The organism is Allobosea sp. Tri-44 (genome assembly GCF_004123845.1).
Classification (GTDB): Bacteria; Pseudomonadota; Alphaproteobacteria; order Rhizobiales; family Beijerinckiaceae; genus Allobosea.
The window spans coordinates 508,102-565,772 of sequence record NZ_NBDP01000007.1; the positions used below are offsets into that span (position 1 = coordinate 508,102).

Here is a 57,671-nt window from a genome sequence, read left to right on the forward strand (position 1 = left end):
GGCCCGCCCGTATCGGGCACGAGCCCATAGCGCAGCACCTCAACCGGCATGTCGGCCTCGATCATCTCGACCGGCTGGTTGGAGAGATTGGCGGCGGGATTGGAGATGCCCTCGATGCCGTCCTTGCCGGCGCGGGCACCCCAGGTGCCGACCACCATCTCGTTGAGCACGAAGGGACGTCCCTCATGCGTGCCGCCGCCGGCGAGCAGATAGGGGCCACCTTCCGAGCCGCCCATGGCCCGCTCGGGCACGATCTGCGCCAGCGCCTGCATGATCGCGTCGAAGACGCGGTAGCCGACGACGCCGCGCGCGCCGCAGGCCGCCGGATAGCACGGATTGACCAGGCAGCCCTCGGGCGCACGGACCGTGATCGGCCTGAGATAGCCCTCGCAATTCGGGATGTCCTGCTGCGACAGGCAGCGTATGGCGCAGAAGGAGGCCGATTCCGGCAGCGAGATCGGGCAGTTGATCGAGGCCGCGACCTGGTCGGCGGTGCCGGTGAAATCGATGTCAATCGTGTCGTCGGCGACAGTGACGGTCGCGACGATGGCCAGCGGCTCCGGGTTCTCGCCGACGCCGTCGATATAATCGGTGGCGCGGTAGACCCCGTTGGGCAGGGCGCGGATGACGTCACGCATCATCGCCTCGGCATGGTCGTGCAGCGCGTCGATATAGACGTCGAGCTTTTCCGCACCGTAGCGGCCGATCAGCGTCTTCAGCCCCTCCTCGGCAACATTGCAGGCTGCGATCTGGGCGCGGATGTCGCCGAGCACCTCGACCGGCGAGCGGGTGTTCGCCTCGATGATGCGAAAGACCGCTTCGACCGGCTCGCCGGCGTCGTAGAGCTTGAGCAGCGGAATGCGCAGGCCTTCCTGCTGAATCTCGGTGGCGTAGATCGCGACCGAGCCGGGCACGATGCCACCGAGATCGGTGTGGTGGGCCACTGTCGCAGCAAAGCCGGCGAGCCGGCCGGCGACGAAAATCGGCTTCAGGATGTAGATATCCGGCAAATGCTGGCCACCTGAGCCATAAGGGTCGTTGGCGATCAGGACATCGCCCTGCTTCAGCCCGTCGCCATAGCGCTCCCTGACAAAGCCCATGATGCGCGGGAAGGAGCAGAGCTGGATCGGCAGGGTCAGGCCCTGCGCGATCACCCTGCCCTGCGCATCGCAGAGCGCGGTCGAGTAATCCATGATGTCGCGCACCACCGGCGAATAGGCCGAGCGCATCACGATCAGCGCCATCTCGTCGGCGGTCGCGGCGAGCGCGTTGCGGATCACCTCCAGGGTGATCGGGTCGATCTCGCGCATGCTCATGCCGCCTCCAGGGCGATGTCGATATTGCCGGCCTCGTCGAGCCTTGCGCTCTGGCCAAGGCCCACGACGCAGGTGCAGTCGTATTCCTCGATGACAAAGGGTCCGCGCCGGGCCGTGCCGTCGAGATCGGCCCGGCCGATCACGGCGATCGAGGCTGTGGACCTGCTGGCGTTGAAGGAGACCGGCCGGTCGGCGCGGCGCATCGGCGCTTCCGCAGCGAACTGGTGACGCGGAGCGACAAGCGGCAGGCGTACAGTCAGGCGGGCGTTGACGAGGTGGACCGCGTCCTTCTGCGAGCGGTGGCCATAGGTGCGCTCGTGCTCGCGGTGGAACAGCTCGCCCAGCTCGGCGATGTCGAAGCGTTTCGCCGGCACGGTCAATTCATAGGCCTGACCGACATAGAGAAGATCGGCGGAATAGCGGAATTCGGCCTGCGCGAGGTCATAGCCCTCCAGTGCGAGGATGCTGCGTGCGTCCGCGCCGAGCTCGGCGAAAAGCTGCTCCAGCCCGGCATCGTCCAGTTCTCCCGCCCGCCGCCGCGACGGCCGCACGAACTCCTGCTCGACATCGGAGCGCAGCAGGCCGAGCGCACTGAAGACGCCGGCGGCGCGCGGGACGATGACGCGGCGGATGCCGAGCGCGCTAGCGACCTCGGCCGCGACCACCGGGCCATTTCCGCCGAAGGCAACCAGGGTCGCCTGGCGCGGATCGCGGCCGCGATAGGTCGAGACCGCCTTGACCGCCCGCGTCATCGTGGTGACCGCGAGCGTCAGCACGCCGCGCGCCGTCTGCTGGAGGTCGAGGCCGAGCGGACGCGCGACCTGGTCGTTCAGCGCAGCGCGGCCTGCATCGGCCTTGAGCGGAAAGCTGCCGCCGGCGAGCGCGACGTCGTTGATGTAGCCAAGCGTCAGGAAGGCATCGGTCAGCGTCGCCTGTCGGCCACCGAGCCCATAGCAGACGGGGCCGGGCCAGGCGCCGGCGCTTTGCGGGCCGACCGAAACCTGGTTCATCCTGTCGATGGCGACGATGCTGCCACCGCCTGCCCCGATCTCGGAGACGTCGATGAAGGGCATCTTGATCGGGTAGCCGCCGCCCTTGACCAGCTTGCTCGACAGATTGATGCCGGCCCCGACCTCGTATTCGGTGGTGCGGGCCGGCTCGCCATGCTCGATCAGCGCAGCCTTCGCGGTGGTGCCGCCCATGTCGAAGGAGATGATGCTGGGCTCGTCGCTCCCCGAGACCAGCCGCGCGCAGGCGATGACGCCGGCAGCGGGGCCGGATTCGACCAGCGAGGCGGCGCGTTTGACTGCCGAGCCCAGCCGCATGATGCCGCCGCCGGAATGCATCATCTCGACCTGGCAGGTGACGCCGATCGAGGCGAGCCGCGCCGTCAGGGCACTGGCATAGTTGCGAACGACCGGGCCGATATAGGCGTTCACCACCACGGTCGAGGTGCGCTCGTATTCGCGGATCTCGGGCAGGATTTCCGAGCCCCGGCAGATATAGACGCCGTCGCCGAGCTCGGCGCGCAGGATGTCTTCAGCCGCGATCTCGTGCCGGGGATTGGCATAGGCGTGCAGGAAGCTGATCGCCACCGCCTCGACGCCCTCCTCGCGAAAGCGCCGCGCCGCTGCGACGACGTCCTCTTCCGAGAGCGGGATCCGCACCGAGCCATCCGCAGCGAGCCGCTCGCGCGCCTCAAGCCGCAAATGCCTGGCCGCGAGCGGCTTCGGCTTGTCGTATTGCAGGTCGTAGAGCACCGGGATGCGCAAGCGGCGCATCTCGAGCACGTCGCGGAAGCCCTCGGTGGTCAAAAGCCCGGTACGAGCACCCTTGTATTCGAGGATGGCATTGGTCGCGACCGTGGTCGCATGGACGATGCCGGTGATCCGGTCGGGCGTGGTCTGGTAATCCTCGATCAGCGCCTTCAGCGCCTGCGCGATGCCGCGACTGTAATCGTCCGGCGTCGAAGGCACCTTGCGGGTCTCGATCAGCCCATCGTCGCGCGCGATGACGACATCGGTGAAGGTGCCGCCGATGTCGATGCCGATCCGGTAGCTATGCTGCGCCATGGATGTCTTCCCGGGTTTTTGGAATCGCTGCGCCATCGGCGGCCCGTACCGGCAGCGGTGTGCGCCGACCGGCGAGGCCCTTCGGCACGGCGGCGATGAGAGCTTGCGTGTAGGGGTGCTGCGGCCGGCCGAGCACATCGAGGCAGGGGCCCTGCTCGACGATCACGCCCTTGCGCATCACGACGATGCGGCTGCACAGCGTGCGTACCAAAGCGAGGTCGTGGCTGATGAAGAGGAGCGTCAGGCCAAGCTCCCGGGTCAGGCGCGACAGGAGATTGATCACCTGCGCCTGCAGGGAGACATCGAGCGCCGAGACCGGCTCGTCGGCGATCAGCACCTCCGGCTTCATCGCCAGGGCGCGCGCCAGGCCGATGCGCTGGCGCTGGCCACCGGAGAGCTCATGCGGCAGGCGCGGCCCGATCTCGGGGCCGAGCCCGACCAGCGTCAGCAGTTCGGCGATCTCGTTGTCGCGCTGCAGCTTGGGCACGCCGCGCAGCGCCAGCGTCTCGCCGAGGCAACGGGCGACGCTCTTGCGCGGGTTCAGCGCGCTGCTCGAATCCTGGAAAACCATCTGGACGCGCCGGCGCCAGGGCCCGGCATGGTCTCGCATCAGCTCCGCCATCGACTGGCCGTCGAGCAAGACGTCGCCGGAGGTCGGCTTCGCCAGCCCGACCGCGAGCCCCGCCAGTGTCGATTTGCCCGAACCGCTCTCGCCGACGATGCCGACGACGTCTCCGCGCATCACGTCGAGGCTGACAGCGTCGAGCGCGACGAGCCGGCTGTCGCGCCTGAGCAGACGATCGAGCAGCCCGCCTTGCGGGAAGGATTTTGTGACGCCGCGCAGCGAGAGGATCGGGCCGGTCATCGCGGCCTCCAGCAGGCGGTGCGGTGCCCGGCTTCGGTGACCAGCGGCGGCATCTCGACGGCGCAGGGCTCGGCGGCATCGGGACAGCGCGGCGAGAACGGGCAGCCCGCCGGCAGCCGCCCAAGCCGCGGCGGCGCGCCCTCGATCGCGGTGAGTGGACCGACCGGGCCGGTGAGGCTCGGCACGCAGGCCTTCAACAGGCTGGTATAGGGGTGGCGCGGTGCAAGCTCGATCGCTTCGACCGGGCCGTCCTCGACGACCTTGCCGCCATACATGACGACGACGCGGTCGACGATCTCGGCGACGAGCTGGAGATTATGCGAGATGAAGACGACGGCGAGGCCGAGCTCGCGGCGCAGCTCGGCGATCAGGTCGACGATCTGCGCCTGCACGGTGACGTCGAGCGCGGTCGTCGGCTCGTCGGCGATCAGCAGGCGCGGCCGGCAGGCGATCGCCATGGCGATCAGCACGCGCTGGCGCATGCCGCCGGAGAATTCGTGCGGGTAGGAGGCGAGGCGCTTGCCGGCATCGCGGATGCCGACGCGCTCGAGCGACTCGGCCGCAATGCGGCGCGCCTCCCCGGACGAGACGCTGCGGTGCGCCCGCACCACGTCGGTGATCTGCCGGCCGATGGTCAACGCCGGATTGAGCGAGCTCTGCGGGTCCTGGAAGACCATGGCGATATCGCGGCCGCGCAACGCCCGCATGCGCTTCTCATCGGCGGCGAGCAGATCCTCGCCGTCGAAGATCACACGCCCGCCGATGGTGCGGGCCGGCGCACCAAGCAGGCGCATCACCGCGAGCATGCTGAGGCTCTTGCCCGAGCCGGATTCGCCGACGATGCCGACCGCCTCGCCCGGGGCCACGCTGAAATCGACGCCGCGGACGGCCTCGACCATGCCACCATCGGCCGAACGGAAGCCGACGCGCAGACCTTCGACGCTGAGCAGGGCCGGGCTCATGCGACCAGCGTCCTGGCTTCGCTGCGCGGATCGAACAGCTCGCGCACCGCGTCGCCCAGCAGGTTGAAGCCGACCACGGTCAGCGAAATGGCGAGGCCGGGGAAGACCGGCAGCCACCATTCGCCGGAGTAGATCGCGCTGCGGGCATCGGAGAGCATCGTGCCCCAGCTCGGCTGCGGCGGCTGCACGCCGAGGCCGACGAAGCTGATCGAGGCCTCGATGACGATACCGATCGCAACCAGCAGTGTGCCCTGCACGATGATCGGCGACAGGCAATTGGGCAGCACATCGCTGGTCACGATGTCCCAATGCGAGGCGCCCTGCAGGAAGCGGGCGCGGACATAGTCGGCCCCGGCGATGCGCCTGGCGACCGCATAGGTGACGCGGGCGAAGACCGGCGAGAACAGGCAACCGACGAGGACGAAGATCTTGACCTCGTTCGGCAGCAGCAGCGGCCCCACCGGCAGCGGCCCGACGCCGAGGATGCCGACGATGGCGATCGCCCAGACCAGCAACGGGATCGAGGCGACGCCATCGACGATGCGCATCACGACCTGCTCGCCGAGCCCGCCCTTATAGGCAGCGAAGATCCCGGCCGAGACGCCGATCAAAGCGCCGATCAGCACCGCGCCGATCCCGACAGAGAGCGAGGCGCGCGCGCCGAACAGGATACGGCTCAGCACATCGCGGCCGCCCTGGTCGGTACCGAGCCAGTGCCTGGCATCGGGCGCCGCGAGCCTGTCCTCGATATTGAGCGCGAGCGGATCATAGGGCGCGATCAGCGGCGCGAAGATCGCGGCGAGGACGATCAGCCCGACGATGCCGGCCCCGAGCCAGCCGCTCCTGTCGAGGCCACGCAGTGCTTTGCGCAGATTGCTCATGCCGCCGCCCTCTGGCGCGGGTCGAGCACGCGGTTGATCAGGTCGGCGCCGAGATTGGCGAAGACGAAGATCGCGGTGAACAGGAAGACGATGCCCTGGAGCAGCAGGAAGTCGCGCTGCGAGATCGCGTTCAATAGCGCGCGCGACAGGCCGGGGATGTTGAAGACCTGCTCGATGATCAGCGCCCAGCCGAACATGTAGCCGAAGGAGAGCGCCGCGAGATTGACCACCGGCGGCAGCGCGTTGACCAGCGCGTAGAACACGACCTGGCGGGAGGAGAGCCCCATGGCGCGGGCGGTGCGGACATAGTCGCCGCGCAAGCTCTCTCGCAGGCTCGCCTGCGTCATCCGAGCGAGCACGGCGATGTAGTAGACCGCGAGCGAGAGCGAGGGCATCAGGATGCTCTGCAGGTGTAGCGACAGCCCGGCCGAGAGCGGAAAATAGCCGCCGGGTGGCAGCCAGCGCAGATCGACGGCGAGGAAGCGGATCAGCACGATGCCAAGCCAGAAGGCCGGGATCGACAGGCCGAGCACCGCGGCGAAGCGGCTGACCCGGTCGAAGGCCCCGCCCGGCCGAAGTGCGGCGAAAACACCGATGCCTATGCCGCAAACGAGCGCGATGGCGAAGGCGAAGAGCACGATCGACAGCGTCACCGGCAGGGCGCTCACAATGTCGGTCGCGACGTCGCGACCGGTGACGAAGGACTTGCCGAAATCCCCGCGCATGACGTCGCCGAGCCAGGCGGCGTATTGCGACAGGAACGGCCGGTCGAGGCCGTGGGCCTGCTCGAACTGCGCGATCTGCTCTGTGGTTGCGTCGGCCCCGAGCACGATCCGGGCCGGGGAGCCCGGACCGGAGCGCGTCAGCGCAAACAGCGCGAGGCCGACGAAGAGCAGCGTGCCGATCGAGGAGATGATGCGGCCTGCGACGAGGCGGAGCATGGCAAGCTCGCTCAGACCTTGATTTCGCCGGGTGCGATGGTCAGGCCCTGGTTGACCTTCACATCCTGCAGCGCCTGCCGCCAGAGATTGGAGGCATGGACATAGCCGAGCACGCCGATCGGTGCGTCGCGGGCAGCGAGCGCCTGCAGCTTGCCGTAGAGTTCCTTGAGCTTGCCCTCCTCGGTCTCGGCGAAGGCGGCCGCGAGCGTCTGGTTGAACTCGGGATTGTTGTAGCCTGTGCTCTTGGACAGCACCTGCTCCGGCGTCAGGCAGACCTGCATGATGTAGCTCGGCTCGCCCGGCGACATGAAGACCTGTAGCGCCGCCTGGTGCTCACCGCGGATCGCCTGCTGGATCAGCACCGAGAACTCATAGACCTTGAGATTGACCTTGATGCCGATCTTGGCGAGTTGCGCCTGCACGAAGATCGCCGCATCCTTGGTGTCGAGCAGATAGGGCTCGGCCTGGATGCTGAGGTCGAATTCGGCGCCGGCAGCGTATTTCGACCTGGCGAGCAGGGCCTTGGCCTTGTCGAGATCAAAGCCGAGCTCCTTGTCGGCCTCGGCGTTGAACCACCAGCCGCGCGAGGGCGCCGGCACGGCCGAGGACTCGAGCAGCCCGTAATAGACCTTCTCGCCGATCGTCTTGCGGTCGATCGCGGCGGAGACCGCCTTGCGGAAGTTCACGTCGTCGAAGGGGGCCTTCAGGTTGTTGGTGTACATCAGCAGCGCACCGCCCAGCGTCGGGCGCGAGGCGCCGGTGATGCCCGGCATGGTCTTCAGCCGGTTGAACTCGCGCGGTGGCGGGGCGCTGATCAGGTCGACCTGGCCGGTCAGCAGATAGGCGACGCGGGTCGCGTCCTCCGGGATCATCCTGACGACGAGCCGGTCCCAGTGCGGCAGGCCCTTGCGCCAGTAGCTCGGGTTCTTCCTGAAGCTGATATAGTCGTTCGGCTTCCACTCCTCGAAGACGCCGAAGCCGGTGCCGACCCCGGCAGGGCGCGACTTGAAATAGTCGTCGCCATGCTCCTTGCGCGAGCCGGCGGGATAGATGCCCATGTATTTTGTCAGGAAATACAGCCAGGGGCCGTAGGGCTCGGAGAGCTCGAACTGGACCTGAAGCGGGCCAAGCACCGTGACCTTGGTGATGCGGGTGAAGAGTGAGCGACGCGCCGCCTTGTTGGCGGGGTCGAGCAGGTAATCGAAGGAGTATTTCACGTCCTCTGCCGTCATCTTCTTGCCGTTGTGGAAAGTGACGTCGTCGCGCAAGTCGAAGGTGTAGGTTTTCTTGTCGGCCGAGATCGTTGGCAAGGCCTTGGCGAGCTGCGGCTTCAGCACGCCGTCGACATCGTATTCGACCAGATTCTCGAACACGGTCTGGCCGAGAACCATGGCATCGTGATTGAGCTGGTTTATCGGATCGATGGTGATCGGATTGCTCGGCAGGACGATGGTCAGGGTCTTGCCAATGGTCGGCTGGGCGTGGAGCAGGCTCGCGGGCGAGAGGCCGCCAAGGGCGCCGCCTGCTGCAGCTGCGAGAAACGCACGGCGATTTGTCGGCACGGTCAGCATCGGAGTCCCCCTGTTTTATGGCAATGCCTTGGCGGCGCCACAGACCGGCGCCGCGCCGAACGAAGGAAAGCTAGATCGCTGAGGCGGCGAATAAAAATAAGAAGTGCTTGCCGCTTGATTGTCTTTCACTATCGTCTTGGGCGATGCGCTATACCTTTGGTCAGGCCGAGGCGTTCTACTGGGTGGCCCGATTGGGCGGCTTCCGCGCCGCCGCCCAGCACCTCAACCTGTCGCAGCCTACGGTCAGCCTGCGCATCAAGGAGCTCGAGCGCATCCTCGGCGGTGAATTGTTCGACCGCTCGCATTATCGCCCGCTGCCGACGACGCTGGGCAATACGATCTATGCCGATATCGAGCGCATGCTGGCCCATGCCGAGCAGGTGCAGCGCCACAGCAAGGATGGGCTGCGCGGCCGCAGCCTGCTGCGCATCGGCGCGGCCGATTCCTTCGCCGCCGCCATCCTGCCCCCTTTGCTGGCGGCGCTGGCACGGCGCCATGCCGAGCTGCAGGTCGATGTAACCGTCGACTTCAGCACGAAGCTCGAACAATTGCTGCTCGACCGCTCGATCGACATCGCCTTCCTGTCGCAGCCGCGCGCCCATCAGGGGATCACGATCGTCCCGCTCTGGCTGATCGACCTCGTCTGGGTGATCGGCGAAGGTCTTCCCTTCCCCGGCAAGGTGGCGACGCCGGAGAACCTCGTCGATCTGCCGATCTTCACCAACGGCTCGCCATCGGGCCTGTTCACCACCATCCAGATGTGGTTCGGGGCGCGCGGGCTGAAACCGCGCCGGCTCAATACCTGCAACCCGCTGACCGTGATCGCGCGCCTCGCCAGCGCCGGCACCGGCGCCGCGATGATCCCGCGCGAGATGATCCACCTGTCGGGCGAGAAGCTGGCACTGCGCGTGCTCGAGGCCGACCCGCCGATACCCGCGCATAATCTCTGCGCGATGTGGTGGAACAACGAATCCGCCGACGAATGCGGCTATCTCGCCAACCTCGCCCGCGAGATCGCGGCCCGTAGCACGCGGCCTTCCGATCCTTGAAACCAGACCAATTCGAATATCCCGTATACGCGCCTGACGTGTGCTCATAATATCGGCACGAGAGCAGAGTCGGCTCGTCAGAGAGCGGGGTGTCCGACGTGAAGACAGGTCTATCCCGCAGAAGCTTCCTCCAGGCCGGAGCGGCCGGCGTCGCCATCAAGATCTCGCTGCTGCCCTCGACTACCCAGGCGGAGCTGATCCAGACACCGCCGCGTCCCGGCGCCGATTGGCTGGCTCCCGGCGGCAAGCCGAAATACCGGCTCGACGCCATCGCCAAGGTCACCGGCGGCAAAACATTCACCCGCGACTACCGTGCCCGCGACCTCGACGGCTGGCCGAAGGAGCAGGCGCACGCCTTCATGCTCAATGCGACGCGGGTCGACCGCGTCTTCGATAGCGTCGACCTTTCCCTGCTTGGCAACGAGCTGAAGCCCGACCGGCTGGTGCTGCACGAGGACCTCGTCGCCGACGGCGTCGCGATGCCGGCGCCGTGGCCCGGCTTTTATGGCGATGTCTTCTTCGTGCCGAAGGGCCAGACCGCGCGCCTGCTTGGCCAGCCCGTCGCGATGCTGATCTATCACGACTTCGCCCGCTATGACGCCGCCAAGCGCAAGCTGCGCTTCAACGACAAGGGCGTGCGCTACGGCGCCGAGGGCCCCTCGACCACGCCCGGCCCCTATGGCGCGGCGCGCTATGTCCGGATCGACGGCGGCAATCCCGATGCCGAGGACCGTTATTCCGCGCTGAAGGACACGACGATCCGCGCCGGCTTCAAGGGTATGCAGCCGCAATGGCCCGCTGCCGGCGAGGGTGACGCGATGGCGCGCGGCATGGCGGCGGCGGCCGAGATCGAGCGCGAGATCGCCAATGCCGGCGAAGACGTGCTGGTGCTGCGGCGCTCCTATTCGACCCAGTCTGCCGATGCCTCCGCCATGGAGGCCGACAACGGCAATGTCTGGTACGAGCGCGGGACCGGCGTGCTGCATGCGCTGATCGCGACGCAGTCGCCGCACGAGGTCGCCGAGATGGCGGCGCATATGGTGTCGAAGTCGAAATTCGCGCTTGGGAGCATCGACCTCAAGATCGGCTACACCGTCGGCTACGGCACCAAGGACCACGCGATCTTTCCGTTCTTCTGCGTGCTCGCCGGTCTCTATGCCGAAGGCCGACCGGTCCGACTCGCCAATGACCGCTATGAGCAGTTCCAGACCGCCCTGAAGCGCCATGCTTTCCAGATGGAGAAGGTGATGGTGATCGACCGCAAGACCGGCAAGTTCCGGGCGATGACCGGGCGCTATCGCAATGATGGCGGCGGGCGCGAGAACTTCTCGGTCTCGGTCGGCACGGTCGGGGCGACGGCCGCGCAGTCGATCTACTATCTGCCGAAGAGCGATTTCTCGGCGGCGATCATGTCCTCGCGCGCGGTCGATGCCGGCTCGATGCGCGGCTACGGCACGCTGCAGACCATGGCGGCGACCGAGATGATGGTCGACGAGGCCGCCGAGGCGCTCGGCCTCGATCCGATGGAGTTCCGGCGACGCAATGCGCTGAAGTCGGGCATGAAGAACTCGCAGGGCGCGATCCCCTCGGGAGCGCTGCGCCATGACGAGATCCTGGCGAAGGCGGAAAAGCACCCGCTCTGGGCCGGCAGGCAAAAGCGCAAGACCGTCTTCGAGGCTGCCAATCCCGGCAAGAAATACGGTGTCGGCTACGGCCATGTGCACAAGGATTACGGCACCGGCGCCGAGGCGGCGCTGTGTGCGCTCGAATTCGATGCGAGCGGGCGCCTCAAGCTCTCGCATGTCGCGCATGAGATCGGCACGGGCGCGACGACCTCGCAGGCGGTGATGGCCGCCGCCATCCTCGGCAAGCAGCCCGACGAGACCGTGTTCGGCAAGGTGCGCTGGCCGCAAATGCCGCTGGAGACGACCGACGAGCCCTATACGCTGTCGCAGGAAGAAGAAGACCGGCGGATGGCCAATCCGCGCTGGACGCCCAGCTTCACCTCGCCGATGAGCGCCTCCAACAGCGTCTACTATCTCGGCCATGCGACGCGCGAGGCGGCCCGTGCGCTGGTCGATCTGACGATATGGCCAGCGGCGCGCTCGCTCTGGTCGCGCGGCATCGGTGGCGGCCAGATCGCGCCGGAGGCGGTGCGCCGCGAAGACCTGCGCATCGTCCGCGGCACCATCAATGCGGCCGCGATGCAGCCTTTGTCCTTCGCCGAGGTCGCGGCCGAGTCGCACCGGCTCGGACTCGTGACCGGCGTCACCGTGCACAGCTTCAACCGCTGGCAGTGGGCGCAGGCCGAGTTCGAGATCCCCGAGGCCGGGCGCCGTCGCTTCGCCATCGACGCGCTGGCGGTGAAGTATGGAGAGGGCGCGCCAAGCGAGCGCAAGGCCCTGATGACGCAAGGCGGCTGGCATTTCGTCGAGCGCGCCTCGGTCTCCTACCCGCCGGCGCAGCGCAACAATGCCGGCGTCACCTATTACGCGCCGATGGCGACGCTCGCCGAGATCGTCGTCGACACCGGCAGCGGCGAGGTCAGTCTGCTCTCGCATCACTCCATTCTCGAATGCGGCAACCAGATCGTGCCGGAGTTGGTCTCCGGCCAGATCCAGGGCGGGCTTGCCATGGGCATCGGCCACGCCCTGAAGGAGTACCTGCCGCTCTATGAGGACGGGCCGGGCGACGGCACCTGGAACTGGAACCGCTATGAGCTGCCGACCTCCAGGGATGTCGCGGTCTGGAAGCAGACGGCGGAGGTGCTGCCGCCGCTCTCGGACACCGACCCACCCAAGGGCATGGCTGAGGTGGTGATGATCGCCGTCGTGCCGGCGATCGTGAACGCCGTCGCCCACGCCATCGGCAAGCGCTTCTACACCCTGCCGCTCACGCCCGAGAGGATCCGAGAGGCGCTGGCATGACGATTGTGACCCAGAAGCTCTCCCTGACCATCAACGACAAGGCCGTCGGCCCGATCGACGTGCCCGAGACGATGATGATGCAGGATTTCCTCTACGAGTATCTCAACCTGACCGGCTCGCGCATGGGCTGCGGCCAGGGCATCTGCCATGCCTGCACGGTGGTGCTGGAGAAGGCGGACGGCTCGCTCGAGGAGATGCGCACCTGCATCACCGGCGCGCACTGGTTCGCCGGGCGCAAGGTCAGGACCGTCGAAGGTCATGCCAAGCGCGACGCCAACGGCGCGATCACCGAGCTCTCACCGGTCCAGCAGGCCTTCATCGAGCATTTCTCCTTCCAGTGCGGCTATTGCACACCCGGCTTCGTCACCGGCGCGACGGTGCTGCTCGACCAGTTGAAGCGCAACCCGGTGAAGCGCGAGGCGCTGGAGCAGGTGATCGGCGAGGCGCTCGACCGCCATATCTGCCGCTGCACCGGCTATGTCCGCTATTTCGAGGCAGTGCGCGATCTCGTCCTCAGGACGCCCGGCTTGGTGAGGACGTAGCGCATATGGTGAGGAAGCTGCTTCTGGCCGCTCTGGCGGTCGCTGTCGTCGGCGCGCTTGCGGCGGGGGCCGTCTTCATCGGCCTGTTCGAGCGCAGCGTCGTCGCCAGGGAGATCGAGCAGCCGCTCTCGGCCCAGCAAATGAAGGGGCTCGCCAAGCGCGGCGCCTATGTCGCCGTCGCCGCCGACTGCTATGCCTGCCATGTCGTCAAGGGCGGCGCGCCCTGGGCCGGCGGGCTGCCGTTCGAGACGCCGCTCGGGACGATCTTCTCGACCAATATCTCGCCGGACAAGGAGCACGGTATCGGCAATTGGACCCGCGCCGAGTTCCACCGCGCGGTGCGCGACGGCATCGGCAAGCACGGCCATCTCTATCCGGCCATGCCCTACGCCTCCTATCGCAAGCTGACGGCGGATGATGTCGACGCGGTCTACGCGTTCCTGATGAGCCGCGAACCGATGAAGGTGGCGAACAAGGCCAACCATATGCCCTTCCCGCTCAACATCCGGCAGGGGCTGACCTTCTGGAACCTGGTCAATCTCTCTTCCGACACCAAGAGCGAGGTCGCCGGGCGCTCGGCCGCCTGGAATCGCGGCCGCTACCTGACCGACGCGCTCGCCCATTGCGGCGAGTGCCATACGCCGCGCAACCTTGCGATGGGGATGAAGGAGAGCGCCTATCTCCAGGGCGCCGAACTCGAGGGCGTGATGGCACCTGATATCACCAAGGCCGGGCTGGCGCGGATGGGCTTCGATCCGCTGGTGTTCGCGGGCTTCATGAAGTCGGGCATCTCGACGCAGGGCGCGATGACCAACCAGATGTTCGAGGTCGTCCACTTCTCGACCCAGTATTTCACCGCCGACGACCTTGCGGCGATGTCGGCCTATCTCTTCGATCTCGACAAGCTGCCGGAGAGTACGACCCCGCCGGCACCGCCGAAGCCGGTCGCGGTCTCCGCCGAGGTCGCGACATCGGCCCGCGCCAGCTATCTCGCCGTCTGCGCCAGCTGCCATGGCATCGAGGGGCAAGGCATCCCGCATGTCGTGGTGCCGCTCGCGACCAATGCCTCGCTGCGGCTGGCGGATGCGCGCAACCTCAACAAGGTCATCCTCGCCGGCATCCCGGCCCAGCGCTTCCCCGGGTTGGAGCGCATGCAGCCGATGCCGGGCTTTGCCGGCCAGCTCTCCGACCAGCAGGTCGCCGACCTCTCCAACTGGTTGCGGGCGAGCTGGGGCGGGCAGCAACCAAGCGTCACGGCCGAAGAGGTGAAGCGGCTGCGCTGATCCGAGCGCGCAGCTCCGAAACTTCACGGGCCCCGACGCGAGGCGGCCCGGATCGCGAGCTCGGTGCCGGGACGCAAGGGGCCATCAGCCCGCATCGTCAGCCCGACCGGGCCGAGCGTCGGCGCCGTATCGACCCGCAGGGCGACCAGCATTCCATCGGCGAGGTCGTTGGCCACGACGCCGGCCGAGATGATCCAGACCGCGTCGTTCGTCCGCAGGAAGGCGCGCGCGAACGCATCCGACACGGTTTCGATCTGCCGGGGAACGGCATGCACGCCGTTGGCGATCAAGAGCCGGTCGACATAGGGCCGGATGATCGAGGCTGGCGGCGGCATCAGCACGAGATGGTCGGCGATCCGCTCCAGAACCGAGCCAGATGCCAACAATAATGGATGCTTGGGTCGTACGACGAAGCGGACAGCCTCGGAATAGAGGTGCTCGAAGGACAGGCCGACCATCAGCTCGGCGCCCGACAGCCGCCCGACCACGAGATCGAGTTCGCCCTGGCGCAACTGCTCAAGGATCGCAGCGTTCTCGCCGGTGACGATCCGGACCCGCCGCTCCGGCTGCTCCTGCAGGAAGAGCTCGATCGCACGCGGCATGATCAGCGACGACACCGTCGGCAAGGCACCGACGCGGATCGGCTGGAGCTCGCCGGCGCGCCCGTCCGAAACGGAATCCAGGCCCTGCCTGACCGAGACGAGCGCCGCCCCGGCATGGCGCAGGAAGACCTCGCCGTGATTGGTCAGCCGGATGCCGCGCCCGTCGCGCTCATAGACGGCGACGCCGAGGCTCTCTTCGAGCTCGCGCATCGTCTTGGTGACCGCAGGCTGGCTGACATGGAGCGCATGCGCTGCCTTCTGGACGCTCCTCTGCCGCGCGACCTCGACAAAGGCTTCGAGATGACGGAGCTTGATTGGCAGGTTCAAATCATAACCTATAGGTTATTGTTTATCGCTCAAATATCATTTTACATAACCAAACTGAAGCGTCATTTTTCGAGAAACGGGAGGATGGCAGCATCGTGTTCGCGCGTATCAACGGCGTTTGCCTGCACTATCGCCACGAGCCTGCGCCCGGTCGGCCGGTGCTGGTCTTCATCAACTCGCTCGGGACGGATTTCCGCATCTGGCAGGATGTCGCCGACACGCTCGCCGGCGAGTTCGGCTTCCTGTTCTACGACAAGCGCGGCCATGGCCTGAGCGAGCTCGGCGACGCCCCGGTCAGCATCGAGACCTATGCGGCCGACCTTGCCGGCCTGCTCGACCATCTCGGCATCGAACGCGCGACGCTCTGCGGACTCTCGATTGGCGGCCTGATCGCGCAGAGCCTCTACAGGACGAAGCCCGGCCTCGTCGAAAAGCTGATCTTCTGCGATACCGCGGCCAAGATCGGCACGGCCCAGATGTGGAATGATCGCATCGAGGCCGCGCTGTCGGCCGGCATCGCCAGCTTTGCCGACGGCGTGATGGAGAAATGGTTCACGCCGGACTTCCACCAGCACCGTGACGCTGAACTCAACGGCTACAAGGCGATGCTCTCCCGGCAACTACCCGCTGGCTATGCGGCAGCCTGTGCAGCGATCCGCGATGCGGACTATTCGGCAGCGGCGCCGGCGATCGCCGTGCCGACCCTGGTGGTCGTCGGCGACCAGGACGGCTCGACGCCGCCCGATCTCGTTCGCGGCCTGGCCGATGCCATTCCGGGGGCGCGCTTCGAGATCATTGCCGGCGCCGGCCATATCCCCTGCGTCGAGCAGCCGGAGGCGCTGTCCGCGCTCATCGCCGGTTTCATGACGAGCCATTACGGAGGGCGGAGATGACGCAGCCGGAATCACCCCGCCACAGGCAAGGCATGGCGACGCGGCGTACCGTGCTGGGCGATGCCCATGTCGACCGCGCCGAAGCCGCCAAGACCGAGTTCGACCTACCCTTCCAGGAGCTGATCACCGAGGCGGCCTGGGGTCATGTCTGGTCACGGCCCGAACTCAGCAAGCGCGAGCGCTCGCTGATCACGATCGCGCTGCTGGCGGCGCTCGGGCAGGACGACGAGGTGGCGATGCATGTGCGCGCCACCGCCAATACCGGGGCGACCCGCGAGGATATCCGCGAGGCCCTGCTGCATGTCGCGATCTATGCCGGCGTGCCGGCTGCGAACCACGCGATCAAGATCGCCAAGACGACCTTCGACGAGATGGATGCAGCCAAGTCATGAGCAACATCGTCGCTCCCAACCGGCCGCCCGAGGCGGGCGCCTTTTTCCAGCGCGACCGCGACTGGCATCCGCCGGCCTTCACGCCGGGCTACAAGACTTCGGTGCTGCGCTCGCCGCGCCGGGCGCTGCTCTCGCTCAACAGCACGATCTCGGAGATCACCGGCCCGGTCTTCGGCCACGACATGCTGGGCGAGCTCGACGACGACATGATCGTCAATTTCGCCAAGCCCGGCGAGAGCGCCATCGGCCCGCGCATCATGGTCTATGGACGGGTGCTGGACGAGCGCGGCGTCGGCGTGCCCGGCGTGCTGGTCGAGGTCTGGCAGGCCAATGCCGGCGGGCGCTACCGGCACAAGAAAGAGAGCTATCTCGCGCCGCTCGATCCGAATTTCGGCGGCTGCGGCCGCACGATCAGCGGCGATGACGGCTCGTATTGCTTCCGCACGATCCAACCCGGCCCCTATCCCTGGCCGAATGGTCCGAACGACTGGCGGCCGGCCCATATCCATTTCTCGGTGTTCGGCCATGGCTTCGGCCAGCGGCTGATCACGCAGATGTATTTCGAGGGCGATCCGATGATCTGGAAATGCCCGATCGTGAAGACGATCAACGATCCCCAGGCGATCGAGCAGCTCACCGCCGCGCTCGACATGCAGGCGACGCTACCGATGGACATGCGCGCCTACAAGTTCGACATCGTGCTGCGCGGACGCCGCTCGACGATGTTCGAGAACCGGCGGGAGGGCAATTGATGGCCCAGCAACTCGACCGCCTGAAGGAAAGCCCGTCGCAGACCGCGGGCCCTTACGTCCATATCGGCCTGACCCCGAACTTCGCCGATATCGGCGGCGTCTATCCTGATGATCTCGGCGCCGCCATGGTCAGCGACAAGACCAAGGGCGAGCGCATCACGGTGAAGATGCGCGTCATCGACGGGGCCGGCACCCCGCTCAAGGATGCGCTGATCGAGATCTGGCAAGCCGACGCAGCCGGCCTCTACAACTCGCCGGCCGAGCGGCGCGGCGCCGCCGATCCGCATTTCACCGGCTGGGGCCGACGCGCGACCGACATGGTCAGCGGCGAATGCGTCTTCGAGACGATCAAACCCGGCCGCGTACCTTTCAATGACGGGCGGTTGATGGCGCCGCATTTCACCGTTTGGATCGTCGCACGCGGCATCAATATAGGCCTGCACACCCGCATGTATTTCGGCGACGAGGACGCCGCCAATGCCGAGGACCCGGTGCTGGCCCGCATTGAGCACAAGGTGCGTGTGCCGACTTTGATCGCACAACGCAGCGGCGAGACTTATGTCTTCGACATCCAGCTCCAGGGTGACGACGAGACGGTTTTCTTCGACATCTGAGACCGGCTTTCCATGCGCCGAGGCGTATGGTTCATCCGGCGACCGTGGCGGCGGCCCCGAAAGCCGCGGACGGCTCGGCCGCCTGGCCGAGCAAGGGCGCGATGAGCCGGGTCGTGTCCGACAGGATCTGGCGGTAGTCCTCGCCGGAAAAGTTATAGGGCAGCTCCAGCCGCAAGGTGTCGACCAGCGGCAGGACGGGATCGGCCGCAAGGCGCTCGGCGATCTCGGCCGCCGTGCCGACGATGTCGGGGGCGAACAAGGTGCGGCGCTCGCCCTGCGGCAGTAGCGTGCGCGCATGGCGGCTGGCGGCGTAGTCGCGATAGCGCCGGCGCGTGGCGGCATCGGCGCTGTCGAGCGGCACGATGACGCGCCCGGCCGCGACCTTCGGCTCGTCCTCGCCGCGCCAATGAGTGCGGAAGGTCTTGATATGGCGGTGCTGCGCTACGAAGAACTCGTCGGTTTCCTCGCCAGTGTTGATATTGCCGACGAGCAGATGGAAACCGTTCTCGGCCGCCCAGCGCGCCGAGCGTAGCGAGCCGCCGCCATACCACAGCCGCTGCCTTAGCCCGGGAGCATGCGGGCGCAGGCGCGGGCGATGCTCGCCGGCAGCGGAGGTGATGCGGCTGTCTGCATCACCCAGCCAGTCGCCGTCGAGATTGCTGGCGAGCCAGGCGACTCGCGCATGCGAGAAATCATAGGCTGCCGGGTCGGCGTCGAAGAAGCGCTCGCCCAGCAGCTTGCCGAAGGGCGGCGGGCCAGCACTCAGGCCGACATTGAGCCGCCCACCGGAGAGCACGTCGACCAGCGACAGATCCTCGGCCAGCCGGAACGGGTTCTCATAGCCGATCTGGATGACCGCGGTGCCGAGCCCGATCCGGCGGGTGCGCTGGCTCGCAGCCGCGAGGAAGGTCGCGGCGGATGAGACGCCGGGCTCGAGATGACGCTGACGCACCCAGGCGCTGTCGAAGCCGAGCTTCTCGCCGTATTCGAAGAGCGCGAGCGTCTCCTCGAGGCCGGCACGCGGATCGGCGTCGTCGTAGTTGCCCGGTGTCAGGAAGGCGAGGTGCCGGATCGCGAGCGAGGACATGGCGCTTTTCAGTATTTCGGCAGGCCGGGCGGGTTGGTCTCGGAACGGACGAGCGCCTCCTCCTCCAGGCTCCAGCGCGCCAGCGACTGCCGGAACTTGCCGTTGGCGATCAGCCCGTTGGTGGCGACGGTGAGCGCATCGACCAGGCCGCTGCCCTTGCGCGTGGTGATCGCGACATCCGACTTCAGCGGCCAGCCGGCGCTGAGCGTGCCGACGCGCTTGATGTCCTTGTCGCGCGCCGAGATGAAGACGAGCTGCGCATGTGGCTGGACGATGACGTCAACGCGTCCCGAGCGCAGTGCCACCAATCGCCCCGCCTCGTCATCGAAGAGCTGAAGCTCGATCGGCTTCAAGCCCGCAGCGACGTTCTGCTTGCTCCATTCGACCAGGATGCGCTCCTGATTGGTACCGCCGCCAACGCTGACCTTGAGGCCAGCCGCATCCTTCGGCTCGCTGATCGCTGTGACCTTGCTGTCGGCCCTGACGAAGAAGCCGTGCAGGCCCTTGCGATAGGTCGAGAAGTCGAACTTCTCCTTGCGCTGCTCGGTGACGCCGACATTGGAGATGACGGCGTCGTACTTGCCCGAAGCGAGGCCGAGCGGCCAGTCGGCCCAGGCGATCGGCTGCAGGTCGAGCCTGAGGCCGAGGCTGTCGGCGATCAACTGGGCGAAGTCGGCGTCGGCGCCGACCACGGTCTTGGCATCGGTCGCGTAGGTTGCGAGCGGCGGCCCGCCGGGGCTGACCGCCACGGTGAAGACGCCAGGCTCGACGAATTTAAAGCCCTTCGGCACGGCGGCGATCGCCTCCGGCTGCTTCTCGGCTCGGACCCGGCCGGGTTGCTCAGGACCGAGATCGAAAGGCGCCTGGGCCTCGGCCGAATTCTGCAGCAGGCTGAACGCAGCCAGGCCGCCAAAGAGAAGCGCCGACAGGGCGCGCATTCGCAACATCATCGTCTCCGTCATGCTTGATCTCGAAGGCGCCGCGGCCAACCGCAGCGCCGCCGCTTGGCTCACGTGGCCGGCAGGCCGGGCGGGTTGGTGCGCGACTGTTCGATCGCCTCGGCGGCAAGGTTCCAGCGCCCGAGCGCCTTGGCGTAGTTGCCGTTGCCGATCTGGGTGTTGATGGCGTGGGTGATCGCCTCGGCGAGCCCGGCGCCCTTGCGGGTCGTCACCGCGATCTCGGCCAGCAGCGGCCAGCCGCCGCTGAAATTGCCGGCGAGGCGGGTCTTGCTTTCCTGCGCCGCCTTGAAGCTCAGCAGAGCGTTGGGACCAAGATAGGCGTCGGCACGACCGGTCTCGAGCGCGAGATAGAGCACGACATCGTCGTCATAGTACTGGATCTCGGCCGGCTTCAGCCCGGCCTTCACGTTCTGCTCGTTCCAGCGCAGCAGGATCTGCTCCTGATTGGTGCCGGAGCCGACGATGATCTTGAGGCCGGCCACATCGCGCGGCTCGCGGATCTGGATCTCGTTGTCTTTCTTCACATAGAAGCCGAGCAGGTCCTTGCGGTAGGTCGAGAAGTCGAACTTCTCCTTGCGCTGCTCGGTGACGGTGATGTTCGAGATCGCCGCATCGTATTTGCCGGAAACGACGCCGAGCGGCCAGTCGGCCCAGGAAACCGGCACGATCTCGAGCTTGCGGCCAAGCGCATCGGCGACGAGGTAGGCGATGTCCGGCTCGGAGCCGACGATCGTCCTGGCATCGGCGGTATAGCCGGCGAAGGGCAGGCGGCCGGTGGCGTTGGCGACGGTGAAGACGCCCTCCTTCACGAACTTCGCGTCCTTGCCGATCAGCTTGATCGCCGCCTCGTCGCGCCCGGCGCGCGGCCGGCCGGCCTGCTCGGGCGAGAGGTCGATCGCCTGCTGGGCGAGGCCGAGCGAAGGAAGAAGCGTGCTGGCGGAAGCGGCGCCGAGCAGAGCGAGCGTGTTGCGTCTGGTGATCATGGCTTTGCTCCTTGAGAAATGACGGTCAGAGGACCTTGGCGAGGAACTCGCGGGTGCGGGCATGATCGGGCTCGGCGAGGACGCGGGCCGGCGGGCCGACTTCGAGGATGCGGCCGGCCTCCATGAAGACGACCTCGTCCGCGACCTCGCGGGCAAAGCCGATCTCATGGGTGACGATGACCAGCGTCGTGCCGGAGCGGGCGAGCTCCTTGATGACGTCGAGCACCTCGTTGACGAGCTCGGGATCGAGCGCCGAGGTCGGCTCGTCGAAGAGCAGGACCTTGGGCTTCAGGGCCAGCGCCCGGGCGATGGCGACGCGCTGCTGCTGGCCGCCGGAGAGCTGGCGCGGATAGGCGTCGACCTTGTCGGCGAGGCCGACGCGGGCGAGCAGCTCGCGCGCCTCGGCCAGCGCCTGCTCTCGGCTGACGCCGCGTACCGAAAGCGGAGCCTCGATGACGTTCTCGATCGCGGTCAGGTGCGGGAACAGGTTGAAGCTCTGGAAGACCATGCCGACATCGACGCGGCGCTTCAGGATCTCGCGCTCCTTGAGCTCGTAGAGCTTGTCGCCATCCTGGCGGTAGCCGATCAGCTCGCCGTCGATGGCGATGAAGCCCTGGTCGACGCGTTCAAGATGGTTGATCGAGCGCAGCAGCGTCGACTTGCCGGAGCCGGACTGGCCGATGATCGCGGTAACGCTGCCAGGCCGCAACGCGAGGCTGACATCGTCGAGCACCTTGAGCGGGCCGAAGCTCTTCGAGACATTGCTGATGCGGATCTCGCCGCCGCTGCGTCGCAGACTCGCCAGCGAGGGAACCACCGCGGGGGTTGAACTCGCCTGGGCCTGCGCGGCCTCGGTACGCCGCGCCGCTGCGGCATCGCGCGAGCGGCCGAAGCGGACCAGTGCCAGGCCGATCAGCGAAGGCGGCGGATTGCGCAGCGCGCCGCGCGAATAATAGCGCTCGATATGGTGCTGGACGAAGGACAGTACGCTCAGGATGACGAGGTACCAGACCGTCGCCACCATCAGCAGCGGGATCACCTCGAGATTGCGCCGATAGATGATCTGGATGGTGTAGAACAGCTCGGGCAGCGCCAGGATGTAGACTTGGCTGGTGCCCTTCGCCAGCAGGATGATCTCGTTGAAACCGTTGGGCAGGATGGTGCGCATCGCCTGCGGCAGCACGATCCGCGAGAATTGTCGGTGGCGCGGCAGGCCGAGCGCGGCCGCCGCCTCGTGCTGGCCCTGATCGACCGAGAGGATGCCGCCGCGCACGATCTCGGAGGAGAAGGCGCCGGCGTTCAGCGTCAGCCCGAGCACCGCCGCGAAGAACGGCGTGATCAGTTGCGTCGTCGACCAGGAGGCGAAGGTGATGTCGGTGAAAGGAACGCCGAGCCAGACGGTGGAGTAGAGGTAGCCGAGATTGTTGAGGACCAGCAGCAGCACGATCAGCGGGATCGAGCGAAACAACCAGACATAGGCCCAGGACAGCGACGCCAGCAGCGGCGAGCCGGAGACCCGTGCCAGCGCCAGACCGGTGCCGAGCAGGAAGCCGAGAACGCTACCGAGCAAGGTCAGCAGCAGCGTGCGCGCCAGGCCCGCCAGCACCGGTTCGGAAAAGAACCACTCGGCGAAGACATCCCAGCCCCAGCGCGGATTGGACAGGACCGAATTCGCGACTGCGAAGATCACGACGACCGCGAAGGCCGTACCGATCGTGCGGGCTGGATAGCGCGCCGGCACGATACGGTAGCGGCTGAAATCGCGTGTCGGCGGTGTGCTGCGGGCGTGCGGCGGCAAGCCCGCCAGATCGCTGGCGAGGGTCATGGCTGGAATTCGTCCCCTTGAAACTCAGGAAGCGACGCGATCAGGCGGCGCTGACAGGCAACTGCTCTGCGGGCGGCCGCAGCGGATAGGAAGCGACGGCGAGGTCCTTCTCGAAGGCGAGCTTCTTGTAGATTTCGGGGTCGACCGCGGGATCGAAGAGCGGCGTGTAGCCAGTGTTGAGGTAGAGATCCCTCGCCTCCGGCTGGCGGAAGCCGGTGGTCAGGAAGATCTTGCCATAGCCCTGGCGCGCAGCCTGCGCCTCCAGCTCCTCGACGACGCGGCGGGCGAGGCCCTGGCGGCGGAAGGCGGTATCGGTCCACATCCGCTTCAGCTCCGCTGTCTGCGCGTCATAGCGCTTGAAGGCGCCGCCGGCGATGGCACGGCCCTCGCGCAGCAGCAGGACGAAGTTGCCCTCGGGCGGCGCGAACAACGAGGCCGGGTAGCGGCTCATCTCGGCGCCCGGCGCCTCGCCGAAATAGGTGCCGTAGCGCGTCGCGTATTCCCAGGTCAGCTGCTCGACCAGAGGCTCGGCGAGCGGGTCGAGCGGGGTGGTGTAGAGGAACTGGTCGGACATCGGACAGCCTCTCGGATCGCGGGTTTCTGAAAACGAGTTCTGCGTGGCTTTCAGCCGACCTTGCGCGGCACGGATGCCGGGGCGGAGCGGGCATAGCGGCTCTCGCGGCGCGGCAGGCCAAGATGGTCGCGCAGCGTTTCGCCCGGCAGGTTGCGATCGTAGACACCGCGCGCCTCCAGCTCCGGGATGACCAGCTCAACGAAGTCGTCGAGGCCCTGCCCGATCACCGGGAAGCCCAGGATGAAGCCATCGGCCGCCTGCTTCTCGACGCGCTCGATCAGGATATCCGCGATTTCTTCGGCCGATCCGATCAGGTCGGCACGCGGGGTCGCCGCTTCGAGCGCCGCCTCGCGCAGGGTCTGGCGCTTCAAGGCGGCGGTGCGCTTGATCCGATCGGTGGTCGAGCGGAAGCTGTTCTTGCCGATCTCGCCGAGCTCGGGGAAGGGAGCGTCGAGCGGATAGGCGCTGAAGTCGTGATGGTCGAAATAGCGGCCGAGATAGGCAAGCGCGTCGTCGATCGAGACCAGCGCGCGGATCGCCTGGTACTTGTCCTCGGCCTCCTTTCGCGTGCGGCCGACGATCGGGCCGGCACTCGGGAAGATCTTGACGTTGTCGGCCAGCCGCCCCTGCGCGATCGCGCTGGTCTTGATGCTGCGGTAGAAGGCCTGGCCCTCCTCCAGCGAGACATGATTGGCGAAGACCGCATCGGCATGGCGACCGGCGAGGCCGATGCCGGCATCGGAGGCGCCGGCCTGGAACAGCACCGGCTGGCCCTGAGGCGAGCGCTGGATGTTGAGCGGGCCCTCGACCTGGAAGAAGCGGCCCTTGTAGCCGAGCGTGTGTAGCTTCTCGCGGTCGAAGAAGCGGCCGTTCTCGCGGTCGCGGACGAAGGCGTCGTCGTCCCAGGAATCCCAGAGACCCTTGGCGAGTTCGAGATATTCATGCGCGATCTCGTAGCGCAGCGAGTGCTCGGGATGCGGGCGGCCGTAATTGCGGCCGGAACCTTCCAGCGGGGACGTGACCGCATTCCAGCCGGCGCGGCCGCCCGAGATCAGGTCGAGCGAGGCGAATTGCCGGGCGATGGTGAAGGGGTCGCTATAGGAGGTCGAGACCGTGCCGACGAGGCCGAGCTTTTTGGTCACCGTCGCCAGCGCCGAGAGAATCGTCAGCGGCTCGAAACGGTTGAGGAAATGCGGGATCGACTTCTCGTTGATGTAGAGCCCGTCGGCGACGAAGGCGAAAGCGATGCCGTTCTCCTCGGCCTTGCGGGCGTTGCGGATGAAGAAGTCGAGATTGACGCTGGCGTCCGGCGGATTGCTGGGATGGCGCCAGGCGTTCATGTGGCTGCCGGGGCCCTGCAGCATCAGGCCGAAGGTGAGGCGGGGCTTGCTCATCGGTGTCTCCTGTCGGCTCAGGCGGCGAGCGCCGACGCGTCGCCGGCCAGCAGCGTGATCGAGGCGAGGCGCTTGGCAGTGGCGGCTGCCGGCGTGTCGATAACGAATTCGGCGATGCCAAAGCGGGTCGAGAGCGCATCGAGTTCGCGCCGGACGTCCTCGGCCGTCCCGGCGAGAATGCTTGGACGGCGGATCTCAGTGGTATAGGACGCCGCTCCGGCCTGGCGGGCGAACTCTGCGGCCTGCTCCTCGCTGCCGAGGTTGACGCTCTGGCCATTGTCGAGCGTCAGCCGAACCACGCGCAAAGGCTCGGTCAGCGCCCTCGCCTCCTCGGCCGTCGCGGCGGCGAGCGCCGCCAGCCCGAGCAGCGGAAGCTCGGTTGCGCCGGCCTTGGCATGAGCGTCGAGCGCCGCCTCCAGCGCCTTCGGATCGCCGTTCAGCTGGCCGGCAAAAACAAAGCGCCAGCCGTGTTTGGCCGCGAGCCGGGCGCTGTCGGGGCTCGCGCCGAGCAGGAAGCGCTCGGCGGCTACGGGCGGCTTGGGCAGGGCCTGCGCGCCCGCGAGCGGATCGCTCGCATCGAGCACTCCAGCGAGGAAACCATCGAGCTCGGCCAGCAATGCCTCAAAGGAGCGGGCGCGCTCCGGATCGTGCTGGATGCGCAGGGCCTTGGTCGAGAGCGGCAGGCCGCCCGGCGCCTTGCCAATGCCGAGATCGATACGGCCCGGTGCCAGCGCCGCAAGCAGGTTGAAGGTCTCCGCAACCTTGTACGGGCTGTAATGCTGCAACAGCACGCCGCCGGAACCGACGCGGATGCGCCGGGTCCGGGCGATCAGATGCGCGACCAGCACTTCGGGCGCCGAGCTGGCAAGACCGGGAAAGCCGTGATGCTCGGCGAGCCAGAAACGGCGATAGCCCAGCCGCTCGGCAGCCTGCGCCAGCGCGATCGTGCGCTGCAGGGCATCGACCGCGCTCTCGCCATCGAGGATCGGGCTCTTGTCGAGCAGGCTCAGGGAATAGGCCATGGGGTATCTCGCAGGGGTCAGATGCTGCGCAGGTCGAGGGCCGTGCGCGCCTCCTCGGCCATCCAGCCGAGGCGTTCGTAATCGCCGCGCCAGTAGAGCAGCGCGGCGTCGTCGCCGCCGAGCCTGACCTCCTGCACGCGGCCGATGACGATGGCGTGGGAATGCCGCTCGATCAGCTCCTCGACCTCGCAATCGAGTGCGACTAGTGCGCCCTCCAGCAGCGGCGCGCCGGTGACGCCTTCGGTCCAGCTCGCCCCGGCATAGCGCGCCTCGCCCTTCTCGCCGGCACGGCCGGCAAAGCGATCGGCGATCTGCTTTTGCGTGGCATTGAGGATGTTGACGCCGAAGCTGCGATAACGGGCGAGCACGGGAAAGCTCGACGACGTCAGATTGAGGCCGAACATCACGGTCGGTGGCTCGGCCGAGAGCGAAGACAGCGAGGTGACGGTGAGGCCGGTGCGATCCTCGCTTTGCCCGGTCGTGATGACGCTGACGCCGCCGGCGAGATGGCGCAGCGCCGAGCGGAAGCTCGGCGGCTCAGCCTGCGCGACCCGGCCGAGCGGACGGGAGACTGCAGATGCGGGCGGAACGAGCGAGACGACGGTCATGAGGGCCTCAGCTGACGAGAGGACGCAGCGCACCGCACGTCGTCAGTTGACGACGCTCCGGCCGATCGAGCCGGCGCGCTGAATCTGCTGGAAAGAGACGGGTCCTGCGGTCAGGCCGCGGGACGAAGGATCAGGAACATCGCGGCAGCGCCGCGAAGGGCTCGGGATCCGAAGTAATACTCAGCTTCATTGACGTGTCTCCGCTCTCGGAGCCCACGATTTCATCGTGGTGCTTTTAGCATTGGTGACGCGGTGCAAGCTGCTCCAGCAAATCCCGCGACATCAGCGATGTCATCGCTTCGGTTGTCGTGAATGATCTTCCACGCGGCCCACGCCGTCAATGAAACGGCTTTTCAAAGTTGCGCCCTCCGCTGGCAGAACAACCTTCCACGATTTACCCCAACAGGCGTTTTACTCTCATGCCGGCGCATCGCTCATTTCGCCTGGAGGTGGGGTCGGATGACGGTGAGCATGCGCTCGGCTGGCGTATTCGGCGGGAAGAAGCCGAGATACTGGCCGGCCCGATCCATCACATAGACATAGGCCGAGTGGTCGACCGTGTACTCGTCCTTGCCGGTTTCGACCCTCTCGTAGAACACCTTGTAGGCATCGGCCGCCTGGCGGACTGCCTCGGCCGATCCGGTCAGGCCGACCAGGCGCGGATGGAACAACGAGACATAGGTCGAAAGATGCTCGGCCGTGTCCCGCTCGGGATCGAGCGTGATGAAGAGCGGCTGGATCGCCTCGCCATCCGGGCCGAGCTGGTCGACGGCGCGAGATATCTCCTGGAGATCGGTCGGGCAGATATCCGGGCAGTAGCTGAAGCCGAAATAGACCAGCAGAAGCTTGCCGCGGAAATCGGTGTCGCGGCGAATGCGGCCGGTGTGATCGCTCAGCTCGAAAGCGCCGCCGACCGGCTCGCGATTCCACATCAAGATGTCCATCAGCTCGGCGGCCGAGCGGCGGCGCGGCTCCTCGGCGCGCAGCAGGCCCGACCAGACGGTGACGAACAACAGGGTGAACGCTGCGGCCAGCACCGCTTGCCAGAACAGGCCCGCGATGCGGAGCTGACGGGCGCGCATCGCTCAGGCCGAGAAGATCAGGCGGCTGCCGGTGGTCGGCACGATGACGTTCTCCGGCAGCTGCGCCTGCGCCTCCAACGCGAAGTTCAGGCCCGAGCAATGCATTGGAACGACCACATCGGGTTTCAGCTTGCCGACCTCGGCGACGACCTGCTGGAGATAGTCCTTCGGCGCCGGCCCGAGATGGAAGCCGCCGACGATGGCATGCACCTTCTCGACACCGGAGACCTCCTGCGCCTGCCGGACCGAGTTGACGATGCCGACATGGCCGCAGGAGCTGATCACCACCAGGCCCTTGCCGCGGATGTTGAAGCAGGTCGCGTGCTCGTGGACATGCTCGTCCGGGATGATCTTCCCCTGCAGCTCGGCCGGGCTGTAATGGCTGGCGTCGCAGCCGAGCCCGTCCTTGATGGCACGCTCGACGAAGGTATTGGGCAGGATGCGCTCGATCGAGCGCCGCTTGATCTGCCCGGTGGTGAAGGCATGGCCGGCGACGACGGTCGGGGTCTCGCAGAGCACTGTCGCAACCTGGCGCGCCGTGAGCTCGCGGCGGTCGAGCTGGCCGAAATCGGTGAACTGGCCCTGGACGCTACTCGGACTGACACGATGGCAGAAATTATCCTCGCCGCCGGCATAGAGCTTGAGGTCCGGCGCAAGCGCGTCGCGATATTTGGCGAGGAAGCCGTCGAGGCCGCCGTAATGATCGTGGTGGCCATGGCTGACGATCAGGGCATCGATCTTGGTCGGATCGACCTTGAGGATGCCGATATTGTTCAGCAGTGCATCGGGACTGTAGCCGAAGTCGAGCAGGATGGTGCGGCCCTCGTCGGCGCGCTGCGATTCCAGGAAGAGCGACAGGCCCCATTGATTGTGCAAGACCTGGCGATAATCGGCGCCGCGGCCCGAGCCCGGCGGCTGATGCTGTACGCCCTGGACGGTGCTTGGCTTCAGGAACTGGTCATGGGCTGAATCGATCAGCACACGCATCGACAGGCGGTCGACGGTGGGCACTTCGATTGGCGCGGCGCTGGCGATCTCGACACAGGCGAAGCTCGTAGCGGCGCCGGCCGCGAGCGCAGCCGACAGCTTGAGGAAGGAACGGCGCTCGATCGCCTCTGTCATGACCGTGAACCCTTGCCTGGGCACGGCATACGCGCCGCAGGCGCGAGACTAGCCGGCCAGCCGGAGGGAAGGTTTCCATAGTTCGGCGATCGGGCAGGAGGATTGCCTCCCTGCCGCATCCGGTAACGAAACGAAGCTTTCGTGTTCGAACAAAGCGCCCATCGTCAACGCGCGACGCTTTGATCCGCTTCAAACAACAGCGGCAAGGCCGATGGCGATCGGTGATTTCGACTATGAGCGCTCGCCGAGCAGGGCGAAGTTCGCCAGGCTGATCAGATGGGCGTGGATGGGCGCCAGATAGCCTTTCCGCCGCAGATCGAGCCAGATTTCGTCCGACAGCGCGTTGAGGCGCTCTTCGCTCACTGCCGTGAAGCCGGAGAAGCTCGAGGTCGCGCCGTTGGCCGACCGTATCTCGATGTTGATCGTTTGGAACAGGTCGAGGGCCTTGAGCTCGGCGGTGAAGGTGGCCGTGGCTTTCGCAGCATCGGCATATTCGCCGACGAAGGTGATGACCCGCTGCAATGCTTCCGCCGGCTCGCCGTCCTCGGTGAAGAGGCGCTCGCCCTGCTCACTCTGCAGCCCGGAGAAGCCGCCATCGACGCAAATGACCTGCTGCTCCGACGAGACCTCGCCACCGACGAATGGGTAGCGCCGCAGATAGGCCGGCGCATGCTGGCCGCGCCAGCGCCCCTCGCCATCGACGAAACAGCTCTCGCCGGGACGCATCCCCACCATGAACAGCGGCGAGACGGTTCCCGCTTCATCCAGGAAGAGAATTGGCATGTCGCGGCATGCGACCGCGAACTCCGGCATCAGCGCCGGCAGCACATGGGCTCCGGACGCGAATGCGTAGGGTGCCTCCGACGGGGCGACCCGCGCCTCGCGATGCTCATTGCGGTCGAGCACGGTGATGCTTGAATAGAACAGCGGCAAGGGCGCCATGATCGGATCCTCGTCAGAAAAAAGCTCAGATGCTCGCGCGCAAAGTGAGCCGGAAATAGAGTTCGACATCGCGCTGCGCGGCCGAGACGCGCTGGAGCGGCCGCCCGACGCCACCTTCGAGCGATGCCCAGTCGAGCGGGCGCCAGATCAGCCCTGCGCCCACCGAGGTGGCGTGCGTCACCCGCGCGCCGTTGAGATACGTCTGGCCGTGGTCGAGGAAGACGAAGGTATCGAGCTTCAGCGGCTCCGGCAGCGCATAATGCAGTTCCGCCTGGCCGTAGAAGCCCGAATTGCCGAAGGCGCTGCCGATCGGGTAGCCGCGAACCGTCGTCGGACCGCCGATCTGGAATATCTGGTCACCCGGCAGTTGCGATTCCGTCGTATATTGCCCGGCGCCGACGAGCGAACCGTAGATATCATCGGTGATGCGCCAGAGCGAAGCGCTGTTGCCGGTCCAGATCGTATAATTGCGCTTGGCGCCCGCCAGCGTGTCCTCATGCGCCACCTGCGTCCAGTTCACGCTCGTGGAGTGCGTTAGGTTGGGCAGGTTCACGGTCAGCAAGCCGCCAGCCGAGGTCTTGATGTAGTTGGTGTCGACCGTCGAGATGTCGAGGAGCTTGCTGCGACCGCGACCGCGGCCGAGTGCGCCGGTCGCCTGTAGCAGAATGGTATCGGTGGCGAAGATCGGCTGCGAAAGCGTGAGCGCCCCGCTTTCGGATATGCCCTCGGGGCGCAGTTCACGGATGGAGCCGCCGACGATGCGATAGGCCGAGCGCGTATAGGTCACGCCGAGCCGCGTGCCCCAGGGCGAGACCGGAATTGTATAGCTGCCGGTACCGAGGATGCTACCCCGCGCCCGCGAGCCGTAGAGCACCAGCTTGTCGTCGATGCCAAGCAGATTATGGTGGCGCAGGAAGAGAGTGCCCTGATAACGACCGGTCGAGAGCACGCCCTGATTGTCGTAGGAAATCTGGGCGGTGTTTCGCAGCGGCTCGGTCAGCGCAAGATCGATATCCGTCAAGCCGAAGCTCGCGCCAGCTGCAAGCTGGGCCCGGACCTGCAGTTCATTGAGGCGGTTGAAGATCGAGACTTGGCGATTGAGCGCCGGCGCATCGACGACGTCGTCCTCAGCGATCGGCACCTGCGCACGGATATACCAGGGCCAGGTCTGCACGGCCCCGCTGATGCCGACCTTTCCGATCCGCCCCTCGACGAGCTTGACCTTGAGCACGCCGCCGTCGAGCTTCTGCGGCGGCAGCACGGCGCTCGCCGTGATCTGGCCCTTCGCGGCATAGAGGTCGTTGACCTCCTGGACGAGCTTGCCGATCGCGGCGAGATCGACCCGCTTGCCGAGATAGCGGGCCCGGATGGCATCGAGCTCGGCCTGGCTGATAAACTTCGATGTGTCGAAGTCGACCCGCGTCAGCACCACCGTCGCGCCGCCCGCAGGGAATTCGAGCCTTGGCCCTGGCGTGGGCGCCACCACGCCCGGGCCGCGCTGACGCGGCGGTGCGGTCTGGCGCTCGATCTCGCGCCGCTGGCGCGCAGCTTCGTTCTCCAGTGTCTGCGGCAGGACCTGCGCAAGCGTCGGCCCTGCGGCGATGCCCGCTGCAAGAGCCAGACCGAAACCGACGGCGACGCGTCTTACGCGGTTCAAGGCTGCTCCTCGAAACCGGCGAGATTGACGATCGGCTTGGGCGGTGCGCCTGTGCTGGCGGTCGTGGCAGGCTCGTCGGAGCCCGTGCTGCGCCAGCGACCATCCGTACCCAGAACGAAGCCGCGAGCGATCTCGCCGAAGGACAGCCCGTTCGGCAACAGAGTGCCAAGCCGCGCCAGATCGCGGCCCAGATGCATCGCCTCCGGGGCATCGGCGACATCGGAGTCGAGCCCGACGATGAAGGCGCTCGTCGCCAGCCGCTTGCCGTTGACCGTCAATGAGAAACCCCGATCCCGCTGATAGAGTTGGACATCATAACCGGGCACCGGAGCAAGGCTGCGGTTATTGGCGAGGATGGTCATGATCGGCGTCGACACGCGCAACGCGCCGGGGACGAAAGCTTCCGTGATCGCGAGATCGTTCGAGGTTGTGGCGAGCACGCCATCAACGGTTTCGAAGCGGTCGATCCGGAAACGATCGGTATCGATACGCAGGTCGACCGTCTGGGCGGTGCGTTCGCGGAAACCGGCAATGTCGAGCTTGAGCGGCAACCCCGCTCCGCCGGGAAGCTGCACGATATCGGCGGCAATGCGCGTGCCGAGGATGACGATGCTGTCGCCCGCACCGAACCGCCCGAGCTTGACCTCGTCGGCTGCGACACTGGCGCTACGTGCGGCGCCAGTTTCGATCGCGATCGTGCCACTGCCGCTGCGGCCGGCCTGCAGCACCAGCGCATCGCTCGCGACCACGAGCCTGCCGACGATATCCTCATCGGCCGCGAGCGAAGCCGAGCGGCCGGCATCGAGGCGGTCGAAGACGATGCCGCGCGCCTGCAGGCCGATATCGCGCCCGCTGGTCAGCGTTCCGCTCCGGATCGTGCCGGCTGAGGACTGGAGCAGGATATCCGTGCCGCTGCGGACAGTGCCGACAGCGAGCTCCCCGAGTGCCGAGCCGGCTACGGTGCCGGCGCCTTCGAGCAGGTCGACCTTGATATTGCCGCGCTGAGAGATGAGCGAGACCGCGCCCGAGCGCGCCCGCCCGGTGCCGAGCGAGAGGTTTTCACCGGCCAGGACGGCAAGATCGTGTTTGGCATCGAGGCTACCGAGCATGACCGAGCCGCCGGCCGAGAGCCGCGCCGAAGCGCCGGCAACGAGTTGCGAGATCGACAGATCAGTCGCGGCCCGCAGCGTTGTCGTCCCCGTGGCCTCGATGGTGGCGGCCGTGATGCCAGCGCCGATCGAGGTTACGGCGAGATCGCCTGCGGTCGTCCTGGCGCTGCTCAGCGTTACGGCATCGGAAGCGGACAGGATCGCGCTTGCGGCGCTCAGGGCACTAATACCCAATGTCCCGCCATTGGCGGTGACGCTCGCCGTGCCGCCCGCTGTCAGGCTGTTCGTCACCGAGATCGAGGCCGCGGCGGTCAGCATCGCGTCTTCGGCTGCATCGATGCTCGCAGCGGTGATGCCGGCACCCGTCGAGGTCATGGCGAGATCGCCTGCAATAGTCCTAGCACTGCCGATTGCGATGGCCCCCGAAGCCGTCAGCGTCGTGGTCGCCCCGGCGTTCAACCGATCGACGCCCAAGGCTCCGCCGTTGGCCGAGAGGTTGGCGCCGCGCCCCGCGCTCAACCCGTTCGTGACCGAGACAGAGGTCGCAGCTGCAAGGGTCGCGCTTCCGGCGGCATTGACGGTCGCGGCAATGATTCCAGCGCCCGTCGAAATGACGGAGAGGTCGCCCGCGCTCGTTCCGGCGCGCCCCAGCCTGATCGCTCCGGAAGCGGACAAGAACGAACTCGCCCCTGCGCTCAGCCTATCAATGGCGAGCCCCCCATCGCCGGCTGCGACATTAGCCGCGCCGCCCGCCGTCAGGCCGTTCGTGACGAAAATCAGGGTCGCAGCAGTCAACGTCGCATCCGCGGCGGCGTTGATGGTCGAGGCCGTGATCCCCGCCCCGCTGGAGTTCAAGGACAAGTTACCGGCGGTCGTCGTCGCAGCGCCCAGCGCGATCGTACCCGATGCCGTCAGCATCGAGCTCGCGCCAGCGCTCAGGCTGCCGAGATCGAGCGTCCCGCCGCTGGCCGTCACGCTTGCCGCGCCGCCTGCCGTCACATCATTTGTCACCGAGACCGATGTATGAGCGGTCAGGGTGGCCGTGTCCGCCGCATCGATGCTCGCGGCGGTAATACCGGCGCCCGTCGAGGTGATCGCGAGATCGCCGACCGTCGTCGTGGCGCCACCGAGCGTGACTGCGCCCGAGGCCGTCAGCGAGGAATTCGCGCCGGCGTTTAGCCGGTCAATGGCGAGCGTACCGCCGCTCGCGGTGACGCTGGCCGCGCCGCCCGCCGTCACGCCATTTGTCACCGAGACCGAGGTCGCGGCGGCAAGCATCGCATCTTCTGCCGCGTCGATGCTCCTGGCGGTGATATTAGCGCCAGTCGAGGTGATCGCGAGGTCACCCGCCGTCGTCGTCGCGCTGCCCAGCATGATCGCGCCCGAGGCCGTCAGCGATGAGCTCGCACCGGCGCTCAGGCTGCCGAGGCTAAGCGCCCCGCCGCTGGCGGTGAGGTTAGCCGCGCTGCCGGCCGTCAGGCCATTCGTCACCGAGACCGACGTTGCGGCGGACAGCGTGGCCGCACCGGCCGCCTCGATGCCGGTCGCGGTGATGCCCGCACCCGTCGAGGTGATGGAAAGATCGCCCGCCGTTGTCGTTGCGCTGCCCAGCATGACCGCGCCCGACGCCGTCAGCAATGAGCTCGCTCCGGCTCTCAGGCTGCCGAGGTCGAGCGCCCCGCCGCTGGCGGTGAGGCTGGCTGCGCCGCCCGCCGTCAGGCCATTTGTCACCGAGACAGAGGAGGTGGCTGTCAAGGTCACATCGTCGGCGGCATCGATGCTGGCGGCGACGATACCGGCGCCGGTCGAGGTGATGGAAAGATCGCCCGCCGTCGTGGCGCTGCCCAACGTGACCGCATTGGAGGCGGACAGGACTGCTCGGGCTGAGCTCAGGCTGTCGATATCCAACGTCCCGCCACTGGCGGCGACGGTCGCGACACCACCCGCCATCAGGCCATTGGTCACGGAGATCGAGGTCGCTGCCGATAGCATCAGGTTCCCGGCGGAGGCGATGCTGGCGACATCGATGTCGGCGCCGGTCGAAATGACGGCCAGACCGCCCGCGGTCGTCGTCGCGGTACCGAGTGTTACCGTGCCCGAAGCTGTCAGCGTCGAGCTCGAACCGGCATTCAACTGAGCGACAGTCAACGTTCCGCCATTGGCCGAGAGGTTGACGCCACTGCCCGCGACCACGCCGCTCGTCACCGAGACCGAGGTCGCAGCCGAGAGAGTTACGCTTCCGGCAGCGTTGACGGTTGCGGCGATGATCCCCGCGCTGGTCGACGTGACAGAGAGGTCGCCTGCGGTCGTAATCGCGCTACCCAGCGTGATCGCCCCCGAAGCTGCCAGGGACGAAGTTGCTCCCGCGTTCACGCTGCTAATCGCGAGCGTCCCACCATGAGCCGCCACGTTCGCCGCGCCGCCGGTCGTCAGGCCGTTCGTCACCGAGACGGCGGTAGCTGCGGTCAACCTGGCTGCGTCAGCGGCATTGATGCTGGCGGCCGCGATGCTCGAACCCGTCGAGGTAACGGAAATGTCCCCCGCCATTGTTGTCGCAGTTCCGAGCGCGATCGCGCCCGACGCGGTCAGTGTCGAGCTCGCGCCGGCATTCAGGCTACCGAGATCGAGCGTCCCGCCGCTCGCGGTGATGCCGGCCGCACCGCCCGCCGTCACGCCGTTCGTCACCGAGACCGAGGTCGCGGCAGCGAGCGTCGCGTCTTCGGCCGCGTTGATGCTCATGGCAGTGATGCTGGCGCCAGTCGAGATGATCGCAAGATCGCCCGCCGTTGTCGTCGCACTGCCGAGCGTGATAGCGCCCGAGGCCGTCAGCGACGAACTCGCACCGGCGCTCAAGCTGCCGAGACCAACCGTCCCGCCGCTGGCGGTGATGCCGGCCGCGCCGCCCGCCGTCACGCCGTTCGTCACCGAGACCGATGTCGCGGCAGCGAGCGTCGCGTCTTCGGCGGCATTGATGCTCACGGCAGTGATGCTGGCGCCGGTCGAGGTGATCGCAAGATCGCCCGCCGTTGTCGTCGCACTGCCGAGCGTGATAGCGCCCGAGGCCGTCAGCGACGAACTCGCACCGGCGCTCAAGCTGCCGAGACCAACCGTCCCGCCGCTGGCCGTGATGCTGGCCACGCCGCCTGCAGTCACGCTATTCGTCACCGAGAGCGAAGTCGCTGCAGCAAGCGTCGCATCTTCGGCTGCATCGATGCTTGTGGCGATGATGCCCGCGCCCGTCGACGTGACGGAAAGATCGCCGGCCGTCGTGGTGGCGCTGCCGAGCGTGACCGTCCCCGACGCCGTCAACACCGAGCTCGCGCCGGCGTTCAGGCTGGCGAGCTCGAGTGCTCCGCCGCTGGCGGTGAAATTGGCCGCACCGCCCGCTGTCAGGCCGATCGTGACCGAGATTGAGGTCGCAGCAGCCAGTGTCGCGGCACCGGCGGCCTCAATGCTCGCAGCGGTGATGCTGGCGCCCGTCGATGTCACGGAGAGATCGCCCGCGGTGGTAGCGGCGCTACCCAGTGTGACTGCACCCGACGCCGTCAATATCGAGCTCGCGCCGGCGCTCAGGTTGGCGAGGGCAAGCGTTCCGCCGCTCACCGTGACATTGGCCGCGTCACCCGCCGTCAGGCCGGTCGTGACCGAGACCGAGGTCGCAGCGATCAGTGTCGCATCGTCGGCAGCATCGATGCTGGCGGCGACGATACCGGCGCCGGTCGAGGCGATGGAAAGATCGCCGGCCGTCGTCGTGGCGGAGGCAATCGTGATCGCACCACTCGCCGAAAGCGTGCTGTCACCACCGGCCGTGAGTGTTCCAAGCGCCAAGCTGCCATTGCTCGTCGAGAGCCGCGCACCCGAGTTGCTCGCGACCGTGTCGAGGACGAGATCGCCGCCAGCGCTCAGCGTGACCGCGCCTGCATCCGCGGTGAGACTGGTGGCATGAGCGGCGCCAACCGTTGAAAGATAAACGCTGCCATTCAGGCTGCGCGCAGAGATCGTGGGCGCGGCGAAGGCGAGTGACGCACTCGCCGTGCCGATGCCGTTTCCGGCGTAGAGCGAGACCACGCCACCTGCCTGGGAAGCGTCGAGCAGGGGGCCGCTATCGCCGTTGCCAATGATTGTGCCCGTCGCGGTCAGGGCGATCGAGGTGCCTCCAACCGGGGCGGCGAGTGTGCTGACGACGCGCCCCAGCACGAGGTCGCTGCCGGAAGCGAGAGTGATGCGGCCGGCGGCCGTGATGTCCGCACCGCTCGCCATGGCGATTCCGGCGCCGGTGAGGGAGACGCCTCCGGTGCCAGAACGGGCACGCTGCAGGACATCGATCTCGCCATCGGCGGTCACGCTGAGCCCAGTCTCGGCAGTGAGATTGCCGAGGCGGAATGCGGTGGGCGACTGACCGGCGATGGCCGGGCCCGAGAGCCAGGCGGACCCGCCAATGGCGCCGGAAATCGCACCGGTGGCGCCGACCCGCAGACCGAGTGCCGCGGTCGCAGAGCCGACATTGCCGGTCGCATTCAGCTGGATCGAACTCGCCGAGATCGCGACACCCGGCAAATAGCCCTGGATGCCGCCGGCCCTTGCGGTCAACGAGGCTAGGCCGGACGCGAAGATGCGGCCGATCTCGGCATTGCCGGCATTGGCGACGAGATAGGCATCGCCGGCCGCCGCCGAGGCGGAGACCAGCCTGCCGCCGATCTGGTAGGTCAGCGGTGTCGCGGCGGAACCGATGCCCCCGCCGCCTGCGACCAGAATGAGATCGCCATTGGTCTGGATCTGCACCGGGCTGCGCGGCGTCGTGCCGTCGGCTTGCGTCCCGGCGACGATCGCCTGCGGCGCCTGCAGGCTGACCGTGCCCGTCGCGGTGATGCGGCCGATCGTCAGCGTGCCGCCGGCCGAGTTCGGCGCACCGGTCGACTGGACATAGACGTCCCCTTGCGCCGAAGCGGAGAACGTCCCGGTCGCGTTGATGAAAAGCGGCGCGGTCTGCTTGACGTCGACGCGGATGAGCGTGACGCCGTTCGGGACGTTGTTGAGATCGGTGACCTCGACGAGGCTGCCATCCTGCCTCTGCCCGATGAGCTTGACCGTGCCGGGTGTAGTCGCAACCGCGAGCGCGGCGAGCTGGGCATTCGAGACTGAGCCACTGCGGATGTCCGCCAGCGCAACCTGCACATCCGGCGCGAGCGAGCCGATGCTGCCGGCGGTGTTGAGCGTGACGTCGTGGCCAATGACCAGCGCCCTGCCATTGCCGACGACGCCCGGGTCCGGCTGCAGCGCCGAGGTATTGATCGCCGAGACGAGCTGCCGCTCGGTCCAGACCGCATCGCCGGCGATCCGGTTGGCAAGGCCGGGAGCGACACCCGCACCATTGACGCTGAAGCTGTAATTGCTCTCGAGCGTCGCCGGGTTGAAGCGCGCCTGGTCCGCCCAGCCGCCGCCATAGGCGGACTCGAAGACGCCCGAATAGGCAGCGTAACGCCGCGCGGCATAGGCCGCGACTTCGTCAGTCCCGGCCGTGCGCCCGAGCTCGGCATCGGCGAAGGCTTGATAGAGCGGGATAGCGGCAGTGTTGAGGGTGAAGACGCGCTTGTCCGGCACCCCGTCATTGTTGGTGTCGACCATGGCGACGATGCCATCGCGGAGCAGCGCGGAATACTGGGCGTAGGTCTGCGTGACCTGCTTCTCGAACGCAGTGATACTGCCTTGGGCGGCGGCGGCGGCGCCGTCCGCCGCGGTGAGTTTCAGCGCACGCGAGACCTTCGAGAGCTGGTCGGCGCTCAGCGCCTGCGCCGCTGTCTGTCCCGAGGCCGAGACGAGCCTGCCGGCGACGACGTCGATGCGGACATCGCCGGCCCAGCTCTCGATCTGCCCGACGCGCAGATCGCCCGCGACCTGAGAGATGCCGATATCGCCACGGGCGGTGAGGCTGACGACACCATCGACATAGCTGCCATTCGGCAGCTGCGTTGCGACCGCGCGCATCGTCATCAGGTTCGAGAGCGAGCCGATGCTGCCCTCGTCGCTCACCAGCGTGATGTTGCGACCGACGACGTTCGTCGATCCCGTGGCCACGGCCTCGAGGCTGCCGGTGGCGCGCACATTGATGTTGCCGTAAGCGCCCGGAGTCTGGTCGGCGCGCAGGGCGACAACCCGGGCGCTGCCGGTGATGTCGAGATTGATGCCACCGCTGCCCGTCCTGGCGTCGAGCTGTGCACCCGGGGTCAGCGTCGCCTGGATCGCCGCCGATTGCGTGCCGATCGAATCGCGCGCGGTCAGCGTCAGGTTGTTGCTGAGGATCGTGGCGTTCGCCACCTGGGTGAAGCTGCCGCCCGAGGCGACGATCGTCGTCGTGCCGCTCGGATTGACGATGTTGCCCTGCTGGATGACCGAGCTGTTCGAGGTGATGCTGACGCGGCCGGCTGCATTGCCGGCGAAGCTGACCGCGAACGGGTTGTCGGCCTTGACCGACGCGGTGACCTGGACGAAGGCCCGGGTTACATAGTTGTAGGCCCACTGCGCCTGCGATGCCCCGGGCTGGGCGACGAAGTCGCGATCGCAGTGATTGATCGCCTGCCCGTTGCAGCCGCCATAGGTTGCCGAGTTGTGGATGAAGTCGAGTTGGCCGCCGGTGATCTCCTGCGTCAGCCCGACATGAGTCAGGCTGGTGTCGTTCGTGACCCGCCCCGACACCTGCGTTGCGCTCGGGGCCTGCGCGTTGCGCGACCACCAGTACCCCCAGTCCTGACCCGGATTGGTGCTCGGCGACTGGGCGTCGACATAGACCCAGGGGTTGCCCGACGTGCCTGAATCGAAGCGCCAGTAGACGCCCGGGATGTCGCGCTGGTTGCGGTTTGCCTCGGTCAGGCCCTCTTTCTGGAGCAAGGCCTGCTGCGTCCACTCATAGCGCGTGCCCGTGACGGGGTTGTAGCTCGTCGTGTCGCCTGAGATGAAGGCGACAGGCGTCGAGGCGCCGACGCCGCTCAAGATCGGCTGCGCGCCGTTATGGGTCTTGTAGACCGCGATGCCGGAGCCCGGCGTATAGGCGTAGACGGTGGTGTTCGCGCCGGAGGTGACGAGCCGGTCGACGATCGTGATCTTGCTGACGCTGGCGCTCACTCCTGCGGCCGTGCCGGTGTTGATGCGGTTGACGACGAAATCGAGCCCTGACTGGTTGTTGACGCTGACATCGCCGAAGCCGCCATTGATCTTGATGCGGCCGAGCGTGTTGGTGCTGATGATCTGGCCGTCGAGCAGCACCGAGCCACCGCCCGAGGAGGCGTTGACGTCGGCCATGACCAGCCGGTCGTTGACGAGGTCGTAGGAGACCGGGGCCGCGCCGGCGGCCGACCAGCCTCCACCGAAGATGCTGGCCAGGCTCACTGTCGTGTAGCCGGCATCGAGCCAGGATTGACGGGAACCGCGCAGGATATCGCCGACGTTCCCGCCGATATTGCCCGACCAGTTGGTGATCCGCCCCGCCTCGATCGAGGCGTTGACGTTGATCGTCGTCGCCTTGATCGCGACCTGGGCGCCGTAGATCTGCGTGCCGCCGCCCTGCGCGACCGGATTGCTCTCCCGGTAGGTCGGGACCGTCGGAATGACCATGAACCGGATATTGTTGCCCATGTCATAGCCGCCGGTGCAGTTGTAACCGGAATCGGCGATGTAGCCGGCGCAATTTCCGAAGAACTGCATCGAGAAGTTGCGGGTCACGCCCTCGCTCTGCCTGCCATACAGGAAGTAGTTCAGGTCGGTCGCGCCCTGTCCCGCTGCGAGCGCGTTGGCCGCGGCGATGACCGCTTCATCGGCGTTGAAGCTGGTCGAGCCCGGCCTGCCGCCCGGATAGTAGATATAGGAGCCGTACTCAGCCTGTGGCGAGGCGCCGGGCGTGTACATGCCGTTCGGCCCGTTCGACGAGACCGCGACCGCGCCGTTCGGCACGGTCGCATTGAACTGCAGCGCGTCGATGCGCTGGCCGGAGAAGCCGAACGAGCCAAGCGTGTTGTTGATCGAGACCAGACCGCCGAGATTGGTGAGATCGCCCGCGATCAGCAGCGCCGGCCCGTTGCCGCTGGCGTCGAGCTGGCCGCCATAGGCGTTGTCGATGATGATCCTCGGCGTCGCGTCCGGATTGCTCTGGCGTGTCAGGGACCCGCTGGAGCCGACGATCTGGCCGCCGGTCGACTCGGGGATATAGGCGCCGCCGTCGAGCACGAGATAGGCGGCGCTGCGGTTGATCACGGTGATCGACGGGCCGCCATTGGCGATCAGTGAACCATTGCCCTGGACCGTGCTGGCATTGACGAAGACATTGCCGCCCGCCGCATAGAGCTGGCTGAGCCGCACCGCCTTGACTGGAGCCGAGCTGACGCCGGAGATCAGCGTGCTCGCGACCGCGGCGTCATAGCGGGCATTGATGTAGGCGACGGGATCGAAGGCCGTCGTGTAGCTGGCGGTCACCGGCGCGCCGCTGATGAAGCGGATCGTCGGGGTTTCATTCAACCCGCATTGCGCCGAGGCGTTGACCCCGCAGCCAATCTCGACGCGCTGGGTGTTGTAGATGCCGGCGGTCGCGGTGCCGTTCATCACCAGCGTCGAGCTCGACGACCTGCCCGGGCTGCTCGATCCCGATGTGACCGGGATGAAATAGAGCTGGTAGCCGTGGCCGGTGCCGTCTGCATCGGCGTCGAGCACGCCGTCATAGGCTCCGAGCGTGACGTTCTGGGCACTGGAGATCGTCGTGCCGCTGCCGACCTCGACGCGGGCATGGTGCTGCAGGTCGGTCGAGGCGTCGGCGTCAGGGACGGCGATGAGGCCGCGGACATAGCCGAGCGCATTCGCCGTGCCGGAAAGCCTGTTCGTGCGCAGGCCCGCGCCGTCGCGGCCGGCGGTCACATTGACGTCGTAGAGGCCGAGCAACTCGGAGTTCGTGCCGATCAGCACCTTGTTGTCGGTGCGGATGGTGACGTCGGCATCGGCGAGGCCGACGCTGGCGAGGCCGTAGGTGCTGACATAGGCGTTCGCCGTGACATCGGCGATCGTATAGGTGCCGAGGTTGATGACGCCGAAGGAGTTCAGGACGACGTTGTTGCCGAGCGTCACTGTGTTGTCGACATCGGCGCGATAGCGCGCCGACACCCCCGCGCCCTGCAGGAGGCCGCCGGTGGTCAGGGTCGCGGTGTCTTTGCCGACGAGCTCGCTCCAGGCCTGGACGAGGATCGACCCGGGTGCGGCGGTCGGGCTCGTACCGCCGATGAGGACGACGCCGTTTCCGAGCGTGATGTTCGATGTGCCGTCGATCCCCGTCCGCGAGGTCGCGCCGGCGCCATTGATGCCGCCGCCGGCGGCTGCGCGCACTGAATCGCCGAGATCGAGCTGGCTGAACGCATTGCGGCTGGTCAGCGAGATCGCCTGCAGGCAGCTCGTCAGATAGCAACCAGCCGTGCCCGGGCCGGCGGCGGTGATCCGGGCGCCGGCGCCCAGCGAGACCAGCACGTCGACATTGGCGCTGTTGCGGGCGAGCGCGGCGCTGGCGCCCAGCGCCGTGGCCTGCAGGCTGTCGACCAGCGCGGCATAGCGCGTGGCGTGGCTCGCGGCGATCGCCGCGATCCCGGTCTGGATCACTGCATTGGCGCCGATCGAGGCGGTCACATCCGAGGTGTTGGAGGTCGAGCCGGTCGCGCCGGAGCCCGCATAGAGGCCGCCGCCGGTGCCGGCCTCCGCACGCACGATCTGCGTATCCTCGCCGCCCGCAGTCAGGGTGAACCTGCCGGTGCCGCTCCCGGCCATGGTGGACGAGGCGCCAAGCGAGGCCGTCGTCGTCGTTGCGGCATCGGCCTGGGCGTTGACCGCGCCAACGGCCCCCGTCCCGCCGACGGTCACGCCAGTCGCCTTGGCCGCCTGGAGCGTGGTGTTCGTCGCGGTGATGGTCACGGTGCCGGACGGCAGGCGGACATAGTCGCCGACCGAAGCCGTCACCGAGCTGGTATTGCGTGCCCGCGCATCGGTGCCGGTAGCGCTGACATAATAGGAGCCCGAGCCGGCAACCGCCGAGGCGGCGGCGGAGTAGCCGCCGCGCGCGAAGCCGGAGGTCGAATCCGCCAGCCTGACGGCATCCCCGGCAGCCGTGCCGAACACCGAGCCGGTCGCCGTGACCGAGAGGAGGCCGGCGGTGAACTGGCTCGCGATCAGGCTGGCATTGCCCTCGATCGCGGCGAGCACCTGCGTGCCGACAGTGGCGTTGGCAACGGCGACACCGACCGCAAGGCCGCCGGCGACCGCGACGCCGAAGGCTGCTGCCTTCGCATCGGGCGATGCTGTCGCCGTGACGCTGATCGTGCCGGTTCCGACATTCGCCCTGGCGCCGGCGCCGATCACCGCGGAGACGTTGGAACTGTCGGTCGCATTCGCCGCCGCGCCCGAGCCGGCCACGAGCAGGCCGCCGACGCCGGCCACGGCCGCGGCATGGGCCGCGCCGGTGCTTTGCGCGCCGATGGTGAGGCCGGTTCCGGTGAGGCTCGAGCCGTTTGCAAATCGCGCCGCAACTGTGCTCTCGGCACTGCTCTTCGCGAGCGAGACACCGAGTGCCAGACCGCCCGCCACCGTGGCGCCGAACGCGTCCGACCGGCTGGTCTGGCTGTTGTTCGCGTTGACGCTCGTCGCGCCGGTCACCGTCAACGTACCGCCTAGCGTCGCCGTGACCTGGTTGGAAATCGCACCGTCGGCCACGGCAGCGCCAGCCGCAGCGGCAAGACCGCCGGCGCCCGCAGTCGCCTCGACCCGGGCGGCGGAGCCCGTCCCGTCAGTCGAGTTCGCGGTCAGGGCGATGGAGCCAGTGGTCACGCTGATCTGGTCGAGACGCGCCGAGACCTTGTCGCCGATATCGGTATAGGCGGTCGCCGCGCCGACGCCGCCGCCACCCACCCCGACACCACTGGCGGTGTTGGTCGTCGTCGTCCGCGACAGCGCCGAAACGGAGACGGCCCCGCTCGTGATGCTGCCGCCGCTCACGCTGGCGGTGGTGGCGGAGCCGGCGCTTTCAAGCAACGCGGCAGCGCTCTGCGCCGCCGGAGCAACGATGCGGCTGCGATTGCCGGTGAAGAAGCCGTATTGCTGGGCGGCGTAGTTCCGTATTTCGGCATCGTTCGCCGTACGGCCAAGGTTGGCGTTGGCCTCGGCCCGATAGGTTTCGAGACCAGCCGCCGACAAGGTCAGGACACCGCCGCTGACGGTGCCGTTGGCGAGCAGGCGGGCATAGGCGTCGTTGGCGGCGCTGCGAACCTGGTCGTCGCTCGCGCCCGGGGTCGTCGCGACCACCTGCGAACGATAGGTGCTGAGGCCGGTGTCGCTGAGGAGATAGCTGACCGCGCCGCCGCTGAAGGCCGCGTAACGCGTCGCTGCCCAGCTGCGAACCTGGGCGTCGGATGGATTGGCGATACCGAGCGCCGTCGCCGCATTGCTGCGCAGCGCAGTGACACCCGCATCGGTCAACGTATACGCGCCGCCGGAGACCGTGCCGTTGGCCAGCAGGAGATTGTAGTCGGTCCGCGCGGCTTCGCGCAGCTCGCTCTCGCTCATCGCCGTGCCGGCGGCGCCGCGATAGCTGCGATAGCTGGCGAGCCCCGCAGTGCTCAGGACGAGATCGGCATTGCCGGCGGTGAGTTGGCCGATGCGGGAGAGCGTGCCGCTGCCGCCGGCAGTGAGCTCGCCCGATGCGCCCGCGGGCGCGCCGGTGCCGACTGAGATCAGGGCAACTGCCGCGCCGATGCCGGCCGAACCGCCGACACCATAGGTCACGGTCAGCGCGCTGACATCGCGCTCGGAGGTGGCGGAGGCCGAGACCGCGCCCGGCGCAACCAGGGTCGAGCCCTGGATATCGGCCTGAACGAGGCCGTCGAGGCTGGCGATATTGGCGGCTGCGCCGGCGCCGATGCTGCCGGTGGCACCGGCGGCCGTCGTCGGCGTGATGCTGGTCGCCTCATGGGCGGTGACGCTGATGCCGGCCGCGCTGGTGACGCCGCCGACGGTCTGCGTCGCGCTCGGCTGGATCGTGACCCGGGCGCCGTAAAGTCCAGCGCGCGTCTGGTTGTCGACATCGACGAAGCTGACCATGCCGGCGACGCCGGCGAAGCCGCCTGCCGCGCCGCCTGAAGCGAGCGTGGTGAAGGCGTTGCGGCTCGCTGCGGCCACGGCGAGGGCGCCATTGAGGTTGAGCACCGTCTGGCCGGAGCCGCCGCCGACCGTCGCCAATGTCGCATTGCGGCTGGTGCCGACGATGAAGGCGCTGCCGACACCAACGCCGCCGATCCCCACGGCGACCGTCCGGGCATAGAAGCCGTTGCGGCTATCGGCGGTGACGCCGACCCGCCCGGCCGTGACCAGGCCCTGATCCAGCGAGGCGCTTGTCGACGCGTTAAAGCTGTTGACGACACCCATCGCCGCGGCGCCGCCGAGGCCGAGGGCGAAACCGATCACATTGCTCGCCGCCGATTGCGAGGAGGTCGCGGCGATGTCGAGCGCACTGACGCCGGGGCCGGTATAGCCGGGAGTCGTCGTGCCGGTGGTCGACCGCGTCAGCGCTGCCCTGGTGCTGCGCTCCATCGCCGTGCCGGCATTGGCGCCGCTGGCGGCGACGCCGCCGATGGCACCGACGGTGATGAAGGTCGCGGCGTAGGAGTGGCTTGCGGCCTCGACGGCGACCGCCGTGCTGCCGGTGCCGGTCAGGCGGGTGTCGACCTGGCTCGAGTCGATCGTAGCGCTCGTGCTGCCGCCGAGCACATTGCGGATCGGCACGATCGCGACCGCGCCGGTGATCGGGAAGGCGGCGACGCCGCCGGTGACCGCATTCGCCAGCACCGATTGCTGCGAGGTCGCGATGACGCCGAGCCCATGGACGCTGCGAGCCGTCATCGCCAGCGAGGGCTGCGCCGCGCTCGGGGCGTTGGCCGTGCTCAGGTCGAAAGCGGTGAGAAGCTGGCCGGCGTCATAGCTCAATAAGCCGGTGCCGCCGGCACGCGCATCGACGCTGCTGCCTTCGATCGCGGCGGCAGTCGCACCGCCGATCGTGTTGTTGACGACGGAGACGCCGCCCGCGACGCCCGGCGCCGCCGCCGTGGCGCCGAGGGCGCCGGCCGAGACCGTGATCCGGTCGGTGTTCGCGGCGAACACGCCGAGATTGTTGCCGGCGATGATGTCGGCGCCGGTGATCGTCGCACCGACGTCGGTGGCGACGCTGTTGTTGGCGACCGAGCCGGCGAGGCCGACATTGCGCGACAGGGCAATGCCGATGGCGATCGTGTCGATCGTCGCGGTCGAGCCGGCAGTCAGCACGACGTCGCGCGAGGCGCGGATCTGCGTCCCGTCGATCTCCGCCGCGACGTCGTTGGCGATGCTGCTCTCGACGATCGAAAGGCCAACGGCCGCGGCGCCGATGCCGATGCCCAGCGAGCCGGCGCTGCCGCGGATCGTCGAGGAAGCCTGCGCCTGCACAGCAACGTCGCGGCTCATGATGCTGCCGCCGCTGATCCGCGCGCTGACGACGGCATCGATCGTCTGCTGCGCGACGGAGGCGACACCGGCGAACTGACCGGTCGCGACACCGAGGCCGACCGCCACTGAGGTAATCAACGACCCGTCCTGCGCACGCACGGTGACGCCGGTCGAGCTCGTCAGGTCGACGTTCTCGATGAGCGCGATATGCGACTGGCTGATCGTGTTGCTGAGGAAGGACGAGCCGATATTGTTCTTGCCGGCCTGGACCGCGCCAGCAATGGCGATGATCGAGGCGCCGATGGGGTTCGCGGCCTGGTTCGCATTCGTAGCGCTGCCGGTGAAGTCGATCTGGCCGGGGTCGGTGTTGGCGAGCCGGCTATCCAGCGCGGCGTCGAGCGTGCCGTCCTTGCCGCTGTCAGCGACGACGAGGACATCGCCGTCCATCGCGATGCGCGACGGGGCGCCCGAACCATCCGTGATGGCCGCGCGCGTCGTCGGGCTGATCTCGGTGATGACGATGGCGCCGGCCAGGCCGTTCGAATCGGGGCCGCCGCCGCCGGCAATTGCGCTCGACACGATGCGGCTCGATGTCCGCGCCGCGACAGTCAGCCTGTCGACCGCCGAGAGTGACGTATCCGTGATCAGCGCGGCCACAGCGTCGCGGCCGGAGGGGTCGCCGATCGAGACATAGGTGAGCGCAACGCCGAGACCAGCCTGCGCGCCGGCATAGGCGGCGCCACCGCCAATGCCGATATCCGTCGCGCGATAAGCGTTGACCAGCACATCGTTGCCGGACGACGCCCCGGAGATGCCGTTGATCGCCGAATTGCGGATCTGGGCGCTGACGCTGTCGGTGATGATGCCGATCGCCGCCGAAACCGCAGCCGCGCCGCTGTTGGCGCGAGCGGCGGCGATGCTGACGCCGACCACGGTCTGACGCCCGCCGGCCAGCGCCTGCACGATGGTGTCGCCCGCCCCGGTGATGGTCGTGCTGGCGATGCGGGCATCGGTGCTGTTGTCGAAGAGGCCGATCGCGACCGCACCCGAGAGGGCGCCGCTGAGCGGGCTCGAGGCACCGGTCAGGTTGAGGGCCGCCGAGCCGGACGCGACCTCGGCGACAGTGGCGTTCGTCGCCGCGACATCGGTGATGACCGCGCCACCGGCCTTGGCGACCACGACCGCACCGTCGATCCAGGCGGAGGTGCCCAAGGTCGTGGTGGCGACTGCGGCGCTGCCGGCCGCGGTCAGGCTGATGCTGCTGCCGGCGCCGGAGCGCAGCACCGCCGCGTCGGTCTTGCCCTGGGCGGCGATGCCCTTGAAGAAGCTGAGCTTCGAGGCGTTGGGATCGGAGATCGCCGCGGCGATCGAGGCGACGGTTATGCGCCCATCCGTCACTGCCTCGACATCGAGCGAACGGGTGGTGATCAGCCCTTGTGCGTAGCCGCTGCCCAGACGGTTGCCAGACAGATCGGCGGAGTTGTCGCCGATATAGGCCCGCGTCACCCCGGCCGTATCGAGCGCCGCGACGGAGACGCCGATGGCGTTGGCGCCGCCATAGGTGACGGCACCGGTCAGCGCGAAGAGCGAGACGAACTGGCGGGCCGTGACATCGATCGAGGTGACGTCGATCGTCGCCTGGTTGCTGATCGAGGCGAGCGTATGATTGTCGATGCCGACCAGCACGACCATGCCGTTAGCGGCGAAGGCACCAGCAGCCTTGCCCGAGGTCGGCGCGAGCACGAAGATCTTGTCTTCGGTCTTCGCCGTGACCGCGAGTTCGAGCGCGGTGATCGTGACCCCGGCGCCAACCGCCGCAACGGTGCGGCTCTCGCGCTGCAGATCAGCAAAGGCACCGCCCACTGCCGAGCCGGCGCCGCCGGAGGTGCCGGTCCCGGAGAAGATGCCGTAGTTGCCGGCGACGTCGATCGTTTCCGTCTTCGTGCTGGCGGCGACGGTGACGGCCTTGTCGAAGCTCTGGAGCGCGCCGGTGCCGAGCGCGATGTCCCAGGAGCCGAGGCCGCTGTTCTGCCGCAAGATCGCGCCGGGACCGACATAGGCCTCAGTCTGGTTGGCGATCTTGTAGAAGTCGACGGCGCCGGCGAGGCCGAGCTGGCTCGATTCCGCCGTGGCGCTGGCATAGCTGGTGAGGATGTTGCCGGCGACGCCGAAGGTGCCGTTCAGATGCGAAAGCGTCTCGCCGAAGCCGCCCCAATCGGTCCAGGTGTTGGCGATCGGCACAGCGGTCGTCGCGGAGACGCCGATGCGATTGGCGTCGACGGTGACGCCTGCACCGATCGAGGCCCGCGAGGTATGGCGGAAGTCGCCGTAGACGACGGCGGCCGACATGGCGACCGTCGCTTCCGGATTGACGGCCGTCGGGTTCTTCGAATTCGAGCTGAGACCGGCATCGGCCGCGGCACGCAGGGCGAAATCGCGGACATCGCTGACCACGGCTGCCTTGGTCGCGTAGATCGTCGGGGCCGTGCCACCGGCATCGGCCGCGATCGAGGCGATCGCCGAGAGATCGCTCTTCGCCAAAGTGAGCGTGCTGCCGAACTTGCCGATCTCGCGCGAGCCGAGTCGGGAGGTCAGCGGGGCAAAGAGCACCTCCATCGCATTGGCGACCTGGAGCGACTCGATGATCAGATTCTGCCCGAGCGTCACCGCCGAGGCGGTCGCGTTCTTGCTGTTGTCCGAGATCGCCTCGACCGTGACGTTGCCGATCCGGCCGCTGCTCGAACCGAGCGAGGCTCCGAGCCTCGCCTCGGCACTCGCCTTGGCATCGGAATAGGCGACGGACAGGCCGACCATGCCGCCGCTGATCGACATCGCCGTGGCCGAGGTCGAGAACGCGTTCTCGTTGATCGCCGAGACCCGGACATTGCTCGCCGAGGACGATACCGTGACAGTCGCCCCGGAGCTGACGATCGCCTTGGTCTCGATGTCGGTGGTGCCGACGGCGACGGCGAAAGCGGCCAGGGTTTGTCCGGCTGACGCCGCGAGCGCCGTCGCCCCCAAAGTCGCCTCGTTCTTCGCCTCGACGGTCAGGTTGCGGCCGATCGTCAGCGATGCCCCCGACTCGACCTCGGCGGTCACCCGCGCCTTGAGATCGGCATAAGTCACTGCAGCCGCCATCGGCGACACCGCCGTGACCGAGATGGCCGGCAATGTCGCTTCCTGCGTCCCGGTCGCGCTGATGACGATGTCGCGCGTCGCGGTGATCGAAGCCCCGTTCTTGACCGAAACGCGGGCGGTGATGTCGCTGGCGACATAGCCGCCATTGAGACCGGTCAGGATGGACAGGTTTGTCAGCCCGGCGAACAGCGCGAGGCCTGGGCCGGGATTGATAAAGGAGGAGATGCCGGTCGCGTCGGCCAGGAGCTTGACGTCGCGCCCGGTGATTGTGCCGCTGACGTCGATCGTCGCCTCGGCCGCCGCCTTGCCGGAATTGCGCTGGTCGGAGGCGCTCGCGGTCAGCGTAACGTCGCCGGCCGCGTGGAGGCTGCCGGGGCTGACGCCGGCCAGCAGCTGACCGGCGACGTTGATCTGCCGGGCCTCCAGCGTGATGCTGCCGGAATCGCCGAGGGAGGGGTTCGCGACCGAGAGTGCGCCGCCATTGGCAGAGCGGTTGAAGTTGCGGGTATCGATGATCCCGTCGCCAAGGATGGTGATGCTGTTCGTCGCCTCCACCAGCACGTCCGTGCCGTTGAAGACGATATTGGCGCTGCCGCCGGTCCCGATCACGACGTCGGTCGGGTCGATATAGAGCAGGCCGGCCTTGCCGTTGCGGGCCGAGAGATCGACATCGACGGCACCGAGCGTGACGGTCTGCCTGGCGCTGAGCTCAAGAAAGCCGCCATCGCCGCTCGTGCCCGCCACGCCGCGGAACACGGCACCGGACGCGACATCGAGATTTGTGCCGGCAAGGACGATCGCCGATCCGCCCTTCCCAGCCACATCGCGGGCCGCGCTGACGTCGATCGTGGCGCCGCGGGCAATCGCAATCGCGGCGTCCGAGGTGATCGAGACCTTGCCGCCGTCACCGGTGTTCACAGGAGTAGACGGAGCCGTGCCGGCCGGGAGGGGGGCCGGCGCAGTGCCCGTGGCCGTGATCTTCGCCGTCTGCGCGATCGTGGTGCCCCTGCCCGAGCGGACAGTGACGGTGCCGGCGGCACGCCGTGCCGTGGCGTTGGCACTGAGCTGACCGGAGACAGTGACGGTACCGGCGGCGACGATCTCGATACCGCCGCCCTTGCGCGCGACCATGCCGCCGCCATGGCGGAGGCCGGCCGTGTTGACGCTCTGTGAGAAGGCGGTGCGATGCCGCTCGCGGCGCTCGGCAATGTCGACCGGAGCAGCGTTCGTCCTGATCTGCCCGGCAACGCTGACGGAGTGGCCGTTCAGCGATACGCCGCGACGCGCGTTGATTACGCCGTCGATGGTGATCTTGCCATCGGGCGAGATCGGCACATCGTTCGCTTTGAGCCTGGCGGCCATCGTCTCGTTGACGGTGCCGTCCGGGCCGATCACCTGGTCGAGGAACTCACGTGTCGGCGTGTTGACCGTCAGCCGGCCGGTGTTGATGACGCCGCTCGGCCCGACGGTGAAGCCAGCCGAATCCGAGAAGTAGACATGGCCCCCGATCTGGCCGTTCCGGTAGGAATTCAGGATGCCGTTGATGACCACCGGCCCATCGCGAACGATGTTGACCAGCACGCCGGTGTTCTGCGGCAGGTGCATGTTGACCGTCGAGCCGGCGCCCTGCTCGAAGCGCGAGAACGAGTTGTAGCCGGCGCCGCCGGAGATCGTCTTCGTCGTGATCGTCGTCGTGTTGCCGCTGACCGCGACATTGGTCTGCGTGCGTCCGTCCGGCGTGATGACGTTCTGGGCGAAGGCGGGCGCGTTCCAGAGCGCGAGCGCCATCGCCTGCCCGACCAGGCAACGCTGCCGCAAGGCGGCGAGAACGGAGCGACGCTCGCTCGGAGCCGCAACGTAGCGCAACACCGCCCCGTCCGTGCGGGTCGCGGTCTGTGAACGAGCGTCGCGGCGCCGGGCCATGGTCAGAGCCGTTCCTTGGCGAGGGCCTCGACAGCCTGATCGAGCCCGCGGGTCGACAATGGCAAGGCGAGGTCACGCCCGGCGGCATCCTTGAAGACGATCCGGCCGGGCTCGCTCGCCTTGCGCCACTGCTTGACCGTCTCATCGCCAAGCGCCGCATCGGCAAAGCATCCGCTCGGAATGCAGCGCCGCCAGCCGAGCTCGAGCGGCTTTGCGTCCTTCTCGCCGATGGCAATCTGCACGACGCTGGGGAAAGAGATGCTGATCGGCATCACGGCGGTGACCCGCAGCGGCTCCCCGGCGGCTGCGCGGCCGACGGCGACCTGGGCGATCGGGGCCTGCTGCCCCTGGCTTTGCAGGACTTGCGCGACTTCGCAGATGCGGGCCGACTTGGGATTGTCCGAGACGCGCTGGCAGCGCAGCGTCCAGTCACCAAAGCTCGCGGTGGTGCTGCTGGGCTCCGTCGACACCGGCTGAACGGCGGGCGTGGACGGTGCCGCGGGCTGGCTGGCAGGTTTCGGAGCCGTCGACTGCGCGACGGCGGAACCCGCGCCCATGGCGAGAGCCATGCCCAGCACCGCTGGACCGAACAAAATGTGCACTGCTGTCACGCCCCCACCCCAATCATGCCGCCGGCGCCTCGCCCCGCGATAGCTCCTCACACCGACGGGCCGCCCGACCAGTTCATCCGCAATGTCCTGTCGGCCGTGCCATGTCGCTCAACGAGAGGATCGCTGTGCTCGGAACGCCGCAGATTTCTCAAATTGCTCGAAACTGCGCAATACGAGTTTCAAAAATGGTCATATCGGATAATGCCCGATCGGCCCTTTTGATCAATGCGCAGCGGGGCGAATGCGAACAGCCGTTCACCGTGGCGCCGAATTGGCCTGCCGATCGGCCTCAGGCGACCGCCTGCTGCGATCGGCCCCGTGGTCCGACAGCCGCGACCAGCACCGCGCTCAGACCCAGGGCTACCGCAATCAGCACGAACATGCTCCAGGCTCCGACCTGGTGGATCAGCGCGAAGAAGACCAACGGCACGAAGATGGAGATGAAGCGGCCTACCCCCCACGCCATGGATGTCCGCGAGGCCCGCAGCTCGGTCGGAATGATCTCGGCCGCGTAGATGGCGAGGACGCTGGCATAGATGGCGCTGGCCAGCGCGAAGGCGATACCGAGGGCGACAAGAGGCAGGAAGGTGGTTGCGGCTGCAAAGGCCAGGCCCAGCACGGCCATGATACCCGCGGCGCCGATCAGGCTGGCCTTGCGCCCGATCCGGTCGATCACCGGAGCGACGAGCAGATTGCCGAGTGCCGGTCCGAACATGATCAGGCCGGCCGCTATGACGGAATCGCCGATGCTGAACTGCTTTGCCACCATCACCGCTCCGCTCATCAGCGGAAAGCCGATCGTCGCCCAAGGGGCGAGCGCATAAAGGGTGCACAGCAAAAGCAGTCGGCGTCCCAGAGCGACCTGCGGGCGATCGAGCGCCGTCTGGAATGCCTCTCCAGCTCCATCCGGAGCAGTCAACGGCACCTTGCTTCGCGCACCGAAGCGCCGCAGCGCAGCTTCGGCCTCGGCGAAACGGCCAGCGGCGGCGAGCCAGCGCGGCGATTCCGGCAAGAGCGCAAGCAGGCCCGCTGCGACGACAGCGACCAATGCACCAGAGCCGAGAGCCCAGCGCCAGCCCTCGATCGCAAGCAGCGTCGGCGACGCCGCGCGCATCAGGAAGATGATGGCTGGCGCGCCGAGAAAGGCGAGGCCGGCACACAGGCATGACAGGGTGCCGCGCCAGCGCGGCGGCATGACATCGGCCATGTAGGCGGCGATCAGCGGTGGGCAGGCCCCGATGCCGAGGCCCGACAGGATGCGGAAGCCGATCAGAGTCATGGGGTTATGACTCGCCGCAGCGCCAAGCGAGCCGACTGCGATCAGGACCAGCGCCACCTGCAATGTGAGCCGGCGGCCGAAGCGGTCACCGAGCATGCCGAAGACGGGGGCTCCCACGGCGCCACCGGCGAAGATAGCCGCGAGGAACAGCGACAGCTCGGCCTGCGTCATCGTGCGGGGCGGCGCCTGGAACACTGCCCCCAGGGCGTTGCCGAGCGCGACCTCGGCGATGTCAGCGAAGAGAGCGAGGGTCAGGACGCCGAAAAGCGCAAGCCGCAGGCGGCAGAACGGCAAGGCGTCGAGCCGCTCGGCAATTGCCCGCATCGGCGCGTTTGCATCCTCAGCCCTGGTCAGCATGCCGGGCTGCCTACGATTTCGCGAACAGCTCCCGCCGCGGTGCTCTCGTCCGGAAATTCTGGCGGCGAAATCGCTACGGCTTGCGCGAAGGCTGCGCCGATGATGGCGAGCTTAGCCGCCTGAAACCCTGCGTACTCATCGCGGAAGCCTCGCGACAGCCAGATCGGAGAGCGCCCGCGCACGCCGCTCCAGCCGAGACTGCCCATTGCCGCCGCTGCGGCAAGCGTCCGGCCGGCATGTGTCCGGGACAGATTGAACGGACGGGCGAGCGCAGAGACGGAGCTTACGTCAGTCAACGCCCTCTCCTCGTCGCGTGCTGCGGCGATGTCTACCCCCACCATGAGCCGATCCATCAGACTGCCGCCCTCGTCGACCGAGGCGAACACCGCATAGCCTGGCGGCGGCACGCGGATCACCGTGGACGACAGCAGAGCATCAGCGGTGGCAGGCTCGATCCCCTTCAGGAGAGCACCGTCCGCGGCCTGCAACCGCGAGGTCCTGGCACCATCATCTAGCGAATCGAGCGCGGCCAGATGGCCGGCGTACCATTCGGTCAGCGCCCACAGGGTCGAAGGCGCAGGCTCCACCAGACCAGCATGCGTCCTGGTCGGCTGGACGAGCCCGTATTGCAGCGCCTCGGTGAAGAAGGAGGCAGCGGTGTTTCGGCTCGCCAGGCCATGAGCGAGAACCTCCTCGACGAACTCACGCTGCGACAATCCCGGCCGGCCGAGGTCGAGCCCACGAAAATAGCGGGACAGTGCTGCATGCGACATCAGCCAGCGCTGCTGGGTCGAGAACTGCGAGGCCAGCCGGGGCGCCGCGGTCTGCACTGCCAAGAACCCCTGGGCCAGGCGATGCACGGCGCAATCGAACAGCGGCTGGGCGAGCAGCCGCTCGATCTCCGCTTCCAGCGTCTGCATCCGATCCCCCGCCTGCTGCGCTCGCACGCCGGGCAATTATTGTTCGCTCGACATAGTGCAAGTACAGCCGCGCAGCCTGCGCCGGAGGCCTCGCTGCCGAGCCCTTTTGAACAGCCGTTCACAACACGGCGAAGCGGTACTCGTTTCGCGCCGACCAGTGTCTTCGTCGCAACGTTTTTGGCCAATCGGCCCGCCTCGTCAGATCGCGGGCCGCGTCGCTCCATGAAGCAGCGCGCGGACCATACTGTGATAGCGCTGGTGCAGCTTGGCTGGATCAATCGGAGGCAGGCTCTGATTGGTGCCACGCGCGCCATCGGCGAGCAGTTGCGCCAAAGCCTCGGGGCCGACATCCGGCTTGACCTGCAAGAGACTTGCCCCTTCCAGCTCGCCGATAAAGCGCGCGAGCTCGGACTGAAACCCGAGCGCCGAGGCGATCATGATGTCGCGGCAGCGCCGGAACGCCTGATCATTGATCTCGATGGCGTGCGGCGATGTCGCCAGGCGCCGGCGCGTATTGCCGTATCGCGTATCGAGAATGGTCGCCAGAATCTCGGCGGCGTCTCGCCCGTCTGCCAGAGCTTCTCGCCCGGCCGCCATCCCGATCTCGACCGCTTGCGCGTTGACGTTCTCGATCAGGAAGCGAAAGGCTTGTTCCTTGCTGCTGAAGTAGTTGTAGAGCGTTCGCCGCGTGACATCGACGGCCTTGGCGAGGCCGGTCATGGTCAAGTGCTCGTAGCCATGGTCGAGGAACGCCCGCTCCAGCCGCGACACGAGCTCTACGCGTGTAACCATCAGAACATCCAGTTGCCCGCCAGACTGCCGGCTCGGCAAACCGACAAGCTCGAACGATTCAGTACGTTCCTTCTTGCCTCGATTTCCTCGAAGACTGCAATCCGCGGTTTGACAGCCCCCCAGAGCAGACTTTGTTCGAGCGTCACGCCCACGCCAAGTCGAGCCCGACCGAGATCAGCCCCGCGCGGCGAGGTCGAGCAATTGCGAGTGCCGATTGAGATCAGGGCCCGACGAGCTGACCGCCGTCGACCACCAGGGTTTGAGCGGTGACCCAACTGGCCTTGTCGGAGGCGAGGAAGAGCACCACCTGGGCGACCTCCTCGGGCTTACCCATCCGGCCGAAGGGAATGCTGGCCAGCGTCGACTGATAGAGCTCGGGGTTCGACGTCTTCCGGTCTTCCCACGTGCCGCCTGGGAACTCGATCGAACCGGGCGCGACGCAGTTCACTCGAATGCTCTTTTTCGACAGCGTTTTCGCCTGGCTCGCCGTGTAGTGCATCACGGCTGCCTTGATAGCGCCGTAAGGTGCCGAACGGGACGAGGCTCGCAGGGCCGAGATCGACGAGACGTTCACGATCGACGAACCCGGCTTCATGTGAGGGATCGCCGCTTGGCTGCCGCGGACAACAGCCATCATGTCGACGTTGAGCGAAGCTGCCCACCCCTCCTCATCATCGGAATGGCCAAAGCCGGAGGCGTTGTTGACGAGGACATCGAGCCCTCCGAGAGCCTTCACGGCCGCGGGCACATAGGCCCCGATCGCATCCGCATTGGCGAGGTCGACGCTGGCGCCGTGAGCGGCGACGCCGAGCGTTTCGATCTCCCGGCGGGTCGCTTCGAGCGGTCCCGTGCCCCGAGCACAGATCGAAACGGATGCGCCGCCCGCCGCGAACCCGAGCGCGATGGAGCGCCCGATGCCCCGGCTGCCGCCCATCACGATCACTCTCTTGCCGGCGAAATCCTTGGCCATGCGGACACCCCATCCCGATTGCGTCTAGGTGCCCTTATAACCGTAGTGAAAGGCTTGGTTTCAAGTCCCGTCGGCATGACGTGAATGCGTTCAGGTCACCTCGTTTCGACGCATCTCAGGATGATTAGTATGATGGGCCTGATCCATCTCCTAACAGGCCACCTGTCAGCAGCCGATGACCTTGAATTCCACCCGCCGATCGAGCGCATCGCTGCCGTCGTCCTTGCCGGTTCCGATAAGATTTTCCTTGAAGCCGCGCCCACTCGCGATCATGCGAGCGCGATCTTCCGGCATGCCGGTCAACAGCAGATCCATGACGAACTGGGCACGAAGCGCCGAGAGGCGCTCGTTCACCTGCGGTGGCCCGGTGCGCGAGGTGTGTCCGACGACCTCCAGGCAGGCGCCCTTCTGGCGTGCGCGCGTCGCAATCTGGCTCAGCCACATCGGATAGGGTTCGGTGATCCGGGGATCGTCGATGAACTGCGTGGTCCCGGGTTTGAACAGCAGCTTCACCATGAGCTGGTTGGCGCCCAGGCCGTAATCGATGAGATCCCCGAAGGCGTCGACCATATCGTCACGCCGCGCGAGCTTGCTGGCGGCGAGATAGGTCCCGATTCTGACCCGGTGCTGCTCGCCGCCCGGCAGGGTGCGCGCCGCCCGATAATAGGCGAGCGCCTCGCGGAAGCGCTGGGCTTCATAGGCAAGGATGCCATCATTGACCAAGGCGTTGGCAGTCAGCCGTTCGACATAGGCGGGGTCGATCGTCTCGCCGAGCTTCGTGCCCTGACAGGTCTTGATATAGACGTCGGTGGCTTGGTCCTTCGCCCAGAGTGGCGCGTCGCTATAGTATTGGGTCGGCGTCACGTCGACGCCCTCGATCCGGGCACGTGCCACGCCCTTCGAGACGACGCTGTTCGACTTCAGGTCCGCGAGCGTCAGGCAGATGCGGTAGGCGTCACGCGCGCCGTCCGTCGCTCCGCTGTTGTTCACGGCCGTGAAGGTGCCGACCAGAACGACCGGCTTGCGCGCCAGCGAGGCGCTGTCGAAGGAATGCACGGTGAAGCGCGGATAGGATTTGCGCACGATCTCGATCAGGGTCTGCTGCATCGTGCGGGTGGCGGTCGATTGGGAGCCGGAGGCCGCGTCGATCAGGGGGTCGATGACGAGATCGACCTGCTGGTCAGTGAGCGCCGCCTTGCCGAAGAGGTCGTCGGCCGCCTTCTGCAGCGCTTGCGGGAAAGGCACCGGTACGGGTGGCGGCGCCGATTGCGCCCGCGCGGTAGCGGCGCTCGCCAGAAGCGTCAGCGGAATCAGAATGCGGCTGAAGCGCGTAAGGATCGACATGCTTCACTCCTCCTGCCGTGTGAGGTGTCCGCCGCCCCCGTCAGCGCCGCTCAGCGGCATTGCTGAAGCTGCTCGCGTGCTGCCGGCGTCAACTCTCCGAGCTGGGCCCGCAGCAGAAGCTCGCTGCACTGCGCCCTGGTCTGCATCGTCGCAGCCGGGGCATCGACGCGACGCTCCACCGGGCGCGGCGCGCTCGCCGGCACGGCCTGGGGCTGTGTCAAGCGATCGGGCGACGAGGGCGCCAACGTGCCGAGGCGCGCTGCCATCGCCTGCTCGACATTGCGACGCTCTTCGGCCAGGCGCCGTTTCTCGACTTCGAGCGCGGCCAGTTCCTTCTCACGGCGAGCCAGTTCGTCCGCGAGCCGGGAACGCTCGGCCGGGTCCCTGGCCGCTTGCCTGGGCGGGATCGGAACCGGCTTCGCCTGTGGGGTATCGTTGGTCGCGGCCGGCGGCCGCGCCGGCTCGGCGGGCTCCTGCCGGGCAAGGTCGGTCG

Annotated in this window: 36 protein-coding genes (2 of these 36 only partly in view); 8 read left to right on the plus strand and 28 right to left on the minus strand. The window is 67.4% G+C overall.

What is annotated here, in order from left to right:
• The 7 genes in view from B6S44_RS08910 to B6S44_RS08940 are tightly spaced (at most 11 nt apart) and all read right to left on the minus strand, a layout consistent with a single transcriptional unit that may run on beyond the window.
• Positions 1–1,316: the 5' portion of a hydantoinase B/oxoprolinase family protein gene (locus tag B6S44_RS08910; protein WP_206735103.1), read on the minus strand. 427 nt of this gene lie to the left of the window's left edge; only the first 1,316 of its 1,743 coding nucleotides appear in the window; the start codon lies at positions 1,314–1,316; its stop codon lies beyond the left edge, outside the window.
• A complete protein-coding gene (locus tag B6S44_RS08915; protein WP_129156515.1) occupies positions 1,313–3,388 on the minus strand; it encodes a hydantoinase/oxoprolinase family protein in 2,076 nt (691 codons plus the stop codon). Before B6S44_RS08915 ends, B6S44_RS08910 begins: the two co-directional genes overlap by 4 nt.
• Positions 3,375–4,253 carry an ATP-binding cassette domain-containing protein gene (locus B6S44_RS08920; protein ID WP_129156516.1) on the minus strand — a complete coding sequence of 293 codons (879 nt, stop codon included), beginning with the start codon at positions 4,251–4,253 and terminating at the stop codon, positions 3,375–3,377. The genes B6S44_RS08915 and B6S44_RS08920 overlap by 14 nt, the downstream gene beginning before the upstream one ends.
• Positions 4,250–5,215, minus strand: coding sequence for an ABC transporter ATP-binding protein (locus B6S44_RS08925; protein WP_129156517.1), 966 nt, complete (start codon positions 5,213–5,215; stop codon positions 4,250–4,252). The genes B6S44_RS08920 and B6S44_RS08925 overlap by 4 nt, the downstream gene beginning before the upstream one ends.
• Entirely contained in the window at positions 5,212–6,096 is an 885-nt protein-coding gene (locus B6S44_RS08930; RefSeq protein ID WP_129156518.1) for an ABC transporter permease, read from the minus strand. Before B6S44_RS08930 ends, B6S44_RS08925 begins: the two co-directional genes overlap by 4 nt.
• Entirely contained in the window at positions 6,093–7,037 is a 945-nt protein-coding gene (locus tag B6S44_RS08935; RefSeq protein WP_129156519.1) for an ABC transporter permease, read from the minus strand. The genes B6S44_RS08930 and B6S44_RS08935 overlap by 4 nt, the downstream gene beginning before the upstream one ends.
• An 11-nt stretch (positions 7,038–7,048) precedes the next feature.
• Positions 7,049–8,608: an ABC transporter substrate-binding protein gene (locus tag B6S44_RS08940; RefSeq protein ID WP_129156520.1), complete on the minus strand. Its 1,560-nt coding sequence runs from the start codon at positions 8,606–8,608 to the stop codon at positions 7,049–7,051.
• A gap of 143 nt (positions 8,609–8,751) precedes the next feature.
• On the opposite strand from B6S44_RS08940, the gene B6S44_RS08945 reads away from it, so the two are divergent.
• The 4 genes from B6S44_RS08945 to B6S44_RS08960 all read left to right on the plus strand — a co-directional run bounded on the left by B6S44_RS08945 (position 8,752) and on the right by B6S44_RS08960 (position 14,409).
• The gene (locus B6S44_RS08945) at positions 8,752–9,657 is read left to right on the plus strand and encodes a LysR family transcriptional regulator (protein ID WP_129156521.1); all 906 of its coding nucleotides are present in this window, start codon (positions 8,752–8,754) and stop codon (positions 9,655–9,657) included.
• An 89-nt stretch (positions 9,658–9,746) separates the two neighbouring features.
• On the plus strand, positions 9,747–12,584 hold the full coding sequence (locus B6S44_RS08950; RefSeq protein WP_206735104.1) for a xanthine dehydrogenase family protein molybdopterin-binding subunit: 2,838 nt from the start codon (positions 9,747–9,749) through the stop codon (positions 12,582–12,584).
• A complete protein-coding gene (locus B6S44_RS08955) occupies positions 12,581–13,126 on the plus strand; it encodes a (2Fe-2S)-binding protein (RefSeq protein WP_129156522.1) in 546 nt (181 codons plus the stop codon). Before B6S44_RS08950 ends, B6S44_RS08955 begins: the two co-directional genes overlap by 4 nt.
• Before the next feature lie 5 nt (positions 13,127–13,131).
• Entirely contained in the window at positions 13,132–14,409 is a 1,278-nt protein-coding gene (locus tag B6S44_RS08960; RefSeq protein WP_129156523.1) for a cytochrome c, read from the plus strand.
• Between the two features lie 23 nt (positions 14,410–14,432).
• Here B6S44_RS08960 and pcaQ read toward each other — a convergent pair whose 3' ends face one another.
• Entirely contained in the window at positions 14,433–15,338 is a 906-nt protein-coding gene (gene pcaQ / locus B6S44_RS08965; RefSeq protein ID WP_248309503.1) for a pca operon transcription factor PcaQ, read from the minus strand.
• 92 nt (positions 15,339–15,430) lie between these two features.
• Between pcaQ and pcaD the strand changes: the two genes are divergently transcribed.
• From pcaD to pcaG, 4 genes are read left to right on the plus strand one after another with little or no spacing between them, the layout of a single operon-like run.
• Positions 15,431–16,231, plus strand: a complete 801-nt coding sequence (pcaD, locus tag B6S44_RS08970) for a 3-oxoadipate enol-lactonase (RefSeq protein WP_129156525.1) — start codon at positions 15,431–15,433, stop codon at positions 16,229–16,231.
• A complete protein-coding gene (gene pcaC, locus B6S44_RS08975; protein WP_129156526.1) occupies positions 16,228–16,623 on the plus strand; it encodes a 4-carboxymuconolactone decarboxylase in 396 nt (131 codons plus the stop codon). Before pcaD ends, pcaC begins: the two co-directional genes overlap by 4 nt.
• Positions 16,620–17,375, plus strand: a complete 756-nt coding sequence (gene pcaH / locus B6S44_RS08980; protein ID WP_129156527.1) for a protocatechuate 3,4-dioxygenase subunit beta — start codon at positions 16,620–16,622, stop codon at positions 17,373–17,375. The genes pcaC and pcaH overlap by 4 nt, the downstream gene beginning before the upstream one ends.
• A complete protein-coding gene (gene pcaG, locus B6S44_RS08985; RefSeq protein ID WP_129156528.1) occupies positions 17,375–17,989 on the plus strand; it encodes a protocatechuate 3,4-dioxygenase subunit alpha in 615 nt (204 codons plus the stop codon). Before pcaH ends, pcaG begins: the two co-directional genes overlap by 1 nt.
• A gap of 31 nt (positions 17,990–18,020) precedes the next feature.
• Here the strand turns inward: pcaG and B6S44_RS08990 are convergent, their stop codons facing one another.
• The 20 genes from B6S44_RS08990 to B6S44_RS09085 form a co-directional block, all read right to left on the minus strand.
• Positions 18,021–19,076: an LLM class flavin-dependent oxidoreductase gene (locus B6S44_RS08990; protein WP_129156529.1), complete on the minus strand. Its 1,056-nt coding sequence runs from the start codon at positions 19,074–19,076 to the stop codon at positions 18,021–18,023.
• A gap of 8 nt (positions 19,077–19,084) precedes the next feature.
• Positions 19,085–20,014: an ABC transporter substrate-binding protein gene (locus B6S44_RS08995; protein WP_129156628.1), complete on the minus strand. Its 930-nt coding sequence runs from the start codon at positions 20,012–20,014 to the stop codon at positions 19,085–19,087.
• Positions 20,015–20,085: 71 nt separating this feature from the next.
• Positions 20,086–21,018, minus strand: a complete 933-nt coding sequence (locus B6S44_RS09000; protein ID WP_129156530.1) for an ABC transporter substrate-binding protein — start codon at positions 21,016–21,018, stop codon at positions 20,086–20,088.
• A gap of 25 nt (positions 21,019–21,043) precedes the next feature.
• Complete coding sequence (locus B6S44_RS30030; protein ID WP_129156532.1) at positions 21,044–22,843, minus strand: amino acid ABC transporter permease/ATP-binding protein; 1,800 nt, start codon at positions 22,841–22,843, stop codon at positions 21,044–21,046.
• 40 nt (positions 22,844–22,883) lie between these two features.
• Positions 22,884–23,417, minus strand: coding sequence for a GNAT family N-acetyltransferase (locus tag B6S44_RS09010; protein WP_129156533.1), 534 nt, complete (start codon positions 23,415–23,417; stop codon positions 22,884–22,886).
• Between the two features lie 50 nt (positions 23,418–23,467).
• The gene (locus B6S44_RS09015; RefSeq protein WP_129156534.1) at positions 23,468–24,811 is read right to left on the minus strand and encodes an LLM class flavin-dependent oxidoreductase; all 1,344 of its coding nucleotides are present in this window, start codon (positions 24,809–24,811) and stop codon (positions 23,468–23,470) included.
• A 17-nt stretch (positions 24,812–24,828) separates the two neighbouring features.
• Positions 24,829–25,833 carry an MsnO8 family LLM class oxidoreductase gene (locus B6S44_RS09020; protein ID WP_129156536.1) on the minus strand — a complete coding sequence of 335 codons (1,005 nt, stop codon included), beginning with the start codon at positions 25,831–25,833 and terminating at the stop codon, positions 24,829–24,831.
• A gap of 17 nt (positions 25,834–25,850) precedes the next feature.
• Positions 25,851–26,441: a flavin reductase family protein gene (locus tag B6S44_RS09025; RefSeq protein ID WP_129156538.1), complete on the minus strand. Its 591-nt coding sequence runs from the start codon at positions 26,439–26,441 to the stop codon at positions 25,851–25,853.
• 434 nt (positions 26,442–26,875) lie between these two features.
• On the minus strand, positions 26,876–27,523 hold the full coding sequence (locus tag B6S44_RS09030) for an SCO family protein (protein ID WP_164985764.1): 648 nt from the start codon (positions 27,521–27,523) through the stop codon (positions 26,876–26,878).
• Positions 27,524–27,526: 3 nt separating this feature from the next.
• Positions 27,527–28,645 (minus strand): MBL fold metallo-hydrolase, encoded by a 1,119-nt coding sequence (locus B6S44_RS09035; RefSeq protein WP_129156539.1) that lies wholly within the window; start codon positions 28,643–28,645, stop codon positions 27,527–27,529.
• 231 nt (positions 28,646–28,876) lie between these two features.
• Complete coding sequence (locus tag B6S44_RS09040) at positions 28,877–29,587, minus strand: SapC family protein (protein WP_164985765.1); 711 nt, start codon at positions 29,585–29,587, stop codon at positions 28,877–28,879.
• A 25-nt stretch (positions 29,588–29,612) separates the two neighbouring features.
• Entirely contained in the window at positions 29,613–31,244 is a 1,632-nt protein-coding gene (locus B6S44_RS09045) for a ShlB/FhaC/HecB family hemolysin secretion/activation protein (RefSeq protein WP_129156542.1), read from the minus strand.
• On the minus strand, positions 31,241–50,905 hold the full coding sequence (locus B6S44_RS09050; RefSeq protein ID WP_129156543.1) for a leukotoxin LktA family filamentous adhesin: 19,665 nt from the start codon (positions 50,903–50,905) through the stop codon (positions 31,241–31,243). Before B6S44_RS09050 ends, B6S44_RS09045 begins: the two co-directional genes overlap by 4 nt.
• 2 nt (positions 50,906–50,907) lie before the next feature.
• Positions 50,908–51,474: an invasion associated locus B family protein gene (locus B6S44_RS09055; protein ID WP_129156544.1), complete on the minus strand. Its 567-nt coding sequence runs from the start codon at positions 51,472–51,474 to the stop codon at positions 50,908–50,910.
• Positions 51,475–51,805: 331 nt separating this feature from the next.
• On the minus strand, positions 51,806–53,152 hold the full coding sequence (locus tag B6S44_RS09060) for an MFS transporter (protein WP_129156545.1): 1,347 nt from the start codon (positions 53,150–53,152) through the stop codon (positions 51,806–51,808).
• Complete coding sequence (locus B6S44_RS09065; protein ID WP_129156547.1) at positions 53,146–54,072, minus strand: hypothetical protein; 927 nt, start codon at positions 54,070–54,072, stop codon at positions 53,146–53,148. Before B6S44_RS09065 ends, B6S44_RS09060 begins: the two co-directional genes overlap by 7 nt.
• A 198-nt stretch (positions 54,073–54,270) precedes the next feature.
• Positions 54,271–54,864 (minus strand): TetR/AcrR family transcriptional regulator, encoded by a 594-nt coding sequence (locus B6S44_RS09070; protein WP_129156630.1) that lies wholly within the window; start codon positions 54,862–54,864, stop codon positions 54,271–54,273.
• Between the two features lie 220 nt (positions 54,865–55,084).
• Positions 55,085–55,834: an SDR family NAD(P)-dependent oxidoreductase gene (locus B6S44_RS09075; protein ID WP_129156548.1), complete on the minus strand. Its 750-nt coding sequence runs from the start codon at positions 55,832–55,834 to the stop codon at positions 55,085–55,087.
• A 165-nt stretch (positions 55,835–55,999) separates the two neighbouring features.
• On the minus strand, positions 56,000–57,178 hold the full coding sequence (locus tag B6S44_RS09080; RefSeq protein WP_129156550.1) for an OmpA family protein: 1,179 nt from the start codon (positions 57,176–57,178) through the stop codon (positions 56,000–56,002).
• A 50-nt stretch (positions 57,179–57,228) separates the two neighbouring features.
• Positions 57,229–57,671, minus strand: partial view of a caspase family protein gene (locus tag B6S44_RS09085; RefSeq protein WP_129156552.1) — the final stretch only. It continues 1,012 nt past the right edge of the window; 443 of the gene's 1,455 nt are visible here — the last part of the coding sequence; the start codon falls outside the window, past its right edge; it ends in the stop codon at positions 57,229–57,231.

Excerpts from the sequence above, each read along its gene's own strand:
- B6S44_RS08915 (WP_129156515.1), bottom strand. The coding sequence starts at position 3,388 with ATGGCGCAGCATAGCTACCGGATCGGCATCGACATCGGCGGCACCTTC.
- B6S44_RS08920 (WP_129156516.1), bottom strand. The coding sequence starts at position 4,253 with ATGACCGGCCCGATCCTCTCGCTGCGCGGCGTCACAAAATCCTTCCCG.
- B6S44_RS08925 (WP_129156517.1), bottom strand. The coding sequence starts at position 5,215 with ATGAGCCCGGCCCTGCTCAGCGTCGAAGGTCTGCGCGTCGGCTTCCGT.
- B6S44_RS08930 (WP_129156518.1), bottom strand. The coding sequence starts at position 6,096 with ATGAGCAATCTGCGCAAAGCACTGCGTGGCCTCGACAGGAGCGGCTGG.
- B6S44_RS08935 (WP_129156519.1), bottom strand. The coding sequence starts at position 7,037 with ATGCTCCGCCTCGTCGCAGGCCGCATCATCTCCTCGATCGGCACGCTG.
- B6S44_RS08940 (WP_129156520.1), bottom strand. The coding sequence starts at position 8,608 with ATGCTGACCGTGCCGACAAATCGCCGTGCGTTTCTCGCAGCTGCAGCA.
- B6S44_RS08945 (WP_129156521.1), top strand. The coding sequence starts at position 8,752 with ATGCGCTATACCTTTGGTCAGGCCGAGGCGTTCTACTGGGTGGCCCGA.
- B6S44_RS08955 (WP_129156522.1), top strand. The coding sequence starts at position 12,581 with ATGACGATTGTGACCCAGAAGCTCTCCCTGACCATCAACGACAAGGCC.
- B6S44_RS08960 (WP_129156523.1), top strand. The coding sequence starts at position 13,132 with ATGGTGAGGAAGCTGCTTCTGGCCGCTCTGGCGGTCGCTGTCGTCGGC.
- pcaC (WP_129156526.1), top strand. The coding sequence starts at position 16,228 with ATGACGCAGCCGGAATCACCCCGCCACAGGCAAGGCATGGCGACGCGG.
- pcaH (WP_129156527.1), top strand. The coding sequence starts at position 16,620 with ATGAGCAACATCGTCGCTCCCAACCGGCCGCCCGAGGCGGGCGCCTTT.
- pcaG (WP_129156528.1), top strand. The coding sequence starts at position 17,375 with ATGGCCCAGCAACTCGACCGCCTGAAGGAAAGCCCGTCGCAGACCGCG.
- B6S44_RS08990 (WP_129156529.1), bottom strand. The coding sequence starts at position 19,076 with ATGTCCTCGCTCGCGATCCGGCACCTCGCCTTCCTGACACCGGGCAAC.
- B6S44_RS08995 (WP_129156628.1), bottom strand. The coding sequence starts at position 20,014 with ATGCGCGCCCTGTCGGCGCTTCTCTTTGGCGGCCTGGCTGCGTTCAGC.
- B6S44_RS09000 (WP_129156530.1), bottom strand. The coding sequence starts at position 21,018 with ATGATCACCAGACGCAACACGCTCGCTCTGCTCGGCGCCGCTTCCGCC.
- B6S44_RS30030 (WP_129156532.1), bottom strand. The coding sequence starts at position 22,843 with ATGACCCTCGCCAGCGATCTGGCGGGCTTGCCGCCGCACGCCCGCAGC.
- B6S44_RS09010 (WP_129156533.1), bottom strand. The coding sequence starts at position 23,417 with ATGTCCGACCAGTTCCTCTACACCACCCCGCTCGACCCGCTCGCCGAG.
- B6S44_RS09015 (WP_129156534.1), bottom strand. The coding sequence starts at position 24,811 with ATGAGCAAGCCCCGCCTCACCTTCGGCCTGATGCTGCAGGGCCCCGGC.
- B6S44_RS09020 (WP_129156536.1), bottom strand. The coding sequence starts at position 25,833 with ATGGCCTATTCCCTGAGCCTGCTCGACAAGAGCCCGATCCTCGATGGC.
- B6S44_RS09025 (WP_129156538.1), bottom strand. The coding sequence starts at position 26,441 with ATGACCGTCGTCTCGCTCGTTCCGCCCGCATCTGCAGTCTCCCGTCCG.
- B6S44_RS09030 (WP_164985764.1), bottom strand. The coding sequence starts at position 27,523 with ATGCGCGCCCGTCAGCTCCGCATCGCGGGCCTGTTCTGGCAAGCGGTG.
- B6S44_RS09035 (WP_129156539.1), bottom strand. The coding sequence starts at position 28,645 with ATGACAGAGGCGATCGAGCGCCGTTCCTTCCTCAAGCTGTCGGCTGCG.
- B6S44_RS09040 (WP_164985765.1), bottom strand. The coding sequence starts at position 29,587 with ATGGCGCCCTTGCCGCTGTTCTATTCAAGCATCACCGTGCTCGACCGC.
- B6S44_RS09050 (WP_129156543.1), bottom strand. The coding sequence starts at position 50,905 with ATGGCCCGGCGCCGCGACGCTCGTTCACAGACCGCGACCCGCACGGAC.
- B6S44_RS09055 (WP_129156544.1), bottom strand. The coding sequence starts at position 51,474 with ATGGCTCTCGCCATGGGCGCGGGTTCCGCCGTCGCGCAGTCGACGGCT.
- B6S44_RS09060 (WP_129156545.1), bottom strand. The coding sequence starts at position 53,152 with ATGCTGACCAGGGCTGAGGATGCAAACGCGCCGATGCGGGCAATTGCC.
- B6S44_RS09065 (WP_129156547.1), bottom strand. The coding sequence starts at position 54,072 with ATGCAGACGCTGGAAGCGGAGATCGAGCGGCTGCTCGCCCAGCCGCTG.
- B6S44_RS09070 (WP_129156630.1), bottom strand. The coding sequence starts at position 54,864 with ATGGTTACACGCGTAGAGCTCGTGTCGCGGCTGGAGCGGGCGTTCCTC.
- B6S44_RS09075 (WP_129156548.1), bottom strand. The coding sequence starts at position 55,834 with ATGGCCAAGGATTTCGCCGGCAAGAGAGTGATCGTGATGGGCGGCAGC.
- B6S44_RS09080 (WP_129156550.1), bottom strand. The coding sequence starts at position 57,178 with ATGTCGATCCTTACGCGCTTCAGCCGCATTCTGATTCCGCTGACGCTT.